Raw genomic sequence first — 56,408 nt, 5'->3', positions numbered from 1 at the left:
GCCGACCAGGACGGCGTCGCTCGGCTCCCGCAAGTCCGTGGCGAGGGTGGTGACTTCACCGCTCGCGGGGTCGTAGCGGCGCAGGGCGTGGTTGTAGGTGTCGCAGACCGCCACCGAGCCGTCGGGGAGCGCGGTGACGCCCAACGGGTGCTGGAGCAGGGCCTGTTCGGCGGCCCCGTCCCGGTGGCCGAAGTCGAACAGACCGGTGCCGACGGCGGTGTGGACCTGACCGTCGAGGTCCACCCAGCGCAGGGCGCTCGTCTCCGAGTCGGCGAGCCAGAGCCGGTCGGCGGTGGCCGCGAGCCCGGACGGCTGGGCGAACCAGGCCTCGGCGGCGGGCCCGTCGACCAGGCCCTCGTTGGTCGTCCCCGCGGCGACGGCGACGGTGCCCGCCGCCGGGTCGTAGGCCCACAGCTGGTGCACGCCCGCCATCGCGATCCACACCCGGCCGCCGAAGAGCGCCACGTCCCAGGGTGAGGAGAGATCGATCTCGCGGGCCGGGCCCGAGGCCGGGGAGCCCTGCCACCACTGCCGGCCGGTGCCCGCGAGGGTGGTCACCTCGCCGGTGCCGAGGTCGAGGCGGCGCAGGGCGTGGTTGACGGTGTCGGCGACGACCACGGACGCGTCGTCGAGGAGGGCGAGGCCCTGCGGTTCGTTGAAGGACGCCCGCTCGGCCGGCCCGTCGGCGAACCCGCGCGTGCCGGAGCCGATGCGCCGTACGACGCTCTCCCCGTCCTCCTCCAGCTCCACCAGCTGGTGCCGGGTGGTGTCGCTGACCAGCAGGTTCCCGGAGGGCAGCAGCAGGGCCTTGCCCGGGAAGCGCAGAGCGGTCGGCTCGGGCTCCGGTGCCACGTACGGCCCGTCGCCGCGGCGCAGGGTGCCCTTCGCCTCGTGCTCGGCCTCCAGCTCCTCGACCAGTCGCTCGATGGCGTGCACATGCCCCTCGCCGGCGTGCTGCGCGACGACGTACCCCTCCGGGTCGATCACCACGAGCGTCGGCCAAGCGCGCACGGCGTACTGCTTCCAGGTGGCGAGCTCCGGGTCGTCGAGCACCGGGTGCTCCACGCCGTACCGCTCCACCGCGTCGACGACCGCCCGGTGCTCGGCCTCGTGCACGAACTTCGGCGAGTGCACACCGATGACGACGACCGTGTCCCGGTGCTTGTCCTCCAGCTCCCGCAGCTCGTCCAGGACGTGCAGACAGTTGATGCAGCAGAATGTCCAAAAATCGAGAATCAATGTGCGACCTCGGAAGTCGGCGAGCTTCAGATCCTTCCCGCCGGTGTTGATCCAGCCGCCCTCGCCGATCAGCTCGGGGGCACGGACACGGGCACGCTTGCGGGGTGCCGGCGCGGGGGTGGGCGCCGGGGCAGCATCGTTCATGCTTCAAGCTTGCCATCTTGATATGAACGTCGGATCACACGCGTAGGGCGGGGGGAGCAACGAACTCTCGCGCCTGCGGCGGTCGATATCTGCTGGTCAGGGCGATGATGGGCCTGAAAAACGGCGTCGCACCCAGCGTGCGTGTTCCGAGCTGGGGCCGGGGTCGGGATGGTGACCACAGCGCAACTTCGCGCTGACCTCCGTCATTCCGTCACTTCGTCACCCGTTGGCGCCGCCCCAGCCTCGTCTCTGGTCGCCCAGACGATCCGGCAGCGCTCGTCACCGTTGAACCTCACGCCCACCCTGCCTCGCTGGACTTCCACGCGATCGATTGCGAGGCCAAGGCGTTCACGCCTTCCGGCCGCATCGTCGGCTTCCCAAGCTTCACGTAGCAGGCCCGCATCCAGGAGCGGAGAGATATCCACGGAAGGGGTCGGCATCCGCAGTAGATCCGCGCGCAGCCCCTCGATCCGGGTACGAAGTCGTCCGGCGAGCCGGTTGTACCGGTCGATCGCGTCTGCGCCGGTGAACTCGCCACGGACGTACCTGGCCTCCTCCAGGTCCGCCAGACGGGCCCCCTCGTCCGCGATCTCCGCCTCGATCGCGTCCCGCTTCGCGAAAACCTCCGGGTCCTCCCTCTGCACCCAGCGATCGGCGATCACGGCGAGCAGCGGGTCCTGGGGCTCCAGGGACGGCAGGCGTGAGAGGAATGCCTGGGTCACGTAGTCGTCGATGCTCTCCACCCGAGCCGAGACGCCGGAGCATCCTCGCCCCATCCGGTGGCTGGAGCACTGGTACGACGTGCCGGCCTTGCTCATCCGAGCCCCGCAGAGCCCGCAGCGCGCTATGCCAGTGAGCAGTGACTTGCCCTGCTTGTGGCCGTGCCGCTTTCCCGCCAGAGGAAACGTCCGCGCTTCGAGCTGGCGAAGGATGAGCTCACGCTCCCCGACCGTGATGACCCCCTCACCGATACTCACGGTTTCGAGCGTCTCCGGATCCCGGTAGGGAGAGACCCGGTTCATGTACTTGCGTGTCCCGTCCGCCTGCTCCTCGTACGCGGTCTGCGGCATGAGACCGGCGAAGGCGGGTGAGCGAAGGAGCTGCATGACGCTGGACGAGTTCCACTCGCCTCCGCGGGCCGACTCCACACCGTGCTCGTTCAGCAGTCGGGCGATGTGGACGAGGGCCTTCCCGGAAAGCGCTTCGTCGGCGATCAGGCGGGCGTAGACGGATGTCTCGGGGTCGTGCACGAGCTTCTTCGTCTCCGGGTCCACCAGGAGCCCGTAGGGCGGCTGCCCACCGATCCATTGCCCCCGCTGCCGCAGGTATCTCTTCGCGCTGCCGACACGCATCCCGAGATTGCGCGACTCACTGCACGCGAGTTCCGCCAGCATCGCAATGGTGACGCGGGCGCTGTCGTTCCGCGTGTCGAGCCCGTCCATGACGGAGACCAGCCGCCCGCCGACCCGGCCTATGTCGTCCAGCGCCTTGCCGACCTCTCCGATGCCCTTGCGGGACAGACGGTCGAGCTTCCAGACGACCAGAACGCCCACGACTCCGGCCGTGACGGCTGTGGTCGCCGCGTCGAACCCCTTGCGGCTGACGTTCTTGTAGCCGGAACGTCCACGGTCGATGTGGACCTTGCGGACGGTCAGTCCGTTGCGCTCCGCCCACGCCCGGCAGTCGGCTTCCTGGCGGTCAATCGCGGTCTTGCCTTCCCGGTCGAGGGACAAGCGCAAGTACAGGTCAGCAGTGGTGTGTTGGTGCACGCCCCCACGCTAGCGAGGAGTGCTCACATTGGTTCAGGAAATCCAAAAATCCAGAACGACGATGCGTCCTCGCAGGTCGGCGAGGGTGTACTGGGTGTCTCCGGTGTTCAGCCAGCCACCCTTGCCGACGAGCTCGGGGGCACGGACACGCGCGCGCTTTGCCATGCCCCCGTCCAACCTCATCCGGCACCCAAGTAATCCGGCGGTCAGCCGTCGGCCGGTCGGGCCGGCCGTCGGTGCCGGAGCGTCACTGGTGGACCACGTTGCGGCCGGGGCCGCCGGAGAGGACGTCCCTGCCCGGCCCGCCGTACAGCTTGTCGTCCCCGCTGTTGCCGTACATCCGGTCGTTGCCGCTGTTGCCGTACATGAGGTCGTTGCCCTTGCCGCCGTTCAGCGTGTCGTCACCGGTCCCGCCGTAGATCGCGTCGTTGCCGTCGTCGCCGTTCAGGTACTGGCCCCCGGAGCCGCCGCGCAGCACGTCGTTGCCCTTGCCGCCCATCACGATGTTGTCGCCGCCGCTCGCGGAGATCGTGTCGCTGCCGTCACCGCCCCAGGCGAGGCCCACCTTGCCCACCGAGATGGTGTCGTTGCCGGCCTGGCCCGAGACATAGGCGCCGTCGAGGCTGCCGGAGTCGGTCGCCTTGTCGTTGCCGGCGCCCAGCAGGATCTGGGCGTAGGAGTAGACCTGGTCGGTGTTGTTCTCGTAGGCGACCGTGTCATTGCCGTCGCCGAGGTCCATGGCCAGGGCGGGGTACGGGTCCTGGCTCTCGACGCTGGTGACCGTGCAGGACACCTTCGTGTGGTCCGCGCTGTCGGGGTAGGCGCAGTCGTGGCCCGCGGTGATCGGGACGACGTCGTCGATCACGTAGATGAAGCCCGTCCGGTCCGCGGTGAGCGACGCGGTGACGGTGGCCTTGTTGGTCTGTCCGGCGGCGGCCGTGTAGAAGAGCTTCCAGTCGTACTGGTTGACCTCGGCGGTCGCCGAGGACGGCGCGGCGCCGGCGGTGCCGGCCAGGGTGAGCGGAACGGCCAGGGCCGTGCCGAGGACCAGCGTCGCCGCCGAGACGGCGCGTATCACCCGGTGGCGGACGGGGCGAGAAGACATGGCGGAACCTCCGAAATGAATGTGCGGAGCCTTGACGACTTACGCATCGTTGGACCGGGGGCCCCTGCCCATGGATGCCCAACTTCCGTGCCACAACCGGATGTTCAACTCCGCGACACCCCATGTCCGGCTGAATTCACCGCCCCGGTCGGGGCACCCGCCGACAGCGGCGGGTCGTCCGGCTCGCGGTACCTCCGTGATGATCACCCCGTGCCGGGGAAGCGGTAACAGCATGAGATTCCTCGTACGCGACCGGCTCCTCGGCTTCGGTGACGACTACTGGATCGAGGACGAGCACGGCGACAAGGTGTTCCTCGTCGACGGCAAGGCGATGCGGCTGCGGGACACCTTCGAGCTGAAGGACACGCACGGGCGGGTCCTGGTCGACATCCACCAAAAGATGTTCGCCCTGCGGGACACGATGGTCATCGAGCGGGACGGCGAGCCGCTGGCGACCATCCGGCGCAAGCGGCTGTCGCTGCTGCGCAACCACTACCGGGTGTCCCTGGACGGCACCGAACTGGACGTCAGCGGAAAGATCCTCGACCGCGAGTTCGCCGTCGAGTACGACGGTGAACTCCTCGCCGTCGTCTCCCGGCGCCTGCTGCACATCCGGGAGACCTACGGCGTCGACGTCGTCCGCGAGGACGCGGACCCGGCGCTGCTGATCGCGGTGACGGTGTGCGTGATCCACCTGGCCGACGGGGAGCGCGAGGAGGACTGACGCCACCGGGCGCGGACGACGCCCTGCTCGCCGCTTCCGGCTTCCGGCTTCCGGCTTCCGGTGCGCCTGTCGCCTAGCGCCTGGGCGGCTGGAGTCCGAGGACCCGGTCCTTCAGCGCGGGGAACTGCTCGCGGGTCGCGGCGACCCGGGACGGGTCGAAGTCCACGGTGAGGACCTCCTCGTCGGGGCCCGCCTCCGCCAGGACCTCGCCCCAGGGATCGACCACGATCGAGTGACCCGCCTGCGGAACCCCGGCGTGGGTGCCGGCCGTTCCACAGGCGAGCACGAACGCCTGGTTCTCGACCGCCCGCGCCTGGGCCAGCAGCGTCCAGTGCGCACGACGGCGCTCGGGCCAGCCCGCCGGGATCACCAGGGTCTCGGCGCCGGCGTCGACCAGTGCGCGGAAGAGTTCGGGGAAACGGAGGTCGTAACAGGTGGCGACGCCCAGGGCGGTGGCCGGGAGCCGGACCGTCACCAGATCCTGACCCGCGCCCATCAGCACGGCCTCGCCCTTGTCGAAGCCGAAGCGGTGGATCTTGCGGTAGGCCGCGACCAGGTCGCCGGAGGGGGAGAAGACGAGCGAGGTGTTGTAGAGGGGACCGTCCGGGTCGCGCTCGGGGATCGACCCCGCGTGCAGCCAGACGCCCGCGTCGCTCGCCGCCTTCGCCATCGCCTCGTGGGTGGGGCCTTCGAGCGGCTCGGCCTCGCGCCCGAACTCCTCGTACGCGAAGGCTCCGGTGGTCCACAGCTCCGGCAGTACGACGAGATCGGCCCCGGCCTGGTCCCGGACCAACCCGGCCACTCGGGCCCGACGGGATTCGACCGATTCGCCCTCGTCTACGGCGATCTGGATCAGAGAGGCGCGCACACTACCACCGTCCTGGCATTCGAGCCGTCCACTCGGGCCTACGATCGTCACACGAAAGCACTGCCGGGGTGCCTCACAGCAGCGTAACTTGGGGGTCCCCCCGGTTCGAGCGAAGTCGAGAATTGGGGGAGGCTCAAGACACCCGCCGACAGCCGCCACCTCCCACTGGCAACCCCGCCACAACCCGCCCGTGTACCGACCGCCGAGGGGTCCCGTTCCGTGAGTCTGCATCCCACCCTCCAGCCCTACGCCGACGCGTGGACCCACTCCATCGAAGCGATATCCGAACTGGTGCAGCCCCTTGTGGAGGGCGAGTGGAACCGGCGGACCCCCTGCCCGGGCTGGTCGGTCCGGGACATCGTCTCGCACGTCATCGGCCTGGACTGCGAGATGCTCGGCGACCCGCGCCCCATCCACACGCTGCCCCGTGACCTCTTCCACGTCACCAACGAGCACCAGCGCTACATGGAGATGCAGGTCGACGTCCGCCGCCACCACACGGCACCGGAGATGACGTCGGAGCTGGAGTACACGGTCATCCGCCGCAACCGGCAGCTGCGCAACGAGGCGCGGGAGCCCGGTCACAAGGTGCGCGGGCCGCTCGGCACCGAGATCACCCTCGAAGAGGCCATGCGCTACCGCGCGTTCGACGTGTGGGTGCACGAGCAGGACCTGCGCGCGGCCCTCGGCCGGCCGGGCAACCTCGACTCGCCGGGCGCGCACATCACCCGGGACGTGCTGCTCGGCGAACTCCCCGGTGTCGTCGCCAACGACGCGAACGCCCCGCGCAGTTCCGCGGTCGTCTTCGACGTGCACGGGCCCATCGAGTTCCTGCGCACCATCCGCGTCGACATCCAGGGGCGCGGCACCCTGGAGACGGCCCCCGCCCTCGGCCCCGCCGCCGGCCTCACCCTGGACTGGGAGACGTACGTCCGGCTGGCCTGCGGCCGCGTGACCGCGGAGTCGGTCGCCGACCGGATCAAGACGGAGGGCGACCCGGACCTGGCCGCGGCGATCCTGCGGAACTTCACCGTGACGCAGTAGCGCGCCGCCCACGGCGTGACGCCGGCCAGGTCGTGACGCCGGTCCAGTGCCGTCGGTCTGCTCGTGCCGTCGGTCTGCTCGTGGTGTCGGTCCGATGGTGCCGTCGTGCTGTCGTGCCGTCGTGCCGTCGTGCCGTCGTGCCGTCGTGCCGTCGTGCCGTCGTGCCGTCGTGCCGTCGTGCCGTCGTGCCGTCGTGCCGTCGTGCCGTCGGCGATATTCGGTGTCCCCGTGCGGGGGCCTCGAACTAGCGTGCGCGGCATGACTGACTCCGTCGTCGGCGCCGACGCCGATGCCCCCGGTGCCGACCTCCCGCCCCGGCTCACCCGGCTCACCTTTCACGGCCCTCTCTCCGAGGCCCGCGCGGACGCGATGGTGGGGCGGCTCGCGCAGGCGCGGCCCCGCAGCGTGCTCGACATCGGGTGCGGCTGGGGCGAGTTGATGCTCCGGGTGCTCGAGGCCGTACCGGATGCCCGTGGCACGGGTGTCGACCTGCGCGCCGAAGACCTGGAGCGGGGACGACGCAACGCCGAGGCGCGCGGGCTCGCGGACCGGGTGGAGTTCGTCAGGGAATCGGCCGTGGGCACCCGACGCGGGCCCGCCGACCTGGTGCTGTGTCTCGGCGCGAGCCAGGCTCTCAGTCCGGCGGAACCCCCGGAGCACACCCTCCACGCCCTGCGCGAGCTGCGGCGGCTCGTCGACGACGGCGGTCGCGTGGTCCTCGGCGAGGGGTTCTGGGAGCGGCGGCCGACGCCCGCCGAGCTGTCCGGCATGTGGCCCGACGCGGCCGCCGAGCAGCACTACGACCTCGCCCGCCTCCTCGACCTGGCCGTGGCCGCCGGTTTCCGGCCCGAGTGGACCGAGACCGCGAACCGGGACGAGTGGGAGGCGTTCGAGTCGGCGTACCAGGCGGACACCGAGGTATGGCTCGCCGCCCACCCGGAGCACCCGCTGGCGGCCGAGACCCGCGAACGGCTCGACCGGCACCGCGCACAGTGGCTGAGCTACCGGGGCATCCTCGGCCTCGCCTATCTCACCCTCGTACCGGCCCTCTGACTCACGCGGGGACGTGCACCGTCTCCACCCGGCTCGCCACCAGCCGTTCCTCGCGGCGCGCGGCCTGTCCGCGCAGCCGCAGGATCTGGCTCACGCCCAGTGCCTGCAGGACGAACAGGGTCGAGAAGGCGACGGTGTAGTCGTCCCCGGTGGCGTCCAGCAGGATGCCGATCGCGAACAGGGCCGTCATCGAGGCGGTGAAACCACCCATGTTGGTGATCCCGGACGCGGTGCCCTGACGCTCCGGCGGATTGGCCGGGCGGGCGAAGTCGAAGCCGATCATGGACGCCGGACCGCAGGCGCCCAGCACCGTGCACAGCACCACCAGCAGCCACATGGGCGCCCGGTCGGCGGGATAGAGGAGGGCCGCCGCCCAGGCGAGGGCGGTCGCCATGACCGTGCCCAGGGCGAGCGGCAGCCGCGCCGCGTGGTGCCGGGCGACGATCTGGCCGTACACCAGACCGACCACCATGTTGGACAGGACGACGAGCGTCAGCAGGTCGCCGGCCGTGGAACGGGACAGCCCCTGCGCCTGGACCAGGAACGGCATGCCCCACAGCAGCAGGAACACCATCGCCGGGAACTGGGTGGTGAAGTGCACCCACAGACCCAGCCGTGTCCCGGGCTCCCGCCAGGACGCGGCTATCTGCCGGCGGACGTAGGCCGAGCCCCGATGCGGGAAGGGCTCCGGCTCGTGGCCCTCGGGGTGGTCCTTCAGGAAGAGGAGGACCAGGACGAGGACGACCGCGCCGGCCAGCGCGCTGCCCGCGAACGCCGGGGTCCAGCCCAGGCCGTGCAGCAGCCGGGCCAGCACCAGTGTGGAGATCAGGTTGCCCGCCATGCCGACCAGGCCCGCGAACTGCGCGACCAGCGGTCCGCGCCGCGCCGGGAACCAGCGGGTGCCCAGCCGCAGCACACTGATGAACGTCATCGCGTCACCGCACCCGAGCAGTGCGCGGGAGGCGAGCGCCGTGCCGTACGAGGGGGAGAAGGCGAAGCCCAGCTGCCCGGCCGTGAACAGGACCGCGCCGATGCTCAGCACCTTCTTCGTGCCGAGCCGGTCGACCAGCAGGCCCACGGGTATCTGCATGCCGGCGTAGACCAGGAGCTGGAGGATGGAGAACGTCGACAGGGCGGAGGCGCCCACGTGGAAGCGGTCGGCCGCGTCGAGGCCGGCGACCCCGAGGGACGTCCGGAAGATGACGGCGACGAAGTAGACGCAGACGCCGATCCCCCATATGGCGACGGCGCGACGGCCGCCCGGCGGGTCACCCGGAAGGGTGGAGTTGGTCATCGGACCTCACCTCGCGCGAGGTGCGAGAACCAGCTCACATGCCGGTGTACGACCGCGACGGCCGCCTCCGCGTCCCCGGCGCGCAGCGCGTCGAGGATCTCCTCGTGCTCGGTGAGTGTCTTGGCGATCCGGTCCGGGTGGGAGTGCATCACCGCGACGCCCATCCGCAGCTGGCGGTCGCGCAGCTGGTCGTAGAGGCGGGAGAGGATCTCGTTGCCGCCGCTGCGCACGATCTCGGCGTGGAAGCACCGGTCGGTGACCGCGGCCGCGGCCAGGTCACCGGCGGCGGCCTGCTCCTTCTGCCGACCGAGCAGTTCCTCCAGACGCTCGATGAGGCGCGGAGCGGCGGGTACGGCCTTGCGCGCCGCGTGCTCCTCCACGAGCAGCCGGGTCTCCACCACGTCGGCGATCTCCTGCGCGGAGACGGGCAGGACCAGGGCGCCCTTCTTCGGGTAGAGCTTGATCAGCCCCTCGACCTCGAGCCGCAGCAGCGCCTCCCGCACCGGGGTGCGCGAGACCCCGACGGCCTCGGCCAGCTCGCCCTCGGTGAGCAGTGTGCCGCCCTCGTAGCGGCGGTCCAGGACGCCCTGCTTGACGTGGCTGTAGACGCGGTCGGCGGCGGGAGGGTGCTTCACGGCCAGGCTCATGCCCACAGCATAGATACATCACGTACGCAAGGGGAGGGCGCGTCCGTCATGCGGACCGGGCTGGGGGCCGCGAAATTCCTCTCAGCAATGGCACAACCATCTGTGCTACTTACGTGTCACACACGTGCGGCCCTGCTCCTATGCCACCTCAACTCGGCCGCACATAACGGGCATTCAATTTAATTGGGGTATCTGACTTGATAAACGGCATCAAGGGCATTCGGGTCCGCAGAGCCGCCGCTGTCGCCGTCACAGCCGGCGCGGTGCTCGCGACCGGAGCCCTCACCGCGGCGCCCGCGCAGGCCGTCACCGCGCCCTCGATCGTGGCCAAGGGCGGCTACGTCATGAACAACGCGAACAGCACCACGCTGTACAAGAAGTACGCGGACACCAGGCGTTCCACCGGCTCGACGACGAAGATCATGACCGCGAAGGTCGTGCTCGCCCAGTCGAACCTCAACCTCGACGCCAAGGTGACGATCCAGAAGGCCTACAGCGACTACGTCGTCGCCAACAACGCCTCCCAGGCGCACCTGATCGTCGGTGACAAGGTCACCGTCCGCCAGCTGCTGTACGGGCTGATGCTGCCGTCCGGCTGCGACGCCGCCTACGCGCTCGCCGACAAGTTCGGTTCGGGTACGACGCGGGCCGCGCGCGTGAAGTCGTTCATCGGCAAGATGAACACGGCCGCGAAGAACCTCGGCCTGACGAACACGCACTTCGACTCGTTCGACGGCATCGGCAACGGCTCCAACTACTCGACGCCGCGCGACCTGACGAAGATCGCCAGCAGCGCGATGAAGAGTTCCACGTTCCGCACGGTCGTGAAGACGAAGTCGTACACGGCGAAGACCATCACCAAGACGGGCACCACCCGCACCATGGCGCCGTGGACCAACACGAACGGGCTGCTCAGCAGCTACAGCGGAACCATCGGCGTGAAGACCGGCTCCGGCCCCGAGGCCGGGTACTGCCTGGTGTTCGCCGCCACCCGCAACGGCAAGACGGTCATCGGCACCGTCCTCGCCTCCACCTCCATCGCGCAGCGCGAGTCGGACGCGAAGAGGCTGATGAGCTACGGCTTCGCCCGGCTGGGCTGACACCCGCCCGCAAACGCCGTCGGCGGTCACCCGGGACCCGTGTCCCGTGGGTGACCGCCGGCGGCGTTTCGCTGTGCGTGCGGGTCAGGCCCAGGTGATCAGCCGCTTCGGCTGCTCCAGGATCGCCGCCACGTCCGCCAGCACCTTGGAACCCAGCTCGCCGTCCACCAGGCGGTGGTCGAAGCTCAGCGCCAGCGTGGTGACCTGGCGCGGCTTCACCTTGCCCTTGTGCACCCACGGCTGGAGCTTGATCGCGCCGATCGCGAGGATCGCGGACTCGCCGGGGTTGAGGATCGGGGTGCCGGTGTCGACGCCGAAGACGCCGACGTTGGTGATGGTGACCGTGCCGCCCTGCATCGCGGCCGGGGAGGTCTTGCCCTCGCGTGCCGTCGACACCAGCTCACCGAGGGCCTCCGCGAGCTGCGGGAGCGTCTTGGTGTGCGCGTCCTTGATGTTCGGGACGATCAGACCGCGCGGGGTGGCCGCGGCGATGCCCAGGTTGACGTAGTGCTTGAGCACGATCTCCTGGTTCGCCTCGTCCCAGGACGCGTTGATGTCCGGGTTGCGCCTGATGGCGACCAGCAGGGCCTTGGCGATCAGCAGCAGCGGGTTGACCCGCAGGCTCTGGAACTCCTTGTCCTGCTTCAGCTCCTCGACCAGCTTCATCGTGCGCGTCACGTCCACCGTCACGAACTCCGTGACGTGCGGCGCGGTGAACGCCGAGCCGATCATCGCCTGGGCGGTCATCTTGCGGACGCCCTTGACCGGGATCCGGGTCTCGCGAGCGCCGTCGAACGTCACCACCGGGGCGGACGCGGCGACAGCGGCCGGGGCCGCCGGCACCGGGGCGGGAGCCGACGGGGCCGCGGGAGCCTCGGCGGCCTGCGGGGCGACCGCCGCGTGCACGTCCTCACGGGTGATGATGCCGTCCGGGCCCGACGGGATCACCGTCGCCAGGTCGACGCCGAGGTCCTTCGCGAGCTTGCGCACCGGAGGCTTGGCCAGCGGGCGCACCTTGGCGGCGGCGCCGGGGCCATGGCCGTTCAGCTCGCCCTGGATCGCCTGCGCGGCCTGAGCGGACACCGTCTCGGGACCCTTGCGCGGGCGGCGCTTGGTCGAGGACGCCGCGACGCCGTAGCCGACCAGGACCGGCTGACGGCCCTGCGGCTTCGGCTCGGCCTCGGGCTGCTCGGCCTGCGGCTGCTCGGCGGGCGCCGGCACGGATGCCTCGGTGGGGGCAGGCACGGGCGCCTCGGCGGGCGCCCCGCCAGCGATGTCCACCGCGATGATGGCCGTGCCCACGTCGACCGTGGTGCCCTCGGGGAATCGCAGTTCGCGGACCACGCCGTCGTACGGGATGGGGAGTTCGACGGCCGCCTTCGCGGTCTCGACCTCGCACACCACCTGACCGTCGGTCACCGTGTCGCCCGGCTGGACGTACCACTTGAGGATCTCGGCCTCGGTGAGTCCCTCGCCCACGTCGGGCATCTTGAACTCGCGTACGGACGCTTCCGTCATCGTCGTCACGACCCTCTCCTCAGTACGCCAGGGCACGGTCGACGGCGTCGAGCACCCGGTCCAGGTCCGGCAGGTACTCCTCCTCCAGACGCGCCGGCGGGTACGGGGCGTGGTAACCGCCCACGCGGAGCACCGGGGCCTCCAGGTGGTAGAAGCAGCGCTCCGTGATGCGGGCGGCGATCTCCGCGCCCGAACCGAAGAACACCGGTGCCTCGTGGACCACGACCAGCCGGCGGGTCTTCTCCACCGAGGTCTGGATCGCGTCGAAGTCGAGCGGGGAGACCGAACGCAGGTCCAGGATCTCCAGCGACTTGCCCTCCTCGGCGGCCGCGGCGGCGACCTCCTGGCAGAGCTTCACCATCGGGCCGTACGCGACGAGGGTCAGGTCGGTTCCCTCACGCACCACGCGGGCCTTGTGCAGCGGACCGGGGATCGCCTCGGTGTTGACCTCGGCCTTGTCCCAGTAGCGCCGCTTGGGCTCGAAGTAGATCACCGGGTCGTCGCTCTGGATGGCCTGCTGCATCATCCAGTACGCGTCCGACGCGTTCGAGGGGCTGACGACCTTGAGGCCGGCCACGTGCGCGAACAGGGCCTCGGGGGACTCGGAGTGGTGCTCGACCGCGCCGATGCCGCCGCCGTAGGGGATACGGATGACGACGGGCAGCTTGACCTTGCCCAGGGAGCGGGCGTGCATCTTCGCGAGCTGCGTGACGATCTGGTCGTACGCCGGGAAGACGAAGCCGTCGAACTGGATCTCCACCACCGGGCGGTAGCCGCGCAGGGCCAGGCCGATCGCGGTGCCGACGATGCCGGACTCGGCGAGGGGGGTGTCGATGACCCGGCTCTCGCCGAAGTCCTTCTGCAGGCCGTCCGTCACCCGGAAGACACCGCCGAGCTTGCCGACGTCCTCACCCATGACGAGGACCTTGGGGTCGGACTCCAGCGCCGTGCGCAGGGATTCGTTGATCGCCTTGGCGAGCGCCATCTTCTCGGCCATGTCACTTGTCCCCTTCTGCGTCCGCGAACGACGCCTGGTAGGCGGCGAACTGGGCTCGCTCCTCGTCGACGAGCGAGTGCCCGTCCGCGTACGCGTTCTCGAAGATGGCGAAGTCGTCCGGGTCCGGCATGGCACGGACCACTTCGCGCACCCGCTTGCCCAACGCCTCGCTCTCCGCTTCGAGTTCCGCGAAGAATCCCTCGTCCGCGTGGTTTGCGGACTCCAGGAACCGGCGAAGGCGCAGGATCGGGTCCTTCGCCTCCCAGGCGGCCCGTTCGTCGTCGTGGCGGTAACGGGTCGGGTCGTCGGAGGTGGTGTGGGCGCCCATGCGGTACGTGTACGCCTCGATCAGCGTCGGGCCCTCACCGGCGCGGGCGCGCTCCAGCGCCCACTTGGTGACCGCGAGGCAGGCGAGGACGTCGTTGCCGTCGACGCGCACCCCGGGGAAGCCGAAGCCCTGGGCGCGCTGGTACAGCGGCACCCGGGTCTGCTTCTCGGTCGGCTCGGAGATGGCCCACTGGTTGTTCTGGCAGAAGAACACGACGGGGGCGTTGTAGACCGCGGAGAAGTTGAACGCCTCGGACACGTCGCCCTGGCTGGAGGCGCCGTCACCGAAGTAGGCGATGACCGCGGAGTCGGCGCCGTCCTTGGTGATGCCCATCGCGTAGCCCGTGGCGTGCAGCGCCTGGGAGCCGATGACGATCGTGTAGAGATGGAAGTTGTTGCTGTTCGGGTCCCAGCCGCCGTTGTTCACACCCCGGAACATGCCGAGCAGGTTGGTCGGGTCGACACCGCGGCACCAGGCGACGCCGTGCTCGCGGTAGGTCGGAAAGACGTAGTCGTCCTCGCGGGTGGCCCGGCCGGAGCCGATCTGGGCGGCCTCCTGGCCCAGGAGCGAGGCCCACAGGCCCAGCTCGCCCTGGCGCTGCAGCGAGGTGGCCTCGGCGTCGAAGCGGCGGGTGAGCACCATGTCGCGGTACAGGCCGCGCAGCTCGTCCGGGGTGATGCCGGCGACGTACCCGTCGTACTCGGCGTTCTTGACCCGCTTGCCCTCAGGCGTCAGCAGCTGCACGAGCTCCGGATCGGTGCTCTTCTTCGCAGCGGCGCGGGTGGTGCGCTTGGTGCCGGTGGTGCCGGCCTTGCCTGCGGCGCTGCGACGCGGCTTGCTCGCGGCACTGCTGTCCACGGTCACGTGTGCTCCTCCGTCGGTCCGGCCCCCGGGGTTGCCGGGTAGGCCAGTGCGGCTCACCTGTTCCGAAACCCGTGCACGGGGTGGGTGCCGCTCGGCCGGGAACAGGCGTGACAGGTGCCCCGGCGAGCGCCCTGCACCAGGTCACGTTACCCAGTGCTCCACATTTCTGTGAAACCCCTCCTGACCTGCGTTTTTGCTTGGATTTCCAAGTAAATCGACAGGGACTGGAAGGTCGCTGGTCACAGCCTTGCAGGAGGCCGGAGCTAGGGCACGTTATCCCGGGCACCCCGGACACGGGAAGAGTCAACCTGTGACACTGCTCGCACGCGCGAAGGCCGAAATCAGCGCACATTCCGGCCACGCGGCCCCGTCTCGTCATGTCCCTGATCGGCGGGGCCCGCCGTGAGACCCCGGCGTCACTTCGGGCACGTACTGTGAACGAATGCGACTGCCTGTGACAACCCCCAGCTCACGGCCCTGGCTGGTGCCCTACCATCTGGCGCGTGCCGCGCTCATGTGTACCACCCCCTGTGTCTCACGCGCCCCCTCTGGGCGATCTGCTCCGCCTGTACGCCGCCGGTTCCGCGGTCACCTGCGACCCCGTCGAACAGGGCCTGCTGAACCGCGGCTACCGCCTGTGCACGACCCGCGGCCGCTACTTCCTCAAGCACCACTTCGACCCGGACACCGCCGACCCGGTGGCAATCGAGCGCCGGCACGCCGCCACCCAGCGCCTGGCCGCCCTCGGCGTCCCGGTCGCCCCGCCGCTCGCGGACCGTGACGGCCGCACCGTCGCCGTCGTCGGCGGCCACGCCTACGCCCTGCACCCCTGGATCGACGGCAGGCACCGCCACGGCGGCCAGCTGACTCCGGTGCAGTGCGCGCGCCTGGGGGCGCTCCTGGGCGCCGTACACGCCTGTCTGGAGCGCGTGATGCCCCCCAAGGGGCGCACGCGCCCCGCCACGAGCCCCCACCCCGTGCGGAGCGCCGACCCCGCCGACACCTTCGCCCTCATCGACGACCTGCTCGCCCACGTCCGCCGCCACCGCCCGTCCGACGCCTTCGACGCCCTGGCCCGGCACCGGCTGCTCGAACGCCGCGCGCTCCTCGAACAGCACGCGGACCGGCGCCCTCCGCGCGGCGCCTCGGTGGGCTGGGTGCATGGCGACTTCCACCCCTTCAACCTGCTGTACAAGGGGGACGCGCCCGCCGCGATCGTCGACTGGGACCGGCTCGGTGTGCAGCCCCGCGCCGAGGAGGCCGTCCGCGCCGCCGCGATCTTCTTCGTACGGCCCGCGGGCGCCCTCGACCTGTCGAAGGTGCGGGCCTACGCGCGCGCGTACCGGCGCGCGGCCAGGGCCACTCCCTCCGAGCTCGCGGCGGCAGTGCACCGCGTGTGGTGGGAGCGCCTGAACGACTTCTGGATGCTGCGCTGGCACTACGAGCGCGGCGACACCCGCGCGGACCCCCAGTTCCCGGCCGCCTCGGCGCTCGCCGTGTGGTGGACGCGCGAGTACGACGCGGTGTGCGACGCGTTCGTGGAATGAACCCGCAGAACGCGAAGGTCCCGATGAACTCTCGTGACGTCTCAGCCGGCCAGGGGCGACGGCTCAGACGGCGTCCTTCAAGGATTACCCGGGTCCAGCGAACCCTGTCCCGGGTCTCCCGTCGGGTCCGTCTGCGGGTCCGAGGGCTGCGACTGCGTCGCGGTCCCCGGATCCGTCGGCTGCTGCTGGGAGGTCGTCGGGTCCGACGGCTCGTCGGTCGGGTCGCTGGTGGCCGTCTGGGACGGCGTGTACGAGGGGGTGTACGACGGCTCGTAGCTGGAGTTGTCGCCCGTGTCGGTGCTGTCGTCCGTGGCCGTGTCCGTGGGCTGGTCCGTCGGCTCGTCGGACGGGCTCTCGCTGGCCTTCTCGTCCTTCGTGCTGTGCGTGCTCGTGGGCGAGTGCGTGGTGCCCGTGCCGCCGCCGTTGCCCGTGTGCTTCACCGCCCACGCCACGCCCACCGTGATCGCGATGACCGCGAGGACGGCGAGGATCCACAGCTTGCCGCGGCCGCTGCCCCTGTTGCCGTGCCCCTCGAAACCGCCGTCGTCGCGGTTTCCGTACCCGCCAGGCAGGATCGGCTGCGGGATCTGGGTGGTGCCGGAGCCGAAGTCGCCGGGGTGCTGCATCGCCGTGGTGCCGGCGAAGCCGCCCGCCGGGGTGTGCCGGCCCTCGTGCAGCGTCACCGGGCCGGTGTTCCAGGTGCCGGTGTGGCCGCCCTGGTCGTACAGCATCTGCAGGCCGTACTGGACCAGGCCGCGCATCTCCTCGGCCGTCTGGAAGCGGTCGTCCGGCTCCTTGGCGAGCGAGCGCATGACCAGGCCGTCGAGCTCCGGCGGAACGGCGTCGGAGACCTCGGACGGCGGCGTGGGGATGTCCTGGACGTGCTGGTAGACCACCGACAGCGGGGTCTCACCGGTGAACGGGGGCCGCAGCGCGAGCAGTTCGTACACGAGGCAGCCCACCGCGTACAGGTCGGAACGGTGGTCGACGGCCTTGCCGAGCGCCTGCTCCGGCGACAGGTACTGGGGCGTGCCCATGACCATGCCGGTCTGCGTCATCGTGGTGGACGCGCCGTGCAGGGCGCGGGCGATGCCGAAGTCCATCACCTTGACGGCGCCGTTGTTGGTGATGATGACGTTGGCGGGCTTGATGTCGCGGTGCACGATGCCGTGCTGGTGCGAGTAGGCCAGGGCCTCCAGCACACCGGAGACGATGATCAGGGCCTGCTCGGGCCCGGGCGCCTCGGCGTTGAGCAGCAGATCACGGATGGTGCGGCCTTCGACCAGCTCCATCACGATGTACGGGACGGACTGGCCGCCCACGTAGTCCTCGCCGGAGTCGTACACGGCGACGATCGCGTGGTGGTTGAGGCCGGCCACCGACTGGGCCTCGCGCGTGAAGCGGGCCTTGGAGGTCGGGTCCTCGGCGAGATCGGCGCGCAGCAGCTTCACCGCGACGGTCCGGCCCAGCCGTACGTCCTCGGCGGCGAACACCTCGGCCATGCCGCCCCGGCCGAGCCGGTGGGTCAGCCGGTACCGGCCGTCGCCGACCAGCCCTCCGTTGCCCCACATCTCCGGCGCGTCTGACATGCCTCCGCCGGACGCCTCGGGGTCGGACGGGCCCTGGGCGCGCTGCGTCTGTGCCATCAGTCCTCGCCGTCGTTTCTGCCCGCGGTGCGCGCGGTGTTGTTACGGTCTCCCTCGGCCACGCTACAGCCTCCGCGCAAGCCCCCGGTCCGAGTTGGGTACGGGGACCGGCCCGACCGGACCGGTCATGAAACCCCCAGCACGCGCTGTCGTGCAAATTCTGTGTACTGGGCGTACGGCCGCTGTAACGCTTCCGCGACGCTTCTTTCGCGTACGGTCACGGAACGGGCACCGAGCTTGACGTGTCAGTGCCCTGGGGCAGACTTGGCCGGGAATGGCTCATTCGATCAACGAGGGCGCCTGACGGCCTAGTGGGGGACGCGGAAACATGAGCGTGGACGGCGCACAGGGCCGGTACGCGGGTCGGGCGCTGGCCGGCGGCCGCTACCAGCTGCGCGACTTGCTCGGCGAGGGCGGCATGGCCTCGGTGCACCTGGCGTACGACGCCGTGCTCGACCGCCAGGTCGCGATCAAGACACTGCACACCGAGCTCGGTCGCGAGCAGGCCTTCCGCGAGCGGTTCCGCCGCGAGGCCCAGGCCGTGGCGAAGCTCACGCACACCAACATCGTCTCGGTCTTCGACACCGGCGAGGACGACCTCGACGGGATGACCACTCCGTACATCGTCATGGAGTACATCGAGGGCCGCCCGCTGGGCTCCGTCCTCGACGCGGACATCCGGGAGCAGGGCGCGATGCCCGCCGACAAGGCCCTGAAGGTCACCGCGGACGTGCTGGCCGCGCTGGAGATCAGCCACGAGATGGGGCTGGTCCACCGCGACATCAAGCCGGGCAACGTCATGATGACCAAGCGCGGCGTCGTCAAGGTCATGGACTTCGGCATCGCCCGCGCCATGCAGTCCGGCGTCACGTCGATGACGCAGACGGGCATGGTCGTCGGCACCCCGCAGTACCTCTCCCCGGAGCAGGCGCTCGGCCGGGGCGTGGACGCCCGCTCCGACCTCTACTCGGTCGGCATCATGCTGTTCCAGCTGGTCACCGGACGGCTGCCGTTCGACGCGGACTCCCCGCTGGCCATCGCATACGCGCATGTGCAGGAGGAGCCGGTCGCCCCGTCCTCGGTCAACCGTTCGCTGCCCCCGGCCGTGGACGCGCTGGTCGCCCGCGCGCTGAAGAAGAACCCGAACGAGCGCTTCCCGACCGCCGAGTCGATGCGCGACGAGTGCCTGCGCGTCGCCGCCTCCTTCCAGGCGGCCCCGCCGAGCATCGTGCCGGGCGCGCCCACGCCGAGCGGCGCCGGCGTCGGCTCCGCGGTGTTCCCGCCGGTCGACCAGGCGACCCCGGCGCCCACCGGGCCCGTCCAGACGCCGTACCAGCCGGCCCCGGTCCAGAACCCGTACGGCACCCCGGCGCCCACGCCGCAGTCCCCGGCCTACGGCTACCCGCAGCAGGGTGGCTACCCGACGCCGCCCGCCGCGTACGGCCAGCAGGCGCCATCGACCCCGCCGCCGTACAGCATCACGCCCCAGACCACGGTCCAGGGCTCCGGCGGGGGCGGCCGCAAGAGCAACAAGTCGGTGATCATCGGCTCCGTCGTGGTGTCCCTCGTCGCGGTCGCCGGCCTGATCGTCGCGCTGTCACTGAAGACCGGCGGCGGCGACGACCCCAAGGGCGGCGACAGCAGCGCGAGCGCCTCGGCCCCGTCGTCGCACGCGGCGGGCTACCGCGGTCCGGACACCTCGAAGACGCTCGAAACCACCGAGTGCACCGAGCCGACCGAGTCCTACGACGACCCGAACAAGGTCCGGCTCCCGGACTTCCGGTTCAAGTACATCAAGTCGGTCAAGGCCTGTGCGCAGGCCGCGGGCTGGCGGGTCAAGACGGTGCCGGTCGACGAGAACACGTACGGCGACGGCACGGTGATCACCCAGTTCCCGGCCGCCGACTCGGACGTCGACCCGAAGAACGTCGAGATCCAGCTCAACGTCTCGACGGGCAACCCAGCGACCGGCTGACCCCCGGACTCCCGCACGGGGGACCGCGCGCGTAGGAAAGGGCCCGGCAGGCTGTGCCGGGCCCTTTGTGGTGGATGGGGGTCTACAGGTACGGTCCGCCCGTGCGGCCGCCGGTGCGCTGGTCGTCCTGGCCGTCGCCCACGCCCGGCGGAAGCGCCCGGCGCATCTGCTCCAGCTGGGCCCGCGCGGCCATCTGCTGGGCGAACAGCGTGGTCTGGATCCCGTGGAAGAGACCCTCCAGCCAGCCCACCAACTGGGCCTGTGCGATGCGCAGTTCCGCGTCGCTCGGGGTCACGTCGTCCGTGAAGGGCAGGGAGAGCCGCTCCAGCTCCTCGACGAGCTCCGGTGCCAGGCCGTCCTCCAGCTCCTTCACCGAGCTCGCGTGGATCTCCTTGAGCCGGACCCGGCTGGCCTCGTCCAGGGGAGCCGCGCGCACTTCCTCCAGAAGCTGCTTGATCATGCTGCCGATCCGCATGACCTTGGCGGGCTGCTCCACCTGATCCGTCACCGGGGTCTCGCGGGAGTCCTCGTCTCCTGTGCCACCGAGCGCCATGCCGTCCTGGCCCAGGACCAGGATCTGAGGGTTCTCCGGCGACCTTTCGTTCCTCGGCATCTCCATGCCGCCATTCTCTCGCACCCGTACACCTCACCACCGTGGTGCCCCCCATGGGGGGTGATCCACCGTTTAGACCTGACGGCGGAATCCAGAATGCCGGTTCGGTGGTCGAATGTGAGGCTTGTCTGCGTCGGTCTTGGCGACTGGGCTCCCGGAAGGAGTCGGCGACGTGACTCCCTGGCTGCGCTGCACGTTCCGCGTTGCACGGCTGCTGCTCGTCCTCGCGGCGGTCGTCCTGCCGTACGGTGCCACCGCGTCGTACGCCGCCGAGTCGACCCCCTCGGGCTCCCCCGCGGGTTCTCCTTCGGGCTCTCCTTCGGGCTCTTCTTCGGGCTCTTCTTCGGGCTCTTCTTCGAGAGTGCCCGCGGGCTCCCCGTCCGGCTCCCGCTCCCCTTCGTCCCGCGCCGCCTCCGCCTCCGCCTCCGCCTCCGCCGAGCCCTCGCGGGCCGGGAGCCTGGCCGGTGAGGGGAAGGTGCGGCCGGGGCGGCCGGACGGGCCCGCGGAGGAGATCGAGGGCGACCAGGACGACACCTCGGCCGACCAGGACGGCGGCGCCTCCCAGGAGGCAGCCGATCCCGGGGAGGGCGACGAGACCGCCCCCGGGACGTCGGACGCCCCGTCCGCCCCGGCCGCCTCCGACACGCCCCGGGAGGCCGGACTGGTGCCCTCGGCCGTCCCGCCGCGCCAGGCGCACGACACGGTCACCCACGCCGGTGAGGACGCCTCCGAGCCCGTCCTGCGGATCCTCCCCCTGGGCAGCGGCCTGGTCCTGATCGGCCTCGGCCTGGGCCTGGCGTTCGTGGCACTGCGGGTGCGCAGGGGGTAGGACACCGCCGACCGCGCTACGGCGCCACCAGCAGCACCTTGCCGATGTGGCCGCTCTCCTCCAGGACGCGGTGGGCCTCCGCCGCCTGCGGCATGGGCAGTTCACGGTCGACGACCGGGCGGACGTGACCGGCGGCGAGGAGCGGCCACACGTGCTCGTGCACGGCCGCGACGATGGCCGCCTTCTCGGTCGCCGGACGGGCGCGCAGCGAGGTCGCGCTGATGGCGGCCCGCTTGTTGAGGAGCGCGGCGATGTTCAGCTCGCCCTTGACACCGCCCTGCATACCGATGATCGCGAGTCGGCCGTTGACGGCGAGGCTCTGGACGTTGCGGTCCAGATACTTGGCGCCCATGTTGTCGAGGATGACGTCGGCACCCGCTCCGCCGGTGGCCTCCCGCACCTCGGCGACGAAGTCCTGCTCCTTGTAGTTGACCAGGATGTCGGCGCCCAGCTCGGCACAGCGGTCGAGCTTCTCCTTCGAACCGGCCGTGACCGCGACCTTCGCGCCGACCGCCTTGGCCAGCTGGATCGCCATCGTGCCGATGCCGCTGGAGCCGCCGTGCACCAGGAAGGTCTCCCCGGGCCGCAGGTGGGAGATCATGAAGACGTTCGACCACACCGTGCAGACCACCTCGGGCAGCGCGGCGGCCTGCGTGAGGTTCACGCCCTCGGGGACCGGCAGCAGCTGCCCCGCCGGGACGACGACCTTCTCGGCGTAGCCGCCGCCCGAGAGCAGCGCGCACACCTCGTCGCCGACGGCCCAGCCGGAGACCCCCGGGCCGAGCTCGGCGATCCGGCCGGAGCACTCCAGTCCGGGGTACGGGGACGCGCCGGGCGGCGGGTCGTAGAAACCCTGCCGCTGCAGGACGTCGGCCCGGTTGACGGCACTGGCCACCACCTCGACCAGCACCTCGCCCTCGCCGGGCACCGGATCGGGGACCTCGTCCCACACCAGCGCCTCGGGCCCACCAGGTTCGGGAATCGTGATCGCATGCATGGAGCCGACGCTACTCCCCACCGACCCGGCCTCCGCCGAGCCCCGCCCTGCCCCTCACCACCCCGCTGGTCCCGCTCGCCCCGCCGGGTCCTGGTGCGTCCCGCTCGGCCGGGTCGGCCTCCTCGGGCCGGTTCAGTCCCGCGGCAGCGGCCGCATGTCCGAGGTGACCCTCGCGCCCGGCGTCGCCCGCACGATCGTGATCAGACGGTCCGTCACTTGGAGGGCGCCGATGGACGGATCGTCGTAACCGAGCACCCGGTGCCCGCGCACGACGCTCACCACCAGGTCGTCGGTCTCGCGCGGCCCCTTGCCCACCTCGGCCTTGACGACAGGGCGCTCCATGAGGTCGAGGCCGCTGCCCTGCTGGATGAGGTCCTCCATGACCATGCCGGCTGCCGGGCTGAGCACCGACAGGCCGAGCAGCCGGCCGGCCGCGCTGGCGCTGGTGATGACGGCGTCCGCGCCGGACTGCTTGAGCAGCGGCGCGTTCTCCTCCTCGCGCACCGCGGCCACGATCTTCGCCCGCCGGTTGAGCTGCCGGGCGGTGAGCGTAACCAGGACGGCGGTGTCGTCGCGCTGCGGAGCGACGACGATCTGCCGCGCCTTCTCCACCTCGGCCCGCTTCAGCACCTCGCTGCGTGTCCCGTCACCGATCACGCCCGTGAAGCCGTCCGCCGTCGCCGCGTCGATCACCTTCGTGCTGGGGTCGACCACGACGACCTGGTCCTTCCTCAGCCCCGCCCCGCACACGGTCTCGATCGCGGACCGCCCCTTCGTGCCGAAGCCGATGACGACGGTGTGGTCGCGCACGGTGGACCTCCAGCGGTTCAGTCGCCATTCCTCCCGGGTGCGTTCGGTGAGGACTTCCAGCGTGGTGCCGACCAGGATGATCAGGAACAACACGCGCAGGGGCGTGATGACGAAGATGTTGGTGAGCCGAGCGCCGTCGCTCACCGGGGTGATGTCGCCGTATCCCGTGGTGGAGAGGGTGACCGTCGCGTAGTAGAGCGCGTCGAGGAAGTCCACGGGGCCGTCGGAGTTGTCGTGGTAGCCGTCGTGGTCGGCGTAGACGATGAGCGCGGTGCCGACCAGCACCAGCAGGGCCAGCGACAGCCGTTTGGCGACCTGGCGGATCGGGCGCTCGACCACCTTCTTCGGGAGTTTCACCCGATGGGTGACCAGCGGCTCGTCCGCCGGGCGGGCGATGGCGTCGTGGCCCGGTTGTTTCACGTGAAACACACCCCGATTCCGGCGGCCGCCCACGGCAGGTCCAGCAGCTCCACCTCCTGCCCCTGCCGGGCACCGCCCGGTGGTACGACCGCGAGCGCGTCGGCGGCGGCGATGCCGCGCAGCATCGCCGGGCCGTTGTAGTGCAGCGGTCGGGCACCGTCACCGCGCAGCATCACGGGGATGAGCCGGGTGTCGTACGGATGCCCGTGCACCGTCTCCCGCAGGGGCAGCGCGTACGGCTCGGGCGCCGGGTGCGCGGCGAGGGTCCGCAGCAGGGGTTCGGCGAGCGTGAGCAGGCCGGAGACGGCCGCGAGTGGGTTTCCGGGCAGCCCCACGAGGTGCTGGTTCTCCCGGATGCGCGCCAGCAGCATGGGGTGGCCGGGGCGCACCTTGACGCCGTCGACGAGGAGTTCGGCGCCGATGCGTGCCAGCGTGGGGTGGACGTGGTCGACGGGCCCGGAGGCGGTGCCGCCGGTCGTCACGAGGAGGTCGGCGTTGGACGAGGTGAGCGCCTTGCGCAGGGCCTTGGCGTCGTCGCCGAGCCGACGTACGGCGGTGACCTCGGCGCCGAGCGCGCGCAGCCAGGAGGGCAGCATCGGGCCGAGAGCGTCGCGGATCAGCCCCTCGCGCGGCAGCCCCTCGGTCAGCAACTCGTCACCGAGGACGAGGACTTCGACGCGGGGGCGGGGGACGACGGTCACGGTGTCGTATCCGGCGGCTGCGGCGAGGCCCAGTACGGCCGGCGTGATCAGGGTGCCGACGGGCAGCAACTGGTCGCCGGTGCGGCACTCCTGGCCGCGCGGGCGGATGTCCTGGCCGTGTCCGAGTTCACGCGAGGAGTGCAGCCGGCCCTTGCCGTCGGTGCGGCCGTGTTCGCTGCGCAGCACGGCGGTCGTGTCGGCCGGGATGCGGGCGCCGGTCGCGATCCGTACCGCCTCGCCGTCGGTCAGCCTCTCGGGCCGCGCGTGCCCGGCCAGCACGCCTTCGTCCCGTACGGCCCAGGGGCCGGGCCCGGCGACCGCCCAGCCGTCCATCGCGGACGTGTCGAAGGAGGGGAGATCGGTGAGTGCGTCGAGAGAAGCGGCCAGGACGAGGCCCAGGGCGTCGCCGAGCGGTACGGAGACGGGGGCGCGGCGGGTGCCGGAACGGGCGGCGCGTGCGGCGATCTCGCGGGCCCGGGGCCAGGCGGTGGCCCGGTGGTGACGGTCGTCGGACGCGCCCTGGCCGTGCGGGGCGGGCGCGGACGGGGACGCGGGTGTCCGGTCGCCGTGGCCGTGGTCCGCCTTGGGGTTCCTCACGAGGGCGAGCGCCTCCTCGACGTCGAGGTCGTCGGTGTCCTCGCTGGGCTCGCCGGTCCGGGTGCCGGGGGCGGTCATCCCGCGTCCGGACCGGGGTCGGGCTGGGCGGGTGCCGTGGGGGCGGGCCCGGCGGCGGTCCCGGAGGACGGCTGGGGGGCGGCGTTCTCCTCCTCCCAGCGCAGGGCCAGCGCGGTGGCCTTGGCGGCGGCCTCGGCGACCGCCTCGGGGCCCCCCTTGCCCAGTGCGGCCGCGTAGCCCACGAGGAAGGTGGTCAGCGGGGCGGCGGGCCGGGCCACGCCGTGCGCGGCGTCGCGGGCGAGGTCGAGCAGGACGCCGGTGTCGACGTCCAGGTCGATGCCCAGCTCGTCCTTGACTGCGGAGATCCATTCATCCAACACGTGCCCATGCTCCCTGATGCGTGCCCTGGCGGTTGCGATGTCGTCCCAGGTGTCGCAGTCGAAGGACGCGAGCGGGTCCGGGACGCGGGTGAGGTCGAGCGCGCCCGTCAGCCGGCGCAGGGGCAGCCCGATCAGACCGCCGCGGTCGGCCCGACCGTCCGTCGAACCGGCATCGTCGGACCGGGCGTTGGCGAGTGCCGCCAGCTCGCGGCGCAGGGCGGCGGTGCGGTACGCGGCGACGAGCGGCTGGTCGCGGCCGTCCGCGTCGGTGAGCAGCGCGCCTTCGGCGCCACCGGCGCGCAGCGCGGTCAACAGCCGCCGGACCGTGCCCTCTTCGAGGAAGGGCAGGTCGGCGGAGAGGACGACGGCGTACTCCGCGGTGGTGTGCCGCAGGCCGGCGTCCAGCGCGGCGACCGGGCCGGCGCCGGGCGGCTCCTCGCGCGCCCAGCGCACCGGCCGGGCGGTCGGCCGGGGGTCGGCCACGACGACGGTCGTGCGCGCCCCGGCGCAGGCCGCGAGCACCCGGTCGAGCAGCGCGCGGCCGCCGACCCGCACGCCGGGCTTGTCGGCCCCGCCGAGGCGCCGCGCGGCGCCACCGGCGAGCACGACGGCGTCGTAGGCCGTGCCGGACGACGACGCGTCGTCCGGCACCTCGGGAGCGGGGGCGGCGGGCTCGGAGGCGGTCACCCTCCGAGTATGCGTGCCGCCCCTGATCACAGGGAACCGGTCACAGCGTCCGCAGCAGCACCGCCGGCTGTTCCACGCAGTCCGCCACGTACCGCAGGAAGCCGCCCGCCGTGCCGCCGTCGCACACCCGGTGGTCGAAGGTGAGCGAGAGCTGGACGACCTGCCGCACCGCCAGCTCGCCCTCGTGCACCCACGGCTTGGGGACGATACGGCCGACGCCGAGCATGGCCGCCTCGGGGTGGTTGATGATCGGCGTGGAGCCGTCGACGCCGAACACTCCGTAGTTGTTCAGCGTGAAGGTCCCGCCGGTCAGCTCCCCGGGGGTCAGCGTTCCGGTCCGCGCGGCCTCGGTCAGCCGCGCGAACTCCGCGGTCAGCCCCTCGGCGTCCCGGGCGTGCGCGTCCCGTACGACCGGCACGACGAGCCCGCGGTCCGTCTGCGCGGCGAACCCGAGGTGCACGTGGTCCAGCCGGACGATCTCCCTGGCCTCCATGTCCACGGTGGAGTTGAGCTCCGGGAACCGGGCCAGGGCGGCGGTGCAGATCCGGGCGAGCAGCGCGAGCAGGGAGATCTTCGGACCCCCCGACGCGTTCATCGCCGCCCGCGCCCGCATCAGCTCCGTCGCGTCGGCGTCCACCCAACAGGTGGCGTCCGGGATCTCACGACGGCTGCGGGAGAGCTTGTCGGCCACCGCCCCGCGAACACCCTTGAGGGGGACGCGGGTGCCCCCGGCGGCGACGGCCGAGGAGCGCACGGCGGCAGCCGCGGGCGCGGCCGGGGCGGTGAGCGGACCCGGGGCGCCCGCCGTGGCGGCGAGTGCCGTGCCGGCCCGCAGAGCGTGCTCGACGTCCGCCCGCAGGATCAGCCCGTCCGGCCCCGATCCCGCCAGCTGCCGCAGGTCCAGGCCGTTGTCCCGGGCGAGCCTGCGCACGAGGGGCGAGATCACGGGGACGGGACCCTCCGCGGGCCGTGCTGTCCCACGCGCGAGGGCCTGTGCGGCGGCCGGAACCGCGCTGCCGGACGCCGTGTCGAACGCCGCGGTGACCGGGGCCCGGCCGGCGACCGCGGATCCGTTCGCGCCGGAGCCGTTCGCCGGTCCGGTGGCCGCGGAGGAACCGGCGGGCGCCGTCGGTCCGGTGGGCGCCGACGACCCGGTGGGCGTCGGGCGTACCCTGCGCCGTCGCGCCGGGGGCGCTCCCGTGCCGTAGCCGACCAGCACGTTCCCCGAGCCCTCGGTCGGCCCGTCCGAAGTGGCCGGGCCCACCGCCACCGTCAACAGCGGCGCGCCCACGGGCAGTTCCGTGCCCTCCTCGCCGAAGCGGGCGGTGACCACCCCGCCGTACGGGCAGGGGACCTCGACCATCGCCTTGGCCGTCTCGACCTCGACGACCGGCTGGTCGATGGCGACGACATCGCCGACCTGCACCAGCCAGCGGACGATCTCCGCCTCGGTGAGACCCTCCCCGAGGTCGGGGAGCTTGAACTCCAGCACCTGTGCCATCAGCTCTCGGCCTCCCACTGCAGCCGCGCCACGGCGTCCAGGATCCGGTCGACGCCGGGCAGGTGGTGCTTCTCCAGCATCGGCGGCGGATAGGGGAGGTCGAAGCCGGCCACGCGCAGCACCGGCGCCTCCAGGTGGTGGAAGCAGCGCTCCGTGATCCGGGCCGCGATCTCGCCGCCCGGTCCGCCGAACGCGCTCGCCTCGTGCACGACGACCGCGCGCCCGGTGCGGCGCACCGACGCGCAGACCGTCTCGTCGTCGAACGGCACCAGCGAGCGCAGGTCGACGACTTCGAGGTCCCAGCCCTCCGCCTGGGCCGCCTCGGCGGCCTCCATGCAGACCGGCACGGACGGTCCGTACGTGATGAGCGTGGCGCCGCGGCCCTGGCGGCGCACCACCGCGCGGCCGATCGGCTCGACCGTCGTCGGCTCCTCGGGGTTCCAGGAGTCCTTCGACCAGTACAGCCGCTTGGGCTCCAGGAAGACGACCGGGTCGTCGGAGGCGATGGCGGCGCGCAGCAGGCCGTAGGCGTCGGCGACGGTGGCGGGCGTGACGACATGGAGCCCGGGGGTCGCCATGTAGTACGCCTCGGACGAGTCGCTGTGGTGCTCGACGCCGCCGATGCCGCCGCCGTAGGGGACCCGGATGGTGATCGGCAGGGGCATCCTGCCCCGCGTGCGGTTGCGCATCCGCGCGACGTGGCTGATGAGCTGCTCGAACGCCGGGTAGGCGAAGGCGTCGAACTGCATCTCCACGACCGGGCGCAGTCCGTACATCGCCATACCGACGGCGGTGCCGAGGATGCCGGCCTCGGCGAGCGGGGTGTCCATGCAGCGGTCCTCGCCGAACTCCTTGGCGAGTCCGTCGGTGACCCGGAAGACGCCGCCGAGGGTGCCGACGTCCTCGCCCATCACGTGCACGGCGGGGTCGGCGGCCATCGCGTCGCGCAGCGCGCGGGTCAGCGCCTGCGCCATGGTGGCGGGCTTGACGGCGACGGTGGTCATCGAAGGTCGCCTTCCTGGTCGTCCTGTTCCGCCTCCAGCTCGGCGCGCAGCAGGTCGCGCTGCTCGCGCAGCTGCGCGGTGCTCTCGGCGTAGACGTGGTCGAAGAGGTCCATGGGGTTGAGCTCGGGGTCCTTGTTCATGCGTGCGCGCAGGTCCGCTGCCATCTCCTCGGCGTCCTGCCGGGCGGCCTCGATGCCGGCGTCGTCGAGCAGCCCGCGCGTCGTCAGCTCCTGCTCCAGCAGCCGGATCGGGTCGTGCGCGCGCCAGGCCTCGACCTCGGCGTCGCCGCGGTAGCGGGTGGCGTCGTCGGCGTTGGTGTGGGCGTCGATGCGGTACGTCACCGCCTCGATGAGGGTGGGGCCGCCACCCGCGCGCGCGTGCCGTACGGCGTCGCTGAGCACCTCGTGCACGGCGGCGGCGTCGTTGCCGTCGACCAGGCGGCCCGGCATGCCGTATCCGACGGCCTTGTGGGCCAGGGACGGGGCGGCGGTCTGCTTGGCGAGCGGGACGGAGATGGCGAAGCCGTTGTTCTGGACGAGGAAGACGACCGGCGCCTGCCAGACGGCGGCGAAGTTCAGGGCCTCGTGGAAGTCGCCCTCGCTGGTGCCGCCGTCGCCGACCATCGCGAGCGCGACCACGTCGTCGCCCTTGAGACGGGCGGCGTGGGCGAGCCCGACGGCGTGCGGGAGCTGGGTGGCGAGGGGGGTGCACAAGGGGGCCACGCGGTGCGCGTACGGGTCGTAGCCGGTGTGCCAGTCGCCGCGCAGCAGGGTGAGCGCCTCGACGGGGTCGACGCCGCGGGCGACGGCGGCGAGCGTGTCCCGGTAGCTCGGGAAGAGCCAGTCGCGCTCCTCAAGGGCGAGCGCGGCGGCCACCTCACAGGCCTCCTGGCCGGTGCTGGAGGGGTAGACGGCGAGGCGGCCCTGCTTGGTGAGGGCGGTCGCCTGCGTGTTGTAGCGGCGGCCTCGGATCAGCTGGGCGTAGAGCCGGCGCAGCAGATCCGGGTCGGCCTTGGCGGCGGCCTCCGTGCCGAGGACGCGGTACGGCTCGGCCTCGGGCAGCAGCGGCGCGGGGTCCATACGGGGCTGCCAGGCGGGCGGCGGCGAAGGCCGGTAGGCCCCTCGCTGCTCCATGACCGTCATGACGGCACCTCCTCGTGGGAGCGGCTACGGGAGACGTGTCGTCTGTGACCCGCCTCACCTACCGATTGTTCGGTCGTCGGCACATTTTGGCTACAGGCGGCTTCAGGCTGTGGACAAACGGTTCTCCACAACCTGGAATGAACGCAGTACGTCCATGGCAGGAAGGTGGGGGGACATGGCAGCTGAACAAATGGCCGACGGCCCGGACACCGGTGTCGTGCCGCCGCCCGCCCGCCCGCTGGACGCCATTGATCAGGACATCCTGCAGATCCTCCAGGCGGACGGCCGCGCGTCCGTACGGTCGGTCGCCGAGCGCGTGCATGTCTCGCGCGCCAATGCCTACGCGCGCATCAACCGTCTCGTCGAGGACGGCGTGATCCGGGGGTTCGGCGCCCGTGTGGACCACGAACGGGCAGGTCAGGGCACGTCGGCGTACATCACGCTGAAGATCGTGCAGAACACCTGGCGCACGGTGCGCGAGCACCTCAGGCAGCTGCCCGGCGCCTCCCACATCGCCCTGGTGGGCGGCGACTTCGACGTGCTGCTCCTGGTGCACACGCCGGACAACAGGGCGCTGCGGGAGTTGGTGCTCACGCGGCTCCAGGCGATTCCGGAGGTGCTCAGCACCCGCACGCTGCTGGTGTTCGAGGAGGAGGACCTGGAGCCGGAGGGCTGAGACCCGGGGACCGAGAACCGAGGACTGGGAGCCGCAGGGCTGCGGCTCCCCCCGGTGGAGGTCAGTTCTCGCGGAGCCCGGAGAACACCAGCCGGACCACCGCGTCGGCCACCTCGCGCTCGCTCGCGCCGCGCCCGTCGGGGCGGTACCACTCGACGATCGAGTTGATCATCCCGAAGACCAGCCGGGTCGCGAGACGCACCTCCACGTCGCCGCGTACGTCCCCGTCGGCGGCCGCGGCCTTCAGCAGCTCGGCCACCTGGTGGTCGAAGTCGCGGCGCCGCTCCAGGGCCCATCGTTCGGTGTGGGTGTTGCCGCGCACGCGCAGCAGCAGCGTCACATGGGGCAGCTCGGTTATGAGCACCTCGACCATGCGCCGTACGACGTACTCCAGACGGTCGACGGGGCGCCCCACGCGCGCGTGCTCCTCGTCGAGGATCCCGAAGAGGCCGTCCAGCGCCCGGCTGACGGCGCGGCGCAGCAGCTCCTCCTTGCCGGCGACATGGTGGTAGATCGACGACTTGGAGATGCCGGCCGCCCTGGAGAGGTGCTCCATGGAGGTGCCGTCGTAGCCGCGCTCGTTGAAGACCCGGACGGCGACGGAGAGCAGCGTCTCCGGGGTGTACGTGTCGCGCTTGGCCGTGGTCATGGGGTGCCCTCCCGCTTCTCGGTGGCGTACGCGAGGCGGTAGAGCGCCAGGGACGGCGCGTACCGTCCGGACGGGTCGCGCAGGTGCAGATCGTCCAGGAGGTCGTAGGCGAAGTCGCGGCCGAGCCTGCGGCTCCACTCGAAGGGGCCCAGGGGGTAGTTGACGCCCAGGCACATCGCGGTGTCGATGTCCTCCTCCGTGGCGACGCCCTTGGCGACGGCGTCGTGCGCCAGGTCGACGATCCGGGCGACCGTACGGGCGACGATCATGCCGGGGACGTCGCCGATGACGCTGACGTCCTTGCCGAGCGCCTGGAAGAGACCGATGGCCTCGGAGAGGGTCTGCGGCGAGGTGTCCTGGGAGGCGGACAGGGCGACACGGGTGGCCCTGCGGTAGTCGAGCGCGAGGTCGAAGTAGACGACGTCCCGGAACTCGACGGAGGTCTGGCCGTCGGCGAGCACCAGCTGGCCGCCACTGGGCAGCACCAGCCGGGTGCCGTGGTCCTCGTCCTCCGTGCGCAGCTGGATGCCCGCCTCGCGGATCAGGGTGAGCAGCTCGGCCGCCGGACCCAAGCCGCCCTCGGCGACGACGTAGGCGGGCGGCCGCTCCTTCTCGGCGGTGTGCGGCTCGGCTGGCTCGGCGCCGTCGGCGTAGTCGTACCAGCCGTGCCCGGTCTTGCGGCCGAGCCGGCCGGATTCGACCAGCCGCCGCTGGGACAGCGAGGGCGTGAAGCGCACATCCTTGAAGAAGGCCTCCCACACGGAGTGCGTGACCGACTCGTTGACGTCCTGCCCGATGAGGTCGGTCAGCTCGAACGCGCCCATCCGGAAGCCGCCCGACTCGCGCAGCACCGCGTCGATGGTGGCCGGATCGGCGGCCTGGGCCTCGTAGACGGCGAAGGCCTCGGCGTAGAAGGGCCGGGCGATGCGGTTGACGATGAAACCGGGGGTGTCGGCACAGGCGACCGGCGTCTTGCCCCAGGCGCGCGCGGTCTCGTACGCGCGCGTGGCCGAGGTGACGTCGGTGGCGAACCCGGAGACGACCTCGACCAGCGGCAGCAGCGGGGCCGGGTTGAAGAAGTGCAGGCCCACGAAGCGGCCGGGGTTGCGCAGGGCGCCGCCGATGGCCGTCACCGACAGGGACGAGGTGTTCGTGGCGAGCAGACAGTCGTCGGTGACGACGTCCTCCAGCTCCCGGAAGAGCTGCTGCTTCACGTCGAGCCGCTCCAGCACCGCCTCGACGACCAGGGCGCAGTCCGCGAGTTCGGACAGGCTCTCCGCGGCCCGCAGCCGGGCCCGGGCCGCGTCCCGGTCTGCGCCGGTGAGCCGGTCCTTCGCGACGAGCCGGTCGAGCCGGGCGCCGATTGCTTCGGCGGCTTCCCGGGCCCGTCCGGCGACGGCGTCGTACAGCCGAACGGGATGGCCCGCGACCAATGCGACCTGGGCGATGCCCTGGCCCATGGTGCCGGTGCCGACCACGGCCACGGGGCTGCTGAGGTCGAGTGCTGTCATGTGCGCGATCCTCCCGCACGGGGTTTTCCACAGATGCGGCAGGCCCCCTTGTACCGACCGATCGTTCGGTTACTCTAACCCTGACTGGCTGTTCCTGCCCATGTTCTGCCCAGGTCATGAGCTCGACGGAGAGCTCTTGAAGCAAGGAGTTGGTCCCGCATGGCCGCCGAACTGACCGCACACGAGCTGATCGCCAAGCACCGGCCCACGCTCGACCAGGCGCTGGAGGCGATCCGGACCCGGGCGTACTGGTCGCCCCACCCCGAACACCCCAAGGCCTACGGCGAACACGGCAGCCTGGACGCGGCGGCCGGCAAGGCCGCCTTCGACGCCCTCCTGGGCACCCGCCTCGACCTCGGCCAGCCCGGCACGGACGACTGGGTCGGCGGCGAGGTCTCGCCGTACGGGACCGACCTGGGCGTGACCTACCCGCACGCCGACATCGAGACGCTGCTGCCCGCCATGCAGGCCGGCCGGCGTGCGTGGCGGGACGCGGGCGCCGAGACCCGGGCCGTGGTCTGCCTGGAGATCCTCAAGCGCATCAGCGACCGGACGCACGAGTTCGCGCACGCGGTCATGCACACCAGCGGCCAGGCGTTCATGATGGCGTTCCAGGCGGGCGGCCCGCACGCCCAGGACCGCGGCCTGGAAGCGGTGGCGTACGCGTACGTGGAGCAGGTCCGCACCCCCGACACCGCCGAGTGGACCAAGCCCCAGGGCAAGCGCGACCCGCTGGCGCTGACCAAGCGCTTCACGCCGGTCCCGCGCGGCATCGCGCTGGTCATCGGCTGCAACACCTTCCCGACGTGGAACGGCTACCCGGGCCTGTTCGCCTCCCTCGCCACCGGCAACGCGGTCCTGGTCAAGCCCCACCCGCGCGCGGTGCTGCCGCTCGCGCTCACGGTGGGTGTCGCCCGCGAGGTGCTGGCCGCGGCGGGCTTCGACCCGAACCTGGTCACCCTCGCCGCCGAGCGTCCCGGCGAGGGCATCGCCAAGACCCTCGCGGTCCGCCCCGAGATCAAGATCATCGACTACACCGGTTCGACCGCGTTCGGCGACTGGCTGGAGGCCAACGCCCGCCAGGCGCAGGTCTACACGGAGAAGGCCGGCGTCAACACGGTGATCGTGGAGTCGACCGGCAACTACAAGGGCATGCTGTCCAACCTGGCGTTCTCGCTGTCCCTGTACAGCGGCCAGATGTGCACCACCCCGCAGAACCTGCTGATCCCCCGGGACGGCATCCGCACCGACGAGGGCCCCAAGACCTACGACGAGGTCGTCGCCGACCTCGCCCGCGCGGTCGACGGTCTCCTCGGGGACGACGCGCGCGCGAACGCCCTGCTCGGCGCGATCGTCAACCCGGACGTCAAGGCCCGTCTGGAGGCCGCGGCCGGCCTCGGCGAGGTCGCCCTCGCCTCGCGCGAGATCAGCAACCCGGAGTTCCCGCAGGCCGTCGTCCGCACGCCCGTCATCGTCAAGCTGGACGGCGCCAAGCCGGACGACGAGGCCGCCTACATGAGCGAGTGCTTCGGCCCCGTCTCCTTCGCCGTCGCCATGGACTCCGCGGCCGACGCGGTGGAGTTGCTGCGCCGCAGCATCCGCGAGAAGGGCGCGATGACCGTCGGCGCGTACACGACGGACGAGCAGGTCGAGGAGGCGATCCAGGAGGTCTGCCTGGAGGAGGCCGCCCAGCTCTCGCTCAACCTCACCGGCGGGGTGTACGTGAACCAGACCGCCGCCTTCTCCGACTTCCACGGCTCGGGCGGCAACCCGGCGGCCAACGCGGCCCTGTGCGACGGCGCGTTCGTGGCCAACCGCTTCCGCGTGGTGGAGGTGCGCCGGGAGGCGTAGGACGGCCGGACGGCTACGGCCTTTCGGGCATGGACGGTGCGCCCCCGGTGGCGCTCCAGTGGTACAGCGTCATGGCCACGCTGGTGGCGAGGTTGTAGCTGGAGACCTGGGGGCGCATCGGCAGCGCCAGCAAGTGGTCGGCACGCGCCCGTACCTCGGCGGACAGACCGCTGCGCTCGGAGCCGAAGGCGAGCACCGCGTCGTCCGGCAGCTTCGTGCCGCGGATGTCCTCGCCCTCCGGGTCGAGGGCGAACAGCGGGCCGGACGGCAGCTCGTCTACGGCCAGCCGCTCCACGGCGGTCGCGAAGTGCAGGCCGGCCCCGCCGCGCACGACCGTGGGATGCCAGGGGTCGAGCGTGCCGGTGGTGACCACGCCGGTCGCCCCGAACCCGGCGGCCAGCCGGATCACCGCGCCCGCGTTGCCGAGGTTGCGCGGCTGGTCGAGGACCACGACGGGCGCACTGCGGGGCGCTTGAGCGAGCGCGCGCAGATTGGCCTCGCGGGGCGGGCGTACGGCCAGGGCGGCGACGGCGGTGGGATGCGGCCGCGTCACGAGCGAGGCGTACGTCCGCTCCGGCACCTCGGTCAGGAGCGCGTCCAGGGTGTCCCGTACGTCCGGGGCCAGTTCGTCGGCGAGGGCGAGCGCCGCCCGCCGGTCCGTCGTGACCGCCACCGGGACCTCGGCCCCGAAACGCACCGCGTGCTTGAGGGCGTGGAAGCCGTCGAGCAGCACGGCGTCGTCGGCGCCGCGGCGCCAGAGGGTCACGGGGTCGGTCATGCCGTGAAGCCTACGCGCGCGGGCTCGCTCTCCTCCGGGACGCGGGGCGAGGGCAGCGTGCGGTCCGCGCGCCGAAGCAGCCGCCCACGCGCGCGTGCCGCCCAGCCGCCGAGCCGGTGCAGGAACGACGTCGGCAGGAAGACCGCGTCCGTGGCGATCATCGCCAGCGAGAAGAACGGCAGCCCGAGGACGACGGCGATCACGGCGTGCTCGGTCATCATCGCGGCCAGCAGGACGTTCTTGACCCGCCGGTTGAACAGCGTGAACGGGAAGGCGACCTGCACGATCACCGTCCCGTAGGTCACGAGCATGACCATCGTGCCATTGGAGGACAAAAGGTCGGCGAGGGAGGGCCAGGGCGAGAAGGAGTCGAGGTGCAGCGGGTAGTACACCGCGGTGCCGTCCTGCCAGCGCGAACCCTGGATCTTGTACCAGCCGGCCGTGGCGTAGATCAGACAGGCCTCGACCATGATCACGAGCAGGGCGCCGTTGTGCAGGACGTTGGCGACCACGTCGAGCAGGGTCCGGGGCTCACCCGCCGGCGCGAGACGGCCGACCAGCCACCACAGGCCGAGCACCGCCCACACCGTCCACAGCAGCGCGGGCACCATCCAGTCGGTGCCGAGGCGGCCCGCCAGGGTCACCGCGGCGAGCGTCGACCCGAGCACCACCCACAGGACCGGGCCGACCCGGTCGGTGGCCTCCCGCTCTCCACGCGCGCGTGCGGCCTCCTCGCGCGCCGCGCGGCGGGCGTCCAGGGACCACATCTGCCCGCAGCGCGCGAACACCAGATAGAAGGACATCAGGTGCAGCACGTTGTCGCCGCCGTCGCCCACGAAGACGCTGCGGTTCTGCAGGGACAGCACGCCGACCATGAACAGCACGGACATGGTGCGAGTGCGCCAGCCCAGCATCAGCAGGGCGCTCGCGACGACGGCCAGCAGGTAGAAGGTCTCGAACCAGCCCTGCCCGTCGAACCACAGCAGGCCCGTGAACGCGCCGTTGTCCGTCGTCAGCTGCTGGGCGAGGTCCCGGCTCCACGGGCCGTCGGGGCCGTACAGCTCCTGGCGGTGGGGGAACTCGCGCAGCAGGAACAGCAGCCAGGTCCCGGCGAAACCGATGCGGATCACGGCGGCCTGGTAAGGGCCGAGGGCGGATTCGGTGACGCGGGTGATGCCGCGCGAGACCGACAGGGCGAGACGGTTCACCGCACACCTCCCGCGGCCTCGTCCGCCGTCACCGTCCACCAGGGCAGCACGCGGTACACCGGCTTGTCGGAGACCTGCTCGTCGCTCCACTCGGGCGGCGGCACGTTCGTCGTCCGGGAGCGGACCTGCACGCTCTGTATGACGCCGTCCCGGCTCATCGCGTCCTCCCGGTACAGGCGCATCACCGCGATCCGGCGCAGGTACTGCTCAGAGAGCCCGCCGCGCAGGCCCACCGGGCGGTTCTCGGCGTCGTGCGTGGCGGAGAAGAAGTCCCAGGCCCGGCGCAGTTCGTTCTGCCGGGTGTGGCTGGGCAGCAGGCTGCCGTCGATGGCCTCGCCGTCGCGCGCGGACAGGTCGTTCCAGCCGGTGGTCGCCGTCGTGCCGTCGTGCATGCGGACCTGGGCACGGACCTGGACCGCGATGTCCTGCTGCAGCGGGTTCGGCGCGAACAGCTTCCAGTTCTGCTCGAACTCGGGGTAGATCCACTCCTCGATCGCCTTGCCGTGCTGCTTTGTCATCGTGTTCGCCGGCGCGACGCTCAGGAACACCATCCCGAGGTGCACACAGGCGGCCACCGCCACGACGGCGACGGCCAGGGCCGCCCCGATCTGGTAGCGGGGCGAGAGCGCGGCCAGGCCGGTGCGGGGAACCGCCGGCGCCTCGGCCGCCTCGGCGGCGACGGTGGGTGCGATCTCCGGGTCCAGATCCGGGTCCAGCTCCGGGGGCGGAGGAGAGGGCGGAGGCAAGGTCGGCAGGGCGTCCGCGGCGGGACGCGCCCCGTCAGGTCCGTCAGGCTTGTCCGGCCCGTGCGGGGCGGGGGGGTCTCCGTCGTACACGTCCATTCCGCCCCGTTCCCCGATCCCGCTCCGTCGTCCGGTCGCCCCGCCGTGGAGCGCCGTCAGGCCCGCGAACACCGCTCCCCGGCGCTCGCACGGAACGGTACTCAGCCTCACCCGTCCGGCGCAGCCCCGTGGAGCCGCCCGCGCACGTGGCCATCACCACTCCCGCACCCCGCTGCCACGGCGGTCCGGTGCCGACGGGGGGTTGTCCACAGCCTGTCGGGACGGTTGTCCACAGCGGTTGACACCTCACGACCGCTCGCCGACGATGGAATCGCACGAACCGAACGATCGGTCGGGACAGTGCTCCGAGAAGCCCGAGGTCAGGGGGACCGCATGGCCACAGCAGCCGCGCACCGTACGGCAGCCACATCGGCGTACGGCGCCCAGGACACCGCCGACACGGCGGCGTACGAGCGCGCCTTCGACGCCGCCGTGGCCGCGGACGAGCGCATCGAGCCCCGCGACTGGATGCCCGACGCGTACCGCGCGACGCTGGTCCGGCAGATCGCCCAGCACGCCCACTCCGAGATCATCGGCATGCAGCCGGAGGCCAACTGGATCACGCGCGCGCCCTCGCTGCGCCGCAAGGCCATCCTCATGGCCAAGGTCCAGGACGAGGCGGGCCACGGCCTGTATCTCTACAGCGCCGCCGAGACCCTCGGCACCGGCCGCGACGAGCTCCTCGACAAGCTGCACAGCGGCCGCCAGAAGTACTCCTCGATCTTCAACTACCCCACCCTGACCTGGGCGGACGTCGGCGCGATCGGCTGGCTCGTGGACGGCGCCGCGATCACCAACCAGGTCCCCCTGTGCCGCTGCTCCTACGGACCGTACGCACGCGCGATGGTCCGCATCTGCAAGGAGGAGTCCTTCCACCAGCGCCAGGGGTACGAGCTGCTGCTCGCCCTGAGCAAGGGCACCCCGGAGCAGCACGCGATGGCGCAGGACGCGGTGAACCGGTGGTGGTGGCCGTCCCTGATGATGTTCGGCCCGCCCGACGACGAGTCCCAGCACTCCGCGCAGTCGATGGCCTGGAAGATCAAGCGCCACTCGAACGACGAGCTGCGTCAGCGCTTCGTCGACATCTGCGTCCCCCAGGCCGAGTCCCTCGGCCTCACCCTCCCCGACCCGGACCTGCGGTGGAACGAGGAGCGGGGGCACCACGACTTCGGAGTGATCGACTGGACGGAGTTCTGGGAGGTCCTCAAGGGCAACGGCCCGTGCAACGAACAGCGGATCACCCAGCGCCGGCGGGCACACGACGAGGGCGCGTGGGTACGAGAGGCGGCCGCGGCGTACGCGGCCAAGCACAGCGGTGCGACAGGTCCCGGTGGGACAGCGACGGGTCCCGGCGGGACAGAAGGAGCACAGGCATGACGAACACCGACTGGCCGCTGTGGGAGGTCTTCGTGCGCTCCCGGCGCGGCCTCTCCCACACCCACGCCGGCAGCCTGCACGCGCCGGACGCGGAGTTCGCCCTGCGCAACGCCCGTGACCTGTACACCCGGCGCGGCGAGGGCGTCTCGATCTGGGTCGTCCCGGCCGCCGCGATCACCGCCTCCTCGCCCGACGAGAAGGACCCCTTCTTCGAGCCGGCCGCCGACAAGCCCTACCGGCACCCGACCTTCTACGAGATCCCGGAAGGGGTGAAGCACCTGTGACCGCCACCGTTTCGGCGAGCGCGGCGCTCGCCCTGGGCGACGACGCCCTGGTGCTCTCCCACCGCCTGGGGGAGTGGGCGGGCCATGCCCCCGTCCTGGAGGAGGAGGTCGCCCTCGCCAACATCGCGCTGGACCTGCTCGGCCAGGCCAGGGTGCTGCTGTCGATGGTCGGCGACGAGGACGAGCTGGCGTACCTGCGCGAGGAGCGGGCCTTCCGCAACCTCCAGCTGGTCGAGCAGCCGGGCGGCGACTTCGCGCACACGATCGCCCGCCAGCTGTACTTCTCCACCTACCAGCACCTGCTGTACGCCGACCTCGCCACCGGGGACGGCCCGTTCGCGCCGCTCGCCGCCAAGGCCGTCAAGGAGGTCGCCTACCACCGCGACCACGCCGAGCAGTGGACGCTGCGGCTCGGGGACGGCACCGACGTCAGCCATGAGCGGATGGCGCTGGCGTGCGCGGAGCTGTGGCGGTTCACCGGGGAGATGTTCCAGCCGGTGGAGGGCCTGGACGCCGACTGGGCCGGCATGGAGCGGGCCTGGCTGGAGTCGGTCGGCGATGTGCTGGGCCGGGCCACCCTGTCCGTCCCCGAGGGGCCGCGGACCGGGGCCTGGTCGGCGGGCGCCGGCCGTCAGGGCCTGCACACCGAATCCTTCGGGCGGATGCTCGCCGAGATGCAGCACCTGCACCGCAGCCACCCGGGGGCGTCATGGTGACGCCGACCGCGCTGGAGGCGGAACTCCTGGAGCTGGCCGGTGCGGTGCCGGATCCGGAACTGCCCGTGCTCACCCTGCGGGAGCTGGGCGTGGTCCGCGGGGTGCGCCTGCGCGGCGCGGACGCGGTCGAGGTCGACCTGACCCCGACCTACACCGGCTGCCCGGCCGTCGAGGCGATGTCCCTGGACATAGAGCGGGTCCTGCGCGAGCACGGCATGCGCGAGGTCACCGTCCGCAGGGTGCTGGCGCCCGCCTGGTCGACGGACGACATCACGGACGAAGGGCGGCGCAAGCTGCGGGAGTTCGGCATCGCTCCCCCGCGCACCACACGGGACACCGGACCGGTGGCACTGCGGCTCGGCCCGACGCGCACCGGCACAGGCACAGCCGAGCAGACCGCGGATCCCGACCCCGTCCGCTGCCCGCACTGCGGTTCCGCCGAGACCGAGCTGCTGAGCCGGTTCTCGTCCACCGCGTGCAAGGCCCTGCGGCGCTGCCTGCTGTGCAGTGAACCGTTCGACCACTTCAAGGAGTTGTGATGGCCCGCTTCCACCCGCTCACGGTGGCCGCGGTCGACCGGCTCACCGACGACTCCGTGGCCCTCACCTTCGCCGTCCCGCCGGAGCTGCGCGAGGAGTACCGGCACGCGCCCGGTCAGCACCTCGCCCTGCGCCGCCGGGTCGACGGCGAGGAGATCCGCCGGACGTACTCGATCTGCTCGACGGCACCCGCCGCCGGCGACGAGGGACCGCGGACCCTGCGGGTCGGGGTGCGACTGGTGGAGGGCGGAGCCTTCTCGACGTACGTCCTGAAGGAGGTGAACATCGGCGACGAGCTGGAGGTCATGACCCCGGTCGGCCGTTTCACCCTCGACCCCGCGCCCGGTCTGTACGCCGCGGTCGTCGGCGGCAGCGGCATCACCCCGATGCTGTCCATCGTCTCGACGCTGCTGGCGCGTGAGCCCGGCGCCCGGTTCTGCCTGATCCGCAGCGACCGGACGGCCGCCTCCACGATGTTCCTGGAGGAGGTCGCCGACCTGAAGGACCGCTACCCCGAGCGGCTGCAGCTGGTGACGGCGCTCTCCCGGGAGGAGCAGCAGGCGGGCCTGCCGACCGGACGGCTCGACCAGGAGCGGCTCATGGAGCTGCTGCCCGCGCTGCTGCCGGTGGACGCGGTGGCGGGCTGGTTCCTGTGCGGGCCCTTCGGGCTGGTGCAGGGCGCGGAGCGGGCCCTGCGGGAACTCGGCGTGGACCGGGCCCGGATCCACGAGGAGATCTTCCACGTGGACTCCGCCCCGTCGCCGGTGCCGGCCGCCTCGGCGCCCGCGCACAGCACCGTGACCGCCCGGCTCGACGGACGCGGCGGCACCTGGCCGGTCCAGGACGGCGAGTCCCTGCTGGAGACAGTCCTGCGCAACCGGCCCGACGCCCCTTATGCCTGCAAGGGCGGAGTGTGCGGGACGTGCCGGGCCTTCCTGGTCTCGGGCGAGGTGCGCATGGACCGCAACTTCGCGTTGGAGGCGGACGAGACCGAAGCCGGGTACGTGCTGGCCTGCCAGTCGCATCCGGTGACGGAGAAGGTGGAACTGGACTTCGACCGCTGACAGAAGCCTGCCGTCCCACCGTTCCCTTCTCCTAGAACCTGTTCTATCTTGACGGACCGTCAGATGGGCGCATCCGCCGGGAGGACAGGACCGTGGACTTCACCTTCACCGAGGAGCAGTTGGCGGCGGCCGAGGCGGCCCAGGGGGTGTTCGCCGGGGTGGCGCCGGACTCGGTGCCCAGCCCGGCGCTCACGACCGGCGCCGTGGCCGACGATTTCGACCGGACGCTGTGGACAAGGCTCGCCGAGGCCGACCTGCTGAGCCTGCTGCTCGACGAGGAGTACGGCGGGGCGGGCCTGGACCCCATCGCACTGTGCCTGGTGCTGCGGGAGTCCGCGAAGGTGCTGGCGCGGGTGCCGCTGCTGGAGAGCGGCGCGGCCACGGCGGCCGTACAGGCCTACGGCGGCAAGGAGTTGGCGGCCGGGCTGCTGCCGCGGGCCGGGCGCGGTGAGCTCGTCCTGACCGTCGCCGCGAACGGCCGTACCGGGCACGACCCGGCCGAACGCGCCGTGACCGCGCGGCGCGACGGTGACGTGTGGATGCTGGACGGGGTGCAGACGGGGGTGCCGTGGGCGTACGGCGCGGACCTCGTCGTCGTACCCGCGCACACCGACGCCGACCGGACCGTCCTCGCGCTCGTGCCCCGTGGGCACGACGGAGCCGTCCTCGCGGAGCAGATCTCCACCAACGGTGAGCGGCTGGCCGAGCTGCGGCTGGAGTCGGCGCGGATCCCCGTCGGCGACGTCATCGAGGCCGACGGCGCCTGGGAGTGGCTGCGCGCGCTGCTGGCCACCGGTACCTGTGCGCTGGCGCTCGGGCTGGGCGAGCGGGTGCTCGGGATGACCAGTGAATACACCGGCAAACGCGAGCAGTTCGGACATCCGATCGCGACCTTCCAGGCCGTCGCCATCCAGGCCGCCGACCGCTACATCGACCTGCGCGCCATGGAGGCCACGCTGTGGCAGGCCGCGTGGCGGATCGGCTCGGGAGCGCCCGGACCGCTGCCCGCCTCCGGGGACGTCGCCGTGGCGAAGATCTGGGCCTCGGAGGGCGTACGACGCGTCGTGCAGACCGCGCAGCACCTGCACGGCGGGTTCGGCGCCGACACCGACTATCCCCTGCACCGCTATCACGCCTGGGCCAAGCACCTGGAGCTGTCGCTCGGCCCGGCGGCGGCACACGAGGAGGCCCTGGGGGACCTGCTGGCGGCACATCCCCTGAGCTGACCGCGCGGCGGCCGACCTCGCGGGAGGACCGGGCCGGGCCGCACCCCCGGGTGGTTCTAGGTCCTGTCGTCAAACTCGCGTCGTCCGCCCGAAGGGCGGGCCTCGCGGCGTCATGGGGTCCCCCCTGCTCGAAGAGCTTGGGGGAGCGTGCATGGCGTCGCGGGGCAGACGGGAGTTTGACGAAAGGGCCTAGAGGACGTGCCCCGGTGCGCCCGCGTCCGTGATGACGGGGCGGCCCGCCGCTGCCCAGACCTGCATGCCGCCGTCGACGTTCACGGCGTCGATGCCCTGCTGGACCAGGTACATCGTGACCTGGGCCGAGCGGCCGCCGGAACGGCAGATGACATGGACGCGGCCGTCCTGCGGGGCGGCCTCGGTCAGCTCGCCGTACCGGGCGACGAAGTCGCTGATCGGAATGTGCAGCGCCCCCTCGGCGTGACCCGCCTGCCACTCGTCGTCCTCGCGGACGTCCAGCAGGAAGTCGCCGTCGTTGAGGTCCGTGACTCCGATTGTGGGCACACGTGCTGCGAAATTCATGCTTCCGACGCTACCCGAAGCGCAACGGGTGCCGGCTCGCGCTACTCCGGTGCCAGCAACCCCGCCAGCTCCGCCTCGCGCTCCGCCAGGTCGGCACGGAGCTTCTCGGCGATCTCGTCCAGCAGGGCGTCGGGGTCGTCGGGGGCCAGGCGGAGCATCGACGCGATCGCGGTGTCCTCCAGCTCGCGGGCGACCAGGGTCAGCAGTTCCTTGCGCTGGGCCAGCCATTCGAGGCGGGCGTAGAGCTCCTCGGCGCGGCTCGGGGGCCGCTCGGCGAGGTCCGGGCCCGCGGCCCACTCCTCGGCCAGCTCCCTGAGCAGGGCCTCGTCGCCACGGGCGTAGGCGGCGTTGACGCGGGTGATGAACTCCTCGCGTCGCGCCCGCTCGGCCTCCTCCTGCGCCAGGTCGGGGTGGGCCTTGCGGGCCAGCTCGCGATAGAGCTTGCGGGCCTCCTCGCTGGGGCGCACCCGCTCTGGGGGCCGTACCGCCTGGTCCGTGAGCATCGCGGCGGCCTCCGGGAACAGGCCGTGGCCGTCCATCCAGCCGTTCAGCAGCTCCTCGACGCCGGGGATCGGCATGACCCGGGCGCGCGCCTCCTGCGCGAGGCGGAGGTCCTCCGCGTCACCGGTGCGGGCGGCCTTGGCCTCGGCGATCTGCGCTTCCAGCTCGTCCAGTCGGGCGTACATCGGGCCGAGCTTCTGATCGTGCAGCCGGGAGAAGTTCTCGACCTCGACGCGGAAGGTCTCCACGGCGATCTCGAACTCGATCAACGCCTGCTCGGCGGCCCGCACGGCTCGCTCCAGCCGCTCCTCGGGCCGCGGCGCCTGGGACTGCTCAGCTTCCGGGGTCGTCACCCGACCAGCCTAGGCCACGACGGGATCGAGCCCCTCCGCTTCGCGCATCCTGCCCGGCGCCCGGCGCTGCGGGCGCCGCACCCCGCGTCCGCTCAGACCCCCATCTCGGCCGGGATCCGCCCCGCCCGCACCGCGGCCACCAGTTCCTCGTGGTCCGCCTCCGTGCGGTCGGCGTAGGCGACCGCGAACGCGGCTATGGCCTCGTCCAGTTCCTCGTTCTTGCCGCAGTAGCCGGCGACCAGGCGCGGGTCGGCGCTGTGGGAGTGGGCGCGGGCCAGCAGGGCACCGGTCATACGGCCGTAGTCGTCGACCTGGTCGGCGGAGAGGGCCGCGGGGTCGACGCTGCCCTTGCGGTTGCGGAACTGACGGACCTGGAAGGGGCGGCCCTCGACCGTCGTCCAGCCGAGCAGGATGTCGCTGACCACCTGCATGCGCTTCTGGCCCAGCACCACCCGGCGGCCCTCGTGGTCCACGGGCGGTGCCTCGAAGCCGGCCGTCGCCAGATGCGGGACCAGCGCCGAGGGACGGGCCTCCTTGACCTGCAGGACCAGCGGTTCGCCGCGGTGGTCCAGCAGCAGGACGACGTACGAGCGGGTGCCGACGCTGCCCGTGCCGACCACGCGGAACGCCACGTCGTGCACGGCGTGCCGGGCCAGCAGCGGGAGGCGGTCCTCGGAGAGGGTGGCCACGTACGGCTCCAGGGACGCGGCCACGGCCGCCGCCTCCGCGTCCTCGACCCGCCGCAGCACCGGCGAGGCGTCGACGAACCGGCGCCCGCCGCCTTCGATCACCTCGGTCGACTTCGCCGCGAACCGGCCGCTGGTGTTGGCCCGCGCCTTCTCCGAGACCCGCTCCAACGTCCCGAGCAGGTCATGGGCGTCGGTGTGCGAGACGAGCTCCTCGTCCGCGATGGCGTTCCAGGCGTCGAGGACCGGCAGCTTGGCGAGCAGGCGCATGGTGCGCCGGTAGGCGCCCACGGTGTCGTGCGCCGCCGCGCGGCAGGTGTCCTCGTCGGCCCCCGCCTCGCGGCCGGCCAGCACCAGGGAGGCGGCGAGGCGCTTGAGGTCCCACTCCCAGGGGCCGTGCACGGTCTCGTCGAAGTCGTTCAGGTCGATGACCAGTCCGCCGCGGGCGTCGCCGTACAGGCCGAAGTTGGCCGCGTGGGCGTCGCCGCAGATCTGCGTGCCGATCCGGGTCACGGGGGTGCGCGCCAGGTCGTAGGCCATCAGGCCGGCCGAGCCGCGCAGGAAGGCGAACGGCGTCGCGGCCATCCTGCCCACCCGTATCGGCGTGAGCCCCGAGATGCGGCCCTGGTTGGACTCCTCGACCGCGCTCACCGCGTCGGGCCGGGAGCCGTCCACGTCGAGGAGGTTGTGCGAGGTGCGCGGCACGCTCGTCCGCAGCGCCTTGCCCTCCTCCTTCGGCGACCCCTGCGGCGGCCACGCCGCGAAGCCCGCCACCCGGGGCAGCCTGGGCGCCCCTCCCGCCGTCCGAGCCGCTTCCGCACCAGCATCGGTCACCGCGACCGCCTCCCCCGAACCCGTACTCACGCGCGCACTCGCACGAACATCAACTGCGCAGACCGTACAACCGGTGACCGAAGCGCGTCAGACCCTGTGGACAACTCCGCGGTTGTGCGAACCGGACTCACACGGTCCGCCCCCCCATCACCGCTCCGTGAGAGGTTCCTCACACCCAGCAGTCGGGCCGCTCCGACGAGGAGTCAGCTCCCGGATCCACGACCGCCCACGGAGACAAGCATCACAGCACGGCAACGACCGGGGAAAATTCAGGGAAAACGAATCAGGCGGCACCATGACTGGTGCCGCCTGATTCGGATGGTGCGCGAGGGGGGAGTTGAACCCCCACGCCCTTGCGGGCACTGGAACCTGAATCCAGCGCGTCTGCCTATTCCGCCACCCGCGCATTGGGTGTGTCTTCCGGCTTGTCCCCGTTGGGGCGGCGCCTTCCGACATCGAGAACATTAGCACGGCCGACAGGGCGGGTTCACACCCTTTACGCCTGGCCGCAGGACCCCCCGGACCGGCACCCTGGTGCATGTACCGAGGAGTGCTGGTTCACGTATCAACCTCGTACCGGTCACGGTCATCTCCCCAGGAGGCGGACCGGGTCCACAGTCAGGTGCGGGACACTGGTCTTCGCCCCCCTCTACGATCCTTGACGGGAGGAGTTCGAAGGGGAGCTCCTCGGGGAACCGGCTCATTGCCGGGCGCGTGGATACGATCAGTAAGCAGTACCAGGCAGAGCAGCACCGCACAGCAGCAAGGCCCATCAGTACGGCAACGACGGAGGAGGTGCCCCATGGGAGTCCTGAAGAAGTTCGAGCAGCGTCTCGAAGGTCTGGTCAACGGCACCTTCGCCAAGGTGTTCAAGTCCGAGGTCCAGCCCGTCGAGATCGCCGGCGCGCTCCAGCGGGAGTGCGACAACAACGCGACCATCTGGAACCGCGAGCGCACCGTCGTCCCCAACGACTTCATCGTGGAGCTGAGCGCGCCGGACTTCGAGCGCCTCAGCCCCTACTCGGGCCAGCTCGGCGACGAGCTCGCCGGCATGGTGCGCGACTACGCGAAGCAGCAGCGCTACACCTTCATGGGGTCGATCAAGGTCAACCTGGAGAAGGCTGACGACCTGGACACGGGTCTGTACCGGGTTCGCAGCCGCACGCTCGCCTCCTCCACCAACCAGCAGGCCCCCTCCGCCGCCCCGCCCGGCCGGGGCGGCGCCCCGGGCGGCGGCTACGGCTACCCGCCGGCCGCGCCCGCCGCCGCGGCACCCCCGATGCCGTCCGCGCCGCCGCCCGGCGCCCGGCCCGGCGGCTACGGCTACCCGCAGCCCGCCGGTCAGCGCCCCGCGGCCGCACCGGCCGCCGGCGGCCGCACCCGCTACTGGATCGAGATCAACGGCGCCCGCCATCAGATCTCCCGCCCGACTCTGGTGCTGGGCCGCAGCACCGAAGCCGACGTGCGGATCGACGACCCCGGCGTCTCCCGCCGGCACTGTGAGATCCGGACCGGAACGCCCTCGACGATCCAGGATCTCGGGTCCACCAACGGCATCGTGGTGGACGGGCAGCACACCACCCGCGCTACGCTCCGCGACGGCTCGCGGATCGTCGTGGGCAGCAGCACCATCATTTACCGGCAAGCCGAAGGGTGAAGCGGGGGCAATGTCAGAGCTGACCCTCACGGTCATGCGGCTGGGTTTCCTGGCCGTACTGTGGCTGTTCGTGATCGTGGCCGTGCAGGTCATCCGCAGCGACCTGTTCGGTACGCGCGTCACCCAGCGCGGATCGCGCAGGGAGGCGGCACGGCCGCAGCAGGCCGCCCGCCAGCAGCAGCAGTCCGCGCCCCCGCAGCAGCGTGGCCAGCAGGGCGGCGGCCGCCAGCGCCGCAACGCCCCCAGCAAGCTGGTCGTGAGCGAGGGCACCCTGACCGGCACCACCGTCGCGCTGCAGGGCCAGACCATCACCCTGGGCCGGGCGCACGACTCCACGATCGTGCTGGACGACGACTACGCCTCCAGCCGCCATGCCAGGATCTACCCGGACCGCGACGGCCAGTGGATCGTCGAGGATCTCGGCTCCACCAATGGCACGTACCTGGACCGGTCCCGGCTGACGACCCCCACACCGATCCCGCTGGGTGCGCCGATCCGCATCGGCAAGACAGTCATCGAGCTGCGGAAGTAGTACGACAATGAGCGAGCGGAGCGAGCACGCAGTGGCGGCCGGCACCCCGGGCCGCGGCGCGCTCCCGACCGGAGGGTGGGCACCGTGCGGATGTATCCGGAGCCGACTGGCGAGGTGCGCATGAGTCTGTCACTGCGCTTCGCCGCCGGATCGCACAAAGGCATGATCCGGGAGGGCAACGAGGACTCCGGCTACGCCGGTCCGCGGCTGCTCGCCATCGCCGACGGCATGGGCGGCCAGGCCGCGGGCGAGGTCGCCTCCTCCGAGGTGATCTCGACGCTCGTCACGCTCGACGACGACGTCCCCGGCTCGGACATCCTCACCTCCCTCGGCGCCGCCGTGCAGCGGGCGAACGACCAGCTGCGCGCCATGGTCGAGGAGGACCCGCAGCTGGAGGGCATGGGCACGACCCTGACCGCCCTGCTGTGGACCGGACAGCGGCTCGGCCTCGTCCACGTCGGCGACTCCCGCGCCTATCTGCTGCGCGACGGCGTGCTCACGCAGATCACGCAGGACCACACCTGGGTGCAGCGGCTCGTCGACGAGGGCCGGATCACCGAGGAAGAGGCCACCACGCACCCCCAGCGCTCCCTGCTGATGCGGGCGCTGGGCAGCGGCGACCACGTCGAGCCCGACCTGTCGATCCGCGAGGTCCGGGCCGGCGACCGCTATCTGATCTGCTCCGACGGCCTGTCCGGCGTCGTCTCCCACCAGACGATGGAGGAGACCCTCGCCAGCTACCAGGGCCCGCAGGAGACCGTGCAGGAGCTGATCCAGCTCGCGCTGCGCGGCGGCGGCCCCGACAACATCACGGTGATCATCGCCGACGTCCTCGACCTGGACACCGGTGACACCCTCGCCGGCCAGCTGTCCGACACCCCCGTGGTGGTCGGCGCGGTCGCCGAGAACCAGCACCACCTGCACGACAACGGCATCATGCAGACCCCGGCCGGCCGCGCCTCCCACCTCGGCCGCCAGGGCCACGGTCAGGGCGGCGGCGAGTTCGGCCCGCCCGGCAGCGGCGACACCACCGGCTACGTCCCGGCGGGCAGCTTCGGCGACTACTCCGACGAGGACTTCGTCAAGCCCCGCAAGGGCCGCAGGTGGCTGAAGAGATCCTTGTACGGCGGTCTCGCCCTCGCCGTCATCGGCGGCGGCCTGTACGGCGGCTACCGCTGGACGCAGACGCAGTACTACGTGGGCACCCAGGGCGAGCACGTCGCGCTGTACCGCGGCATCAGCCAGGATCTGGCCTGGGTGTCGCTGTCCAAGGTGGAGAAGGACCACCCCGAGATCGAACTCAAGTACCTGCCGCCCTACCAGCAGAAGCAGGTCAAGAACACGATCGCGGAGGGTGGCCTCGGCGACGCCCAGTCGAAGATCCAGGAGCTGTCGGTGCAGGCGTCCGCCTGCAAGAAGGAAGTCCAGCGCACCGCAGCCGAGAGCGACAAGAACGCCAAGACGGGCCAGGGCGAGGCCGGAGGCACCACGGGAACCACCCGTACCTCCCTCACGTCCAAGGCCTCGCCGACACCCAACACGTCGGCCTCGAAGACGTCCCCGAAGCCCCCGTCCTCGAAGTCTCCGTCCTCGACCCCGTCCGCGACCGCGACTCCCAGCCCCGGCCCCACCCTCTCGGAGGATGAGCAGAAGGTCGTCTCGCTGTGCGGTAAGCAGTAGGCAAGCCGTGAGAGGCCCCGTCACACGATGAGCAGTACTACCAACCCGTCGACGCACCACACGTCCACGATCGGTGCGATCGGAGCGCCGAGCCGGCGCAACACCGAGCTCGCGCTGCTGGTGTTCGCCGTGGTCATCCCGGTGTTCGCCTACGCCAACGTGGGCCTGGCCATCAACAACCAGGTGCCTGCCGGGCTGCTGGGGTACGGCCTCGGGCTCGGTCTGCTGGCCGGCGTGGCCCATCTCGCCGTACGGAAGTTCGCCCCGTACGCCGACCCGCTGCTGCTGCCGCTGGCCACCCTGCTCAACGGGCTCGGGCTCGTCGTCATCTGGCGCCTGGACCAGTCGAAGCTATTGCAGTCACTGCCCAACTTCGCCCCGGCCGCGCCCCGCCAGTTGCTCTACACCGCGCTCGGCATCGCCATGTTCGCCGCGGTGCTGTTCTTCCTCAAGGACCACCGGGTCCTCCAGCGCTACACGTACATCTCGATGTTCGGCGCCCTGGTCCTGCTCATGCTGCCGCTGGTCCCGGGGCTCGGGGCCAACATCTACGGCGCCAAGATCTGGATCAACATCCCCGGCCTCGGCTCCCTGCAGCCGGGCGAGTTCGCGAAGATCGTCCTGGCCGTCTTCTTCGCCGGCTACCTGATGGTGAAGCGCGACGCCCTGGCCCTCGCCAGCCGCCGCTTCATGGGCCTGTACCTGCCGCGCGGCCGCGACCTCGGCCCGATCCTGGTCGTCTGGGCGATCTCGATCCTCATCCTGGTCTTCGAGACCGACCTCGGTACGTCGCTGCTGTTCTTCGGAATGTTCGTCATCATGCTGTACGTCGCCACCGAGCGGACCAGCTGGATCGTCTTCGGTCTGCTGATGTCCGCGGTCGGCGCGGTCGGCGTGGCGAGCTTCGAGCCGCACGTCAAGAGTCGCGTCGACTCCTGGCTCGACCCGATGCGGGAGTTCACGCTCAGCCGCCAGGGCGTCGCCGGTCACTCCGAGCAGCTGCAGCAGGCGCTGTGGGCGTTCGGTTCCGGCGGCACCCTCGGCACCGGCTGGGGCCAGGGCCACTCGGACCTCATCCGGTTCGCCGCCAACTCCGACTTCATCCTCGCCACCTTCGGTGAGGAGCTCGGCCTGGCCGGCATCATGGCCATCCTGCTGATCTACGGCCTGATCGTGGAGCGCGGCGTGCGCACCGCCCTCGCCGCCCGCGACCCGTTCGGCAAGCTGCTCGCCGTCGGCCTGTCCGGGGCCTTCGCCCTCCAGGTCTTCGTCGTGGCCGGCGGTGTGATGGGGCTCATCCCGCTGACCGGTATGACGATGCCGTTCGTGGCGTACGGCGGTTCCTCCGTGCTGGCCAACTGGGCACTGATCGGCATCCTGATCCGGATCAGCGACACGGCCCGCCGCCCGGCGCCCGCCCCCGCCAGCAACCCCGACGCCGAGATGACCCAGGTGGTCCGCCCGTGAACAAGCCCCTGCGCCGGATCGCGATCTTCTGCGGTCTCCTGGTCCTCACGCTGCTCATCCGCGACAACTGGCTCCAGTACGTCAAGTCCGACAACCTCAGGGAAGACCCCAAGAACCGCCGCGTCACCATCGCCCGCTACTCCACCCCGCGCGGCGACATCGTCGTCGACGGCGACCCGATCACCGGGTCCACCGAGTCGAGCAAGACCGGCCTGAACGACCTGAAGTACAAGCGCACGTACAAGAACGGCCCCATGTGGTCCCCGGTCACCGGGTACGCCTCGCAGGCCTTCGGCGCCAACCAGCTGGAGTCCATCGAGGACGGCATCCTCACCGGCGACGACGACCGGCTCTTCTTCCGCAACACCCTCGACATGATCACCGGCAAGGAGCGGCAGGGCGGCAACATCGTCACGACCCTGAACGCCGCCGCGCAGAAGGCCGCGTACGACGGCCTGAAGGCCCAGGGCGGCAAGGGCGCGGCGGTCGCCATCGAGCCGTCCACCGGCAAGATCCTGGCGCTGGCCTCGTACCCGTCGTACGACCCGTCCGTCTTCGCGGGCAACAGCAACGACGACGCCAAGGCCTGGAAGGACCTGCAGAAGAAGTACAACCCCAACGACCCGATGCTGAACCGGGCGCTGCGCGAGACCTACCCGCCGGGCTCCACCTTCAAGGTGGTCACGGCCGCGGCCGCGCTGGAGAACGGGCTGTACAAGACGGCGGACGAGAACACGAAGTCCCCGCTGCCCTGGACGATGCCGGGCACCACGACCCAGCTGAAGAACGAGGGCAGCATCCCCTGCAAGAACGCGACCATGCGGATCGCGCTGCGGTACTCCTGCAACACCGTCTTCGGCAAGATCGGCGCCGACCTCGGCAACGACAAGATGCTGGCCGAGGCGAAGAAGTTCGGCTTCGACGCCGAGCAGTTCACCCCGATCCGCTCCAGCTCCTCGGTGTTCTCCGACAACATGAACCAGTCGCAGACCGCCCTGTCCTCGATCGGTCAGTACAACACCGCCGCGACCCCGCTCCAGATGGCCATGGTCGCCTCCGCGGTCGCCAACGGTGGCAAGCTGATGAAGCCGTACATGGTCGACAAGCTCCAGTCGTCGAACCTCGACACCCTCACGCAGACCGAGCCGCAGGAGCTCAGCCAGCCGCTGACCTCCGAGAACGCTCAGATCCTGCAGTCGATGATGGAGACGGTCGTCAAGGAGGGCACGGGCACCAAGGCCCAGATCAGCGGCGCCACCGTGGGTGGTAAGACCGGTACCGCCCAGCACGGTGTGGAGAACAGTGAGAATCCTTACGCGTGGTTCATCTCCTATGCCAAGCTTTCCGACGACAGCTCACCGGTCGCCGTGGCCGTCGTGATCGAGGACGACCAGGCCAACCGTGACGACATCTCCGGTGGTGGCCTGGCCGCGCCGATCGCGAAGAGCGTGATGGAGGCGGTCATCAACGCCAAGAAGTGACCCCGCTCACGTCCCCTTCACATCGGTGCACGTTGCGATACCGGTCCTGTATCGGGTGACGGGCTTGGCCAGGTCACACAAAGCTAGCCGGGTACGGTAGGCCCGGACGGCAGCCTCCGGCCGCACAGACGTGACGGCCGGGACCGACGGAGAGGGCTGGTAGGTAGCTATGGAAGAGCCGCGTCGCCTCGGCGGCCGGTACGAGCTGGGCCAGGTGCTCGGCCGTGGTGGCATGGCGGAGGTCTACCTCGCGCATGACACCCGCCTCGGCCGCACCGTGGCTGTGAAGACGCTGCGCGCGGACCTCGCGCGTGATCCGTCCTTCCAGGCCCGCTTCCGCCGGGAGGCCCAGTCGGCCGCCTCGCTCAACCATCCCGCGATCGTGGCGGTCTACGACACGGGCGAGGACTACATCGACGGGGTCTCGATCCCGTACATCGTGATGGAGTACGTCGACGGCTCCACGCTCCGTGAACTGCTTCACAGCGGCCGCAAGCTGCTGCCCGAACGGGCCATGGAGATGACCATCGGCATCCTCCAGGGCCTGGAGTACGCCCACCGCAACGGCATCGTGCACCGCGACATCAAGCCGGCCAACGTCATGCTGACGCGCAACGGCCAGGTCAAGGTGATGGACTTCGGCATCGCCCGCGCCATGGGCGACTCCGGCATGACGATGACGCAGACGGCCGCGGTGATCGGCACGGCCCAGTACCTCTCGCCGGAGCAGGCGAAGGGCGAGCAGGTCGATGCCCGCTCGGACCTGTACTCGACGGGCTGCCTGCTCTACGAGCTGCTGACGGTGCGCCCGCCGTTCGTGGGCGACTCCCCCGTGGCCGTGGCCTACCAGCACGTCCGCGAGGAACCGCAGGCCCCGAGCGTCTTCGACCCCGAGATCACGCCCGAGATGGACGCCATCGTCCTCAAGGCGCTGGTCAAGGACCCGAACTACCGCTACCAGTCAGCCGACGAGATGCGCCAGGACATCGAGGCCTGCCTCGACGGTCAGCCGGTCGCGGCGACGGCGGCGATGGGCTCCGTCGGCTACGGCGGCTACCCCGACGACCAGCCGACCACCGCGCTGCGCGCGGACGCGGCCGGCGGCGCCACGACCATGCTCCCGCCGATGAACCCCGACGACGGCGGTTACGGCTACGACGACCGCCCGGACCGCCGCCGCCAGAAGAAGTCCAACACCTCCACGATCCTCCTGGTGGTCGCGGGCGTCCTGGTCCTGGTCGGCGCGATCCTGATCGGGAAGTACGCGTTCAGCGACCACGGCGGGGGGAACAAGCCCTTCGCCGCTCCGAACTTCGTCGATCACACCGTGAACGACGCCAGGCGGATGGCCGAGAACGTCGACCTGAACGTCACAGTCGCCCGCAAGCCCTGCGACAAGCAGCCGAAGAACACGGTCTGCTCGCAGGACCCGAAGCCGGGCACGGACGTGAACAAGGGCGACACCGTCAGGCTGGTGGTGTCGACCGGGGCCCCGAAGGTCCTGGTTCCGGATGTGAAGGGTCTGACCTTCGACAAGGCGGAGGCCCAGCTCACGGCCAAGGGCTTCCAGGTCGAGAAGAAGACCCAGGTCTCCGACCAGACCCCCGACGTGGTCATCGGCCAGGACCCGGCGGGCGACACGGAGCGCGAGAAGGGCTCGACCATCACGCTCACCGTCGCCAAGGCCGAGGACAAGGCCACCGTCCCCAACGTGCTCGGCAAGTCCTGTGACGAGGCCAGGGCCCAGATGACGGCCAACAACCTGGTCGGCAACTGTGTCGAGGTCGACTCCAGCGACGATTCCCAGGCCGGCAAGGTCATCTCGACCGACCCGCAGGCGGGCACCCAGCTCGCCAAGAACACCCAGGTGACGATCAACGTCGGCAAGGCTCAGCAGCAGACGCAGGTGCCGAACGTCGTCGGTCAGACCGTGAAGAACGCGCGGAAGATCCTGCAGCAGTTCGGCTTCAACAACGTCCAGTTCGCCGACGGCAGCTCGCAGGACGACAACGCGCTGGTGGCCCAGCAGGACCCGGGCGCGGGCAACCAGGCCGACCCGGGCAGCACGACCGTCACGCTCACGACCGTGAGCTTCGGTGGCAACAACAACGGTGGCGGCAACAACGGCGGCATCCTCGGCGGCGTGGGCGGCTGACGCCCGAGCCTCACGGAAAAGCCCCGGTCCCCTCTTGGAGGGGGCCGGGGCCTTTTCGTCAGGGCTCAGATCCGGATCAGTTCGCTTCCGGATCGGCTCACGTCCGGGTCAGCGCAGTTCCTTCGGTGGTGTCCGCTTGCTGTCCACCTTGTCCACGCGGACCAGCTCGCCCCAGACGACGTAGCGGTAGCGGGACGTGTAGACGGGGGTGCAGGTCGTCAGGGTGATGTAGTGGCCCGGCTTCTTCTTGTCGGATTCCTTCGGGACCTGGGCGAGGACCTGGACGTTGTACTTCGAGGTCTCGGGGAGGACGTCGTAGACCTTGTAGACGTACCACTTGTCCCGCGTCTCGAAGACGATCGGGTCGCCCACCTCGACCTTGTCGATGTTGTGGAACTTGGCGCCGTGGCCGTCGCGGTGAGCGGCGAGGGTGAAGTTGCCCTTCTTGCCGGAGGTCGGGAGCGCGGACTTGATCGGCTCCGTGTAGTAGCCGGCCACACCGTCGTTCAGGATCTCCGTCGAGGTGCCCTTCTCGACCAGCACCTCGCCGTTCTTCATCGAGGGCACGTGCAGGAAGCCGATGCCGTCCTTCGTGTCCAGCGCGCCGGGACCGCTGTCGGCCCAGTCGTCGCGGACCTTGTCGGACTGCCGGTGCGCCGCGCGGTCGGCGACGACGTTCGTCCACCACAGGGAGTAGACGACGAACAGGCCGAGCACCAGGCCCGCCGTGATGAGGAGTTCACCGAAGACGCTGACCGCGGCGGCGATCCTGCCGGTGCCCCGGCGCCCCGGGGCCGGCCCCGAACCGCGCGCGGACGTCTGTTCTTCGGTGCCATCGGCGGTCGCTGCCACTGTTCATCTGCCCTTACTCGACGAGCGCATCCGGCTTGCCCTTGCTGCGCGGCCGTTCCTCGACCATCTTGCCCCAGACGATCAGCCGGTACTTGCTCGTGAACTCCGGCGTGCAGGTCGTCAGGGTGATGTAGCGACCCGGTGCGGTGAATCCCGACCCCCTCGGGACCGGGTCCAGCACGCTGGTGTTGCTCGGCGCCGTCACCGGCAGCATCGAGGTCATCTTGTAGACGTAGTACGTGTCCTGCGTCTCCACCACGACCGCGTCGCCCGGCTTGAGCCGGTTGATGTAGCGGAACGGTTCACCGTGCGTGTTGCGGTGCGCCGCCAGCCCGAAGTTGCCCGTCTTCGCCGAGGGCATCGCGGTCTTCAGCCTGCCCTCGCCGTAGTGGCCGACCATGCCCTTGTCGAGCACGTTCTTGTTGCTGACGCCCTCCGCTATCGGCGCCACCACGTCCAGCGCCGGAATGTGCAGGATGGCGAAACCCTGCCCCGGCTCGAAGACCCCGGGGGCCCGTTTCCCGCTCGCCCAGTCGTTCTGGAGGCTGCTCGTCTCCTTGCCCGCCTGCGCGTGCGCCCGCACGTTCGTCCACCACAGCTGGTAGGTGACGAACAGCAGCATCAGCACACCGGTGGTGATGAAGACCTCGCCTATCGCCCGGCTGACGAGCACCGCCGGGCTCGGCTTGCGCGCCCGCGCCTGCCGCCGGGCCTCCACCCGCGAGAGCGGCGCCTGGGACCGGGTCCCCCGCGCGGGCGTCTCCTGCGGGGACGTCTCCCGCGCGCCGCCGCCGTGGCGTCCGCCGCGCCGCTTGGCGGCCTTTCTGCGGGCCGCTCGGCCACCCGGTGCGACTCCGGTGGCGGATGGGACCGACGAGGCCCCAGAGGCGGCTCCAGCGGCCGTCATGGATGCACCGGCGCCCGGTGGCGGATCGGGGATCCGCAGGGCGACCGTCTCCTCGTCGATCGGCGCCCGGTACGGCTCCCCGTACAGCGCCTCGGGCTCTCCCTGCCCGTACCAGTCCCCAAGCGCACCGGAAGCCCCGTACGACTGATCCCCGTACGAGGCATCGGTCTTGCGCTCCGGGCGCAGCGCGGTCACGCCGTGGCCCTGCCCACCACCGGGGCGAGCCCCGCCGACCTCGCCACCGCGTCCTGGTACCCGCACTCCACCAGCCAGTTGGCCAGCATCCGGTGGCCGTGCTCGGTCAGCACCGACTCGGGGTGGAACTGCACGCCCTCGACGAGTAGTTCGCGGTGACGCAGGCCCATGATGATGCCGTCGTGCGTACGGGCCGTGACTTCCAGCTCCGGCGGGACCGTGTCCGGCTCGGCGGCCAGCGAGTGGTAGCGCGTCGCCGTGAACGGCGACGGCAGCCCGGCGAAGACGC

At 71.3% G+C, this 56,408-nt stretch carries 51 protein-coding genes and 1 tRNA gene (2 of these 52 running past the window's edge); 21 read left to right on the top strand and 31 right to left on the bottom strand.

The genetic code is table 11. The annotated features are described in order from the left end of the window. The 4 genes from ACWGKT_RS12515 to ACWGKT_RS12500 all read right to left on the bottom strand — a co-directional run. Nucleotides 1–1,383 carry the 5' portion of an NHL domain-containing thioredoxin family protein gene (locus ACWGKT_RS12515; RefSeq protein ID WP_453273533.1) on the bottom strand. The gene continues 486 nt to the left of window position 1, outside the view, so the window shows 1,383 of its 1,869 coding nt (coding positions 1–1,383); its start codon is at nucleotides 1,381–1,383; its stop codon lies off the left edge, out of view. Between the two features lie 203 nt (nucleotides 1,384–1,586). Continuing rightward, nucleotides 1,587–3,152 (bottom strand): recombinase family protein, encoded by a 1,566-nt coding sequence (locus ACWGKT_RS12510; RefSeq protein WP_453273532.1) that lies wholly within the window; start codon nucleotides 3,150–3,152, stop codon nucleotides 1,587–1,589. Between the two features lie 33 nt (nucleotides 3,153–3,185). Continuing rightward, nucleotides 3,186–3,317: a hypothetical protein gene (locus ACWGKT_RS12505; protein WP_453273531.1), complete on the bottom strand. Its 132-nt coding sequence runs from the start codon at nucleotides 3,315–3,317 to the stop codon at nucleotides 3,186–3,188. Nucleotides 3,318–3,399: 82 nt separating this feature from the next. Further along, a complete protein-coding gene (locus ACWGKT_RS12500) occupies nucleotides 3,400–4,257 on the bottom strand; it encodes a calcium-binding protein (protein WP_356146166.1) in 858 nt (285 codons plus the stop codon). Between the two features lie 232 nt (nucleotides 4,258–4,489). Between ACWGKT_RS12500 and ACWGKT_RS12495 the strand changes: the two genes are divergently transcribed. Continuing rightward, nucleotides 4,490–4,981, top strand: coding sequence for an LURP-one-related/scramblase family protein (locus ACWGKT_RS12495; protein WP_453273530.1), 492 nt, complete (start codon nucleotides 4,490–4,492; stop codon nucleotides 4,979–4,981). 73 nt (nucleotides 4,982–5,054) lie between these two features. Here the strand turns inward: ACWGKT_RS12495 and ACWGKT_RS12490 are convergent, their stop codons facing one another. Beyond that, entirely contained in the window at nucleotides 5,055–5,849 is a 795-nt protein-coding gene (locus ACWGKT_RS12490; RefSeq protein ID WP_235451846.1) for a carbon-nitrogen family hydrolase, read from the bottom strand. 219 nt (nucleotides 5,850–6,068) lie between these two features. On the opposite strand from ACWGKT_RS12490, the gene ACWGKT_RS12485 reads away from it, so the two are divergent. After that, a complete protein-coding gene (locus ACWGKT_RS12485; protein WP_453273529.1) occupies nucleotides 6,069–6,893 on the top strand; it encodes a maleylpyruvate isomerase family mycothiol-dependent enzyme in 825 nt (274 codons plus the stop codon). 258 nt (nucleotides 6,894–7,151) lie between these two features. After that, nucleotides 7,152–7,946: an SAM-dependent methyltransferase gene (locus ACWGKT_RS12480; RefSeq protein WP_453273528.1), complete on the top strand. Its 795-nt coding sequence runs from the start codon at nucleotides 7,152–7,154 to the stop codon at nucleotides 7,944–7,946. Between the two features lies 1 nt (nucleotide 7,947). Here ACWGKT_RS12480 and ACWGKT_RS12475 read toward each other — a convergent pair whose 3' ends face one another. Then, nucleotides 7,948–9,240 (bottom strand): MFS transporter, encoded by a 1,293-nt coding sequence (locus ACWGKT_RS12475; protein WP_453273527.1) that lies wholly within the window; start codon nucleotides 9,238–9,240, stop codon nucleotides 7,948–7,950. After that, nucleotides 9,237–9,887: a GntR family transcriptional regulator gene (locus tag ACWGKT_RS12470; RefSeq protein ID WP_356146180.1), complete on the bottom strand. Its 651-nt coding sequence runs from the start codon at nucleotides 9,885–9,887 to the stop codon at nucleotides 9,237–9,239. The genes ACWGKT_RS12475 and ACWGKT_RS12470 overlap by 4 nt, the downstream gene beginning before the upstream one ends. Before the next feature lie 197 nt (nucleotides 9,888–10,084). Between ACWGKT_RS12470 and ACWGKT_RS12465 the strand changes: the two genes are divergently transcribed. After that, the gene (locus tag ACWGKT_RS12465; protein ID WP_453273526.1) at nucleotides 10,085–10,987 is read left to right on the top strand and encodes a D-alanyl-D-alanine carboxypeptidase family protein; all 903 of its coding nucleotides are present in this window, start codon (nucleotides 10,085–10,087) and stop codon (nucleotides 10,985–10,987) included. Nucleotides 10,988–11,071: 84 nt separating this feature from the next. Here ACWGKT_RS12465 and ACWGKT_RS12460 read toward each other — a convergent pair whose 3' ends face one another. Genes ACWGKT_RS12460 through pdhA (ACWGKT_RS12450) form a run of 3 tightly spaced genes read right to left on the bottom strand, consistent with a single transcriptional unit; the run spans nucleotide 11,072 to nucleotide 14,694 of the window. Beyond that, entirely contained in the window at nucleotides 11,072–12,514 is a 1,443-nt protein-coding gene (locus ACWGKT_RS12460) for a dihydrolipoamide acetyltransferase family protein (RefSeq protein ID WP_453273525.1), read from the bottom strand. Between the two features lie 10 nt (nucleotides 12,515–12,524). Then, on the bottom strand, nucleotides 12,525–13,502 hold the full coding sequence (locus ACWGKT_RS12455; RefSeq protein ID WP_356146189.1) for an alpha-ketoacid dehydrogenase subunit beta: 978 nt from the start codon (nucleotides 13,500–13,502) through the stop codon (nucleotides 12,525–12,527). 1 nt (nucleotide 13,503) lies between these two features. After that, on the bottom strand, nucleotides 13,504–14,694 hold the full coding sequence (gene pdhA, locus ACWGKT_RS12450; RefSeq protein WP_356146190.1) for a pyruvate dehydrogenase (acetyl-transferring) E1 component subunit alpha: 1,191 nt from the start codon (nucleotides 14,692–14,694) through the stop codon (nucleotides 13,504–13,506). A 530-nt stretch (nucleotides 14,695–15,224) separates the two neighbouring features. Here pdhA (ACWGKT_RS12450) and ACWGKT_RS12445 point away from each other — a divergent pair. Further along, nucleotides 15,225–16,241, top strand: coding sequence for a phosphotransferase (locus ACWGKT_RS12445; RefSeq protein WP_453273524.1), 1,017 nt, complete (start codon nucleotides 15,225–15,227; stop codon nucleotides 16,239–16,241). Nucleotides 16,242–16,318: 77 nt separating this feature from the next. Here ACWGKT_RS12445 and ACWGKT_RS12440 read toward each other — a convergent pair whose 3' ends face one another. Further along, complete coding sequence (locus ACWGKT_RS12440; protein WP_453273523.1) at nucleotides 16,319–17,887, bottom strand: protein kinase domain-containing protein; 1,569 nt, start codon at nucleotides 17,885–17,887, stop codon at nucleotides 16,319–16,321. Between the two features lie 328 nt (nucleotides 17,888–18,215). On the opposite strand from ACWGKT_RS12440, the gene ACWGKT_RS12435 reads away from it, so the two are divergent. Then, nucleotides 18,216–19,862: a protein kinase domain-containing protein gene (locus ACWGKT_RS12435; RefSeq protein ID WP_453273522.1), complete on the top strand. Its 1,647-nt coding sequence runs from the start codon at nucleotides 18,216–18,218 to the stop codon at nucleotides 19,860–19,862. 82 nt (nucleotides 19,863–19,944) lie between these two features. Here ACWGKT_RS12435 and ACWGKT_RS12430 read toward each other — a convergent pair whose 3' ends face one another. Continuing rightward, nucleotides 19,945–20,481 carry a bacterial proteasome activator family protein gene (locus ACWGKT_RS12430; RefSeq protein ID WP_356146202.1) on the bottom strand — a complete coding sequence of 179 codons (537 nt, stop codon included), beginning with the start codon at nucleotides 20,479–20,481 and terminating at the stop codon, nucleotides 19,945–19,947. Nucleotides 20,482–20,647: 166 nt separating this feature from the next. Between ACWGKT_RS12430 and ACWGKT_RS12425 the strand changes: the two genes are divergently transcribed. Next, on the top strand, nucleotides 20,648–21,304 hold the full coding sequence (locus ACWGKT_RS12425) for a hypothetical protein (protein WP_453273521.1): 657 nt from the start codon (nucleotides 20,648–20,650) through the stop codon (nucleotides 21,302–21,304). A gap of 16 nt (nucleotides 21,305–21,320) precedes the next feature. On the opposite strand, the gene ACWGKT_RS12420 is transcribed toward ACWGKT_RS12425, so the two are convergent. From ACWGKT_RS12420 to pdhA (ACWGKT_RS12390), 7 genes are all read right to left on the bottom strand, one after another. Beyond that, nucleotides 21,321–22,301, bottom strand: a complete 981-nt coding sequence (locus ACWGKT_RS12420) for an NAD(P)H-quinone oxidoreductase (protein ID WP_453273520.1) — start codon at nucleotides 22,299–22,301, stop codon at nucleotides 21,321–21,323. Nucleotides 22,302–22,433: 132 nt separating this feature from the next. After that, nucleotides 22,434–23,531 (bottom strand): potassium channel family protein, encoded by a 1,098-nt coding sequence (locus ACWGKT_RS12415; RefSeq protein WP_453273519.1) that lies wholly within the window; start codon nucleotides 23,529–23,531, stop codon nucleotides 22,434–22,436. Further along, entirely contained in the window at nucleotides 23,528–24,907 is a 1,380-nt protein-coding gene (locus ACWGKT_RS12410) for a molybdopterin molybdotransferase MoeA (RefSeq protein WP_453273518.1), read from the bottom strand. Before ACWGKT_RS12410 ends, ACWGKT_RS12415 begins: the two co-directional genes overlap by 4 nt. Beyond that, nucleotides 24,904–25,914, bottom strand: coding sequence for an NTP transferase domain-containing protein (locus ACWGKT_RS12405; RefSeq protein ID WP_453273517.1), 1,011 nt, complete (start codon nucleotides 25,912–25,914; stop codon nucleotides 24,904–24,906). The genes ACWGKT_RS12410 and ACWGKT_RS12405 overlap by 4 nt, the downstream gene beginning before the upstream one ends. 40 nt (nucleotides 25,915–25,954) lie before the next feature. After that, complete coding sequence (locus ACWGKT_RS12400; protein ID WP_453273516.1) at nucleotides 25,955–27,415, bottom strand: dihydrolipoamide acetyltransferase family protein; 1,461 nt, start codon at nucleotides 27,413–27,415, stop codon at nucleotides 25,955–25,957. After that, a complete protein-coding gene (locus ACWGKT_RS12395) occupies nucleotides 27,415–28,419 on the bottom strand; it encodes an alpha-ketoacid dehydrogenase subunit beta (RefSeq protein ID WP_453273515.1) in 1,005 nt (334 codons plus the stop codon). Before ACWGKT_RS12395 ends, ACWGKT_RS12400 begins: the two co-directional genes overlap by 1 nt. Continuing rightward, complete coding sequence (gene pdhA / locus ACWGKT_RS12390) at nucleotides 28,416–29,561, bottom strand: pyruvate dehydrogenase (acetyl-transferring) E1 component subunit alpha (RefSeq protein ID WP_453273514.1); 1,146 nt, start codon at nucleotides 29,559–29,561, stop codon at nucleotides 28,416–28,418. The genes ACWGKT_RS12395 and pdhA (ACWGKT_RS12390) overlap by 4 nt, the downstream gene beginning before the upstream one ends. Nucleotides 29,562–29,751: 190 nt before the next feature. Here pdhA (ACWGKT_RS12390) and ACWGKT_RS12385 point away from each other — a divergent pair, with 190 nt between their 5' ends. Beyond that, the gene (locus tag ACWGKT_RS12385; protein ID WP_356146347.1) at nucleotides 29,752–30,237 is read left to right on the top strand and encodes an Lrp/AsnC family transcriptional regulator; all 486 of its coding nucleotides are present in this window, start codon (nucleotides 29,752–29,754) and stop codon (nucleotides 30,235–30,237) included. Between the two features lie 61 nt (nucleotides 30,238–30,298). Here ACWGKT_RS12385 and ACWGKT_RS12380 read toward each other — a convergent pair whose 3' ends face one another. Continuing rightward, entirely contained in the window at nucleotides 30,299–30,886 is a 588-nt protein-coding gene (locus ACWGKT_RS12380) for a TetR/AcrR family transcriptional regulator (RefSeq protein ID WP_356146219.1), read from the bottom strand. Further along, entirely contained in the window at nucleotides 30,883–32,397 is a 1,515-nt protein-coding gene (locus ACWGKT_RS12375) for a 3-hydroxyacyl-CoA dehydrogenase (RefSeq protein ID WP_453273513.1), read from the bottom strand. Before ACWGKT_RS12375 ends, ACWGKT_RS12380 begins: the two co-directional genes overlap by 4 nt. Nucleotides 32,398–32,556: 159 nt before the next feature. On the opposite strand from ACWGKT_RS12375, the gene paaN reads away from it, so the two are divergent. Beyond that, entirely contained in the window at nucleotides 32,557–34,248 is a 1,692-nt protein-coding gene (gene paaN / locus ACWGKT_RS12370) for a phenylacetic acid degradation protein PaaN (protein ID WP_453273512.1), read from the top strand. 13 nt (nucleotides 34,249–34,261) lie between these two features. Here paaN and ACWGKT_RS12365 read toward each other — a convergent pair whose 3' ends face one another. The 3 genes from ACWGKT_RS12365 to ACWGKT_RS12355 are packed head-to-tail and all read right to left on the bottom strand — an operon-like array spanning nucleotide 34,262 to nucleotide 37,076. Further along, entirely contained in the window at nucleotides 34,262–35,026 is a 765-nt protein-coding gene (locus ACWGKT_RS12365; protein WP_453273511.1) for a TrmH family RNA methyltransferase, read from the bottom strand. Next, nucleotides 35,023–36,234, bottom strand: coding sequence for an HTTM domain-containing protein (locus ACWGKT_RS12360; RefSeq protein ID WP_453273510.1), 1,212 nt, complete (start codon nucleotides 36,232–36,234; stop codon nucleotides 35,023–35,025). The genes ACWGKT_RS12365 and ACWGKT_RS12360 overlap by 4 nt, the downstream gene beginning before the upstream one ends. After that, nucleotides 36,231–37,076, bottom strand: coding sequence for a DUF5819 family protein (locus ACWGKT_RS12355; RefSeq protein ID WP_453273509.1), 846 nt, complete (start codon nucleotides 37,074–37,076; stop codon nucleotides 36,231–36,233). Before ACWGKT_RS12355 ends, ACWGKT_RS12360 begins: the two co-directional genes overlap by 4 nt. Before the next feature lie 333 nt (nucleotides 37,077–37,409). Between ACWGKT_RS12355 and paaA the strand changes: the two genes are divergently transcribed. From paaA to ACWGKT_RS12325, 6 genes are all read left to right on the top strand, one after another. Continuing rightward, a complete protein-coding gene (gene paaA / locus ACWGKT_RS12350; protein ID WP_453273508.1) occupies nucleotides 37,410–38,453 on the top strand; it encodes a 1,2-phenylacetyl-CoA epoxidase subunit PaaA in 1,044 nt (347 codons plus the stop codon). Next, nucleotides 38,450–38,737: a 1,2-phenylacetyl-CoA epoxidase subunit PaaB gene (gene paaB, locus ACWGKT_RS12345; RefSeq protein WP_189311452.1), complete on the top strand. Its 288-nt coding sequence runs from the start codon at nucleotides 38,450–38,452 to the stop codon at nucleotides 38,735–38,737. Before paaA ends, paaB begins: the two co-directional genes overlap by 4 nt. After that, nucleotides 38,734–39,453, top strand: coding sequence for a 1,2-phenylacetyl-CoA epoxidase subunit PaaC (gene paaC, locus ACWGKT_RS12340; RefSeq protein ID WP_356146242.1), 720 nt, complete (start codon nucleotides 38,734–38,736; stop codon nucleotides 39,451–39,453). Before paaB ends, paaC begins: the two co-directional genes overlap by 4 nt. Then, complete coding sequence (paaD, locus tag ACWGKT_RS12335; protein ID WP_453273507.1) at nucleotides 39,447–39,992, top strand: 1,2-phenylacetyl-CoA epoxidase subunit PaaD; 546 nt, start codon at nucleotides 39,447–39,449, stop codon at nucleotides 39,990–39,992. The genes paaC and paaD overlap by 7 nt, the downstream gene beginning before the upstream one ends. Then, complete coding sequence (locus ACWGKT_RS12330; RefSeq protein ID WP_453273506.1) at nucleotides 39,992–41,056, top strand: 2Fe-2S iron-sulfur cluster-binding protein; 1,065 nt, start codon at nucleotides 39,992–39,994, stop codon at nucleotides 41,054–41,056. Before paaD ends, ACWGKT_RS12330 begins: the two co-directional genes overlap by 1 nt. Before the next feature lie 92 nt (nucleotides 41,057–41,148). Next, the gene (locus ACWGKT_RS12325; RefSeq protein WP_453273505.1) at nucleotides 41,149–42,282 is read left to right on the top strand and encodes an acyl-CoA dehydrogenase family protein; all 1,134 of its coding nucleotides are present in this window, start codon (nucleotides 41,149–41,151) and stop codon (nucleotides 42,280–42,282) included. Nucleotides 42,283–42,471: 189 nt separating this feature from the next. On the opposite strand, the gene ACWGKT_RS12320 is transcribed toward ACWGKT_RS12325, so the two are convergent. The 4 genes from ACWGKT_RS12320 to ACWGKT_RS12305 form a co-directional block, all read right to left on the bottom strand. Continuing rightward, the gene (locus ACWGKT_RS12320; RefSeq protein WP_453273555.1) at nucleotides 42,472–42,801 is read right to left on the bottom strand and encodes a rhodanese-like domain-containing protein; all 330 of its coding nucleotides are present in this window, start codon (nucleotides 42,799–42,801) and stop codon (nucleotides 42,472–42,474) included. 59 nt (nucleotides 42,802–42,860) lie between these two features. Next, complete coding sequence (locus ACWGKT_RS12315) at nucleotides 42,861–43,673, bottom strand: hypothetical protein (protein ID WP_356146254.1); 813 nt, start codon at nucleotides 43,671–43,673, stop codon at nucleotides 42,861–42,863. A 92-nt stretch (nucleotides 43,674–43,765) separates the two neighbouring features. After that, entirely contained in the window at nucleotides 43,766–45,193 is a 1,428-nt protein-coding gene (locus tag ACWGKT_RS12310; protein ID WP_453273504.1) for a DUF2252 domain-containing protein, read from the bottom strand. 319 nt (nucleotides 45,194–45,512) lie between these two features. Beyond that, nucleotides 45,513–45,599 (bottom strand) — tRNA-Leu (locus tag ACWGKT_RS12305). A gap of 396 nt (nucleotides 45,600–45,995) precedes the next feature. Here ACWGKT_RS12305 and ACWGKT_RS12300 point away from each other — a divergent pair. From ACWGKT_RS12300 to pknB, 6 genes are all read left to right on the top strand, one after another. Next, entirely contained in the window at nucleotides 45,996–46,850 is an 855-nt protein-coding gene (locus ACWGKT_RS12300) for an FhaA domain-containing protein (RefSeq protein ID WP_235451791.1), read from the top strand. A 10-nt stretch (nucleotides 46,851–46,860) separates the two neighbouring features. Then, nucleotides 46,861–47,382: an FHA domain-containing protein FhaB/FipA gene (locus ACWGKT_RS12295; protein ID WP_356146263.1), complete on the top strand. Its 522-nt coding sequence runs from the start codon at nucleotides 46,861–46,863 to the stop codon at nucleotides 47,380–47,382. Nucleotides 47,383–47,472: 90 nt separating this feature from the next. Beyond that, nucleotides 47,473–49,062: a Stp1/IreP family PP2C-type Ser/Thr phosphatase gene (locus tag ACWGKT_RS12290; protein ID WP_453273554.1), complete on the top strand. Its 1,590-nt coding sequence runs from the start codon at nucleotides 47,473–47,475 to the stop codon at nucleotides 49,060–49,062. 27 nt (nucleotides 49,063–49,089) lie between these two features. Continuing rightward, a complete protein-coding gene (locus ACWGKT_RS12285; protein WP_356146266.1) occupies nucleotides 49,090–50,529 on the top strand; it encodes an FtsW/RodA/SpoVE family cell cycle protein in 1,440 nt (479 codons plus the stop codon). Then, nucleotides 50,526–52,010 (top strand): peptidoglycan D,D-transpeptidase FtsI family protein, encoded by a 1,485-nt coding sequence (locus ACWGKT_RS12280; protein ID WP_453273503.1) that lies wholly within the window; start codon nucleotides 50,526–50,528, stop codon nucleotides 52,008–52,010. The genes ACWGKT_RS12285 and ACWGKT_RS12280 overlap by 4 nt, the downstream gene beginning before the upstream one ends. A gap of 169 nt (nucleotides 52,011–52,179) precedes the next feature. After that, the gene (gene pknB / locus ACWGKT_RS12275) at nucleotides 52,180–54,165 is read left to right on the top strand and encodes a Stk1 family PASTA domain-containing Ser/Thr kinase (RefSeq protein WP_453273502.1); all 1,986 of its coding nucleotides are present in this window, start codon (nucleotides 52,180–52,182) and stop codon (nucleotides 54,163–54,165) included. 108 nt (nucleotides 54,166–54,273) lie between these two features. Here the strand turns inward: pknB and ACWGKT_RS12270 are convergent, their stop codons facing one another. The 3 genes in view from ACWGKT_RS12270 to ACWGKT_RS12260 are tightly spaced (at most 13 nt apart) and all read right to left on the bottom strand, a layout consistent with a single transcriptional unit that may run on beyond the window. Next, nucleotides 54,274–55,017, bottom strand: coding sequence for a class E sortase (locus ACWGKT_RS12270; RefSeq protein ID WP_453273501.1), 744 nt, complete (start codon nucleotides 55,015–55,017; stop codon nucleotides 54,274–54,276). 13 nt (nucleotides 55,018–55,030) lie between these two features. Then, complete coding sequence (locus ACWGKT_RS12265; protein ID WP_356146277.1) at nucleotides 55,031–56,119, bottom strand: class E sortase; 1,089 nt, start codon at nucleotides 56,117–56,119, stop codon at nucleotides 55,031–55,033. Next, nucleotides 56,116–56,408: the 3' end of an aminodeoxychorismate/anthranilate synthase component II gene (locus tag ACWGKT_RS12260; protein WP_235451784.1), read on the bottom strand. 346 nt of this gene lie beyond the right edge of the window; only the last 293 of its 639 coding nucleotides appear in the window; its start codon lies off the right edge, out of view; the stop codon is at nucleotides 56,116–56,118. The genes ACWGKT_RS12265 and ACWGKT_RS12260 overlap by 4 nt, the downstream gene beginning before the upstream one ends.

The organism is Streptomyces sp. NPDC054794, from assembly GCF_053611585.1.
Note: the sequence above shows the minus strand (reverse complement) of the source record. Positions and strands in the feature narration are given on the sequence as shown.

Bases quoted from the DNA above. Each gene is read 5' to 3' on its own strand.
- ACWGKT_RS12380 (WP_356146219.1), bottom strand. From the start codon at position 30,886: ATGACCACGGCCAAGCGCGACACGTACACCCCGGAGACGCTGCTCTCC.
- ACWGKT_RS12430 (WP_356146202.1), bottom strand. From the start codon at position 20,481: ATGGAGATGCCGAGGAACGAAAGGTCGCCGGAGAACCCTCAGATCCTG.
- paaN (WP_453273512.1), top strand. From the start codon at position 32,557: ATGGCCGCCGAACTGACCGCACACGAGCTGATCGCCAAGCACCGGCCC.
- ACWGKT_RS12505 (WP_453273531.1), bottom strand. From the start codon at position 3,317: ATGGCAAAGCGCGCGCGTGTCCGTGCCCCCGAGCTCGTCGGCAAGGGT.
- ACWGKT_RS12410 (WP_453273518.1), bottom strand. From the start codon at position 24,907: ATGACCGCCCCCGGCACCCGGACCGGCGAGCCCAGCGAGGACACCGAC.
- ACWGKT_RS12290 (WP_453273554.1), top strand. From the start codon at position 47,473: ATGTATCCGGAGCCGACTGGCGAGGTGCGCATGAGTCTGTCACTGCGC.
- ACWGKT_RS12385 (WP_356146347.1), top strand. From the start codon at position 29,752: ATGGCCGACGGCCCGGACACCGGTGTCGTGCCGCCGCCCGCCCGCCCG.
- ACWGKT_RS12300 (WP_235451791.1), top strand. From the start codon at position 45,996: ATGGGAGTCCTGAAGAAGTTCGAGCAGCGTCTCGAAGGTCTGGTCAAC.
- ACWGKT_RS12355 (WP_453273509.1), bottom strand. From the start codon at position 37,076: ATGGACGTGTACGACGGAGACCCCCCCGCCCCGCACGGGCCGGACAAG.
- ACWGKT_RS12500 (WP_356146166.1), bottom strand. From the start codon at position 4,257: ATGTCTTCTCGCCCCGTCCGCCACCGGGTGATACGCGCCGTCTCGGCG.
- paaB (WP_189311452.1), top strand. From the start codon at position 38,450: ATGACGAACACCGACTGGCCGCTGTGGGAGGTCTTCGTGCGCTCCCGG.
- ACWGKT_RS12440 (WP_453273523.1), bottom strand. From the start codon at position 17,887: ATGGCACAGACGCAGCGCGCCCAGGGCCCGTCCGACCCCGAGGCGTCC.
- ACWGKT_RS12480 (WP_453273528.1), top strand. From the start codon at position 7,152: ATGACTGACTCCGTCGTCGGCGCCGACGCCGATGCCCCCGGTGCCGAC.
- ACWGKT_RS12435 (WP_453273522.1), top strand. From the start codon at position 18,216: ATGAGCGTGGACGGCGCACAGGGCCGGTACGCGGGTCGGGCGCTGGCC.
- ACWGKT_RS12330 (WP_453273506.1), top strand. From the start codon at position 39,992: ATGGCCCGCTTCCACCCGCTCACGGTGGCCGCGGTCGACCGGCTCACC.
- ACWGKT_RS12365 (WP_453273511.1), bottom strand. From the start codon at position 35,026: ATGACCGACCCCGTGACCCTCTGGCGCCGCGGCGCCGACGACGCCGTG.
- pdhA (WP_453273514.1), bottom strand. From the start codon at position 29,561: ATGACGGTCATGGAGCAGCGAGGGGCCTACCGGCCTTCGCCGCCGCCC.
- paaD (WP_453273507.1), top strand. From the start codon at position 39,447: ATGGTGACGCCGACCGCGCTGGAGGCGGAACTCCTGGAGCTGGCCGGT.
- ACWGKT_RS12455 (WP_356146189.1), bottom strand. From the start codon at position 13,502: ATGGCCGAGAAGATGGCGCTCGCCAAGGCGATCAACGAATCCCTGCGC.
- pknB (WP_453273502.1), top strand. From the start codon at position 52,180: ATGGAAGAGCCGCGTCGCCTCGGCGGCCGGTACGAGCTGGGCCAGGTG.
- ACWGKT_RS12395 (WP_453273515.1), bottom strand. From the start codon at position 28,419: ATGACCACCGTCGCCGTCAAGCCCGCCACCATGGCGCAGGCGCTGACC.
- ACWGKT_RS12295 (WP_356146263.1), top strand. From the start codon at position 46,861: ATGTCAGAGCTGACCCTCACGGTCATGCGGCTGGGTTTCCTGGCCGTA.
- ACWGKT_RS12420 (WP_453273520.1), bottom strand. From the start codon at position 22,301: ATGCATGCGATCACGATTCCCGAACCTGGTGGGCCCGAGGCGCTGGTG.
- ACWGKT_RS12475 (WP_453273527.1), bottom strand. From the start codon at position 9,240: ATGACCAACTCCACCCTTCCGGGTGACCCGCCGGGCGGCCGTCGCGCC.
- ACWGKT_RS12495 (WP_453273530.1), top strand. From the start codon at position 4,490: ATGAGATTCCTCGTACGCGACCGGCTCCTCGGCTTCGGTGACGACTAC.
- ACWGKT_RS12375 (WP_453273513.1), bottom strand. From the start codon at position 32,397: ATGACAGCACTCGACCTCAGCAGCCCCGTGGCCGTGGTCGGCACCGGC.
- ACWGKT_RS12400 (WP_453273516.1), bottom strand. From the start codon at position 27,415: ATGGCACAGGTGCTGGAGTTCAAGCTCCCCGACCTCGGGGAGGGTCTC.
- ACWGKT_RS12285 (WP_356146266.1), top strand. From the start codon at position 49,090: ATGAGCAGTACTACCAACCCGTCGACGCACCACACGTCCACGATCGGT.
- ACWGKT_RS12470 (WP_356146180.1), bottom strand. From the start codon at position 9,887: ATGAGCCTGGCCGTGAAGCACCCTCCCGCCGCCGACCGCGTCTACAGC.
- paaA (WP_453273508.1), top strand. From the start codon at position 37,410: ATGGCCACAGCAGCCGCGCACCGTACGGCAGCCACATCGGCGTACGGC.